The following is a 57,671-nucleotide window of genomic DNA, read 5'->3' as shown; positions in this document are numbered from 1 at the left end:
CCGGCCGAGGTCGCCGGTGCGGTAGAGGCGCTCGCCGGTCACCGGGTGCCGGACGAAGCGCTCGCCGGTGCGGACCGGGTCGGCCCAGTAGCCCAGCGCCACGCCCGTCCCGCCGATCCAGAGCTCGCCCGGCGTCCACACCGGACACGGCGCGAACCGGCCGTCGTAGACGTGCATGGTCTGGTTCGCCATCGGGCGCCCGTACGGGATGCTGGTCCAGTCGGCGCCGACCACGCCGATCGGGTAGTGGATCGACCAGATGGACGCCTCCGTCGCGCCGCCCAGGCTGTGCACCGCCGCCTGCGGGTGCCGGGACCGGATCGCGTCGGGCAGCCGCACCGGGATCCAGTCGCCGCTGAGCATGACCACCCGCAGCGCCGACTCCGCCGGGTCGGCGTGGGCGGGCGCGTCGACCCAGGCCTGCATCAGCGCGGGCACCGAGTTCCACACCGTCACCCGGTGCCGGCGGACCAGGTCGCTCCAGTGCTCCGGGTCGGCGGCCCGGGCCGGCGCGGGCAGCACCACCGCCGCCCCGGCCGCGAGGGCGCCGAACACGTCGTAGACCGACAGGTCGAAGCTCAGCGCGGACAGGCCCAGCACCCGGTCGGCCGGGGTGACGCCGAAGCGGGCGTTGACGTCCTGCACCGTGTTGGCCGCGCCCCGGTGGTCGATCATCACGCCCTTCGGCCGGCCGGTGGAGCCGGAGGTGAAGATGACGTACGCCAGGGCATCCGGGCCAGGCCCGGGACCGGCCGCGGCCGGGTCGGCGGCGTGCACCTCCGGGTCGTCCAGGGTGACCAGGCGCAGGCCGGCCGGCCAGGCCAGCTCGTCGCGCAGCCGCGGGGTGGTCACCACGATCCGCACCCCGCCCTGGTCGAGCAGGTCGGCCCGGCGGGCGTCCGGCCAGGCCGGCTCGATCGGCAGGTACGCGGCCCCGGCCCGGGTCACGCCCAGCACCGCGGGCACCTGCTCGGCGCAGCGGTCCAGCACCACCGCCACCAGTTGGCCGGTGGTCGCGCCCAGCTCGCGCAGCCGGGCCGCCAGCCGGCGGGCCCGGTCGACCACCTCGCCGTGGGTCAGCTCGCCGTCCGGCGTGATCACCGCGGTCGCGTCGGGCTGCGCGGCGGCGCGCTCCTCGACCAGCTCGCAGAGGGTACGCGCGGGAAGGTCGGCGGCCGTCTCGTTGACCCGCCGCCGCTGCTCCACCTGGTGCGCCGGCAACGGCACCGGCGCGTCCACCTCGTCCCAGGCCGCGCCGTCGGCGGCGAGCCGGCGCAGCAGCGCCTGGTAGCTGTCGAACATGTCGTCGAGCAGCCCGGCCGGGAAGAGCGCCTCCACCGCGTCCCAGTCCAGGCAGAGGTCCCCGCTCTCCTCGGTCACCTGGTGGTCCAGCCAGACCTGCGGGGTCTGGCTGATCCCGTACCCGAACTCGCCGAAGAACCGCGAGTCGGGCGTCCGGTTCTCCCGGTCCCCGAGCGCGAGGGCGCTGGTGAACACCACCGGCATGGCCGCCCCCGGCCCGCCGCCCAGCCGCCGGGACCGCTCCCGCAGCACCCGGACCCCGCTGAACGCCGAGTGCTCCAGGTCCTGCACGAGCTGGCGGTTGAGCCGGCGGGCCCGGTCGGCGAACGACTCGCCCGGGCCGGCCGTGGCGGCGAGCAGGGTCACCGAGGTGAAGTCACCGATGATCTCGCCGATCCGGGGGTGCAGCGGCCGCCGGTTGAACAGGCTGAGGTTGAGGGTGAAGTCCGTCTGGCGCGACCAGGTGCGCAGCACCTCCGCGTACGCGGTCATCACCGCGACCGACGCGGTGACCCCGTACCGCTGGGCGGTGGCCTTGAGGGCGTCCCAGAGCGGGCGGGGCAGCCGGGCGCTGCGCCGGACGAACTCCACCGGCGCGGCGCCGGGGCCGCCGACGGCGCCGGCGCGCAGCGGCAGGGCCGGCGCGGGCGGCAGGGTGTCCAGCCGGTCCCGCCAGTACGCCTCGGCGGCCCGGTACTCGCGGCCGTCCCGGGCCGCCTCCTCGGCCAGCACGTAGTCCCGGTAGGACAGCGGCAGCGGCTCGGGCGCCCAGTCCGGGTCGGTGTAGAAGCGCCGCCAGTCCCGGAACAGCAGCTGCAGGCTGAACGCGTCCATGATGAGCACGTTGATGCTGACGTGCAGCCGGGTCCGGCGCTCGTCGACCAGCGAGGCGCGTAGGTCGAACAGCGGCCAGTGCTCCGGCGGCAGCAGCTGGTGGCCCATCTCGGCGCGGGTCTTGGCCAGCGCGGCCTGACGCTCGTCCTCGGGCACCGCGCGCAGGTCGGCGACTGCCAGCTCGTACGGCGGCACCTCGGCCAGGATCCGCTGCCGCCCGTCCGGGTCGACCACGGCGCGCAGCATGTCGTGCCGGTCGATCACCTTGCGCAGGCTCTCCGCCAGCCGGACCGGGTCGAGGTCGAGCCCGTCCAGCTCGAAGTAGTAGTGGGTGGCCACCCCGCCCAGTTGCAGCGCCGGGTTGCGCCCCACCCAGTAGGCGTGCTGGATGTCGGTCAGCGGGAACGGCTCGTGCCGCTCCTCGGGCCGGGGCACGATCTCCGGCGGGGATCCGCCGTCGGACATCCGGCGCAGCAGCGCGACCAGCGCGTCGCGGTGCTCGCGCAGCTCCTCGCGCAGCTGCGGGGTGAGCGCGCCGGCGGCGGCCCGGACGTCCAGCCGGTCGTCGACCAGGCGCAGCCGCACACCGCGCCGGTGCAGTTCGGACAGTAGGTCAGGCGCCGTCATGATCTCTCCTGCCAGGTCTCGGGTCGTCGGGGCGGGACGGGCGCCGGCGGTGCCGCCGGCGGGGGACGGTGCTCATCGGCCCGGAGCGCCGGCCGGGGTGCCCAGGGCGGCGGCCACCCCGTCGACGAACTCCGTCCAGCCGTACATGCCGGAGATGAAGCCGAAGAAGCGGTCCATCTGCTCCTGGTGGCCCTGGATCGCGCGCAGCACGTCGAGCAGCTCGTCGGTCGGGCGCAGCCGCGCCGCCTGGAGGTTGAAGTGGTACGTGGGCAGCGACTCACGGTCGCGCCGGACGGTGTAGTCGACCAGGGCCCGGTCCACCGGCCGCTCGCCGGCCAGCGCCGGGTGCAGGTGCTCGGCGAGCAGCGCGGCGTGCCCGATGGCGTCGCTGATGCCGTTGGCCCCGATCGAGTCCTTGTGGTAGCCGGCGTCGCCGACCAGCGCCCAGCCGGGGCCGCTGCCCCGGCGGAAGAAGTTCGGCAGCCGGCCGGTGCCGACGAAGCGTTCCTCGCGCCGGCCGGCGCGGACCCGCTCCAGCACGCTCGGCGCCGCGAGGGCCAGGGAGCGGAAGTACGACCCCTCGATGTCCTTGCGGACCTCGTCGAACTCCTCGCGCGGCGCCTGTACGACGACCATGACGAGACCGTCGTTGGTCGGTACCGCCCCGACCAGCCGGCGGTGGTCGACGAACACCTCGTAGTCGGCGGTGAACCCGCTCCAGTAGGTGTAGTAGACGCAGCAGAGCGAGGGCACCGCCTCGTACTTGGGCGCCTGCACCTTCTTGGCGACCACCGAGTCGAGGCCGTCCGCGCCGATCACCACCCGGGCCCGCTCGGTGAACTCGCCGCGCGGCCCCCGGGCCCGGATCCCGACCACCCGGTCGCCGTCCCAGAGCAGGTCGGTGACGTTGCACTCCTCGCGCAGCTCGGCGCCGGCCGCCTCGGCCGCCCGGACCAGCAGGGTGTCCAGCACGAAGCGGCGTGGGCCGTAGCCGGCCCGGATCCCGTCCACGGCCGGCGCGCAGCCGGTCACCGGCACCCCCGCCAGGGTCCAGCGGGACACCTCCAGCGGCGGGCAGCCGCTGGCCCGCAGCGGGTCCAGCAGGCCCCAGCCGGCCAGCCGCGCGATCGTCGGCGGGTGGACGTAGTGGGTGGACATCGTGTCGCTGGGAAAGCTCGCCCGGTCCAGCAGCAGCACCCGGTGCCCGGCCCGCGCCAGCAGCATCGCGGTGGTGGCACCGGCGCAGCGCGCACCGACGACGATCGCGTCGTACATGGGACTCCTCGAGAACCGCCGAGCAGGTGTCACCATGGTGCGACGGACGACGATCCCGAGGCCATACGGAAAACGTAAAGATATTTACGACACATCAATTTGTGGGGCACGTTTCCGGGGTACCGGGAGAACGCCGTCACGCAGCGCGGAAAGACCCCCCTACGGCGCCTTCGTGGTCCCCTTATCGTGCGGGCTGAGCAGCACGGACGCCCCCTAGTCGGGGCCGCTCGATTGACCGTCGAATTGGTGCGACCATACCGTCCACTCTCGACGAGTGCATTCTAGACCGGGGGATTGGATAAATGGGGCAACCGGCTCAGGAAAGGGCGATCGCCATTTCACCGGAGGACCGGAAGGTTCTCGTCTCGCTGTCCGGGGGTGACCGCCGGGGCGGGGAACCCCTGCGCGCCGCCATCGTGCTGACCGCCGCCAGCGGCCTGTCGTACGCGGAGACGGCCCGCCGGCTGGCCACCACCCGGCCGACCGTGGCGACCTGGCTGCGCCGCTACGCCGAGGAGGGGGTGCCCGGCCTGCGCGACCGGGTACGCCCCGGCCGCCGGCCCCGGGTGCAGGAGGCGGACGTGGTGCTGCGGACGCTGACCACCGTTCCGCCCGGCGGTGGCGCCTGGTCCAGCCGGGCGCTCGGCGTCGAGCTGGGCCTCTCCAACGGCACCGTGGCCCGGATCTGGCGGCGCTGGGGGCTGCGCCCGGCCGAGCCGGCCGGGTTCCGCCTGCCGGGGCTGCCCGACCTGCCGCTGGCCGGCGCGGAGCTGGTCGGACTGCACTGCGACCTCAGAGACCGCCTGCTCGTCCTCGCCGCCGGCCCGGCTTCCGCCGTCCTCGCGTCCGCCGTGTCCGCGAGGTCGGCCACCGGCCTGGGCGCGGTCGTCGCGGCGCTGACCGGCACCGGCCCCGCCAGCCCCGTGACGACCTCGCCGCCGTCGCTGGCCGACTTCCTGGCGGCGGTCGCCGACGGCCGCCCGGACGGGTGCCTGCACGTGCTCGTCGCCGGAGAGGAGACCGCCTGCCGGCCGATGGTCCGTGCCTGGGTGGCCCGGCACGGCCACCGGGTCCAGGTGGCGCCGGCGGAACCGACGTGGACCGAGCTGGCGGCGGTGGCGGCCGGACTGACCGCGCCGATCACGGGCCGGCCCGCCCCCGATCTCGGCGGCACGCTGGTGGCCGCGCTGCGCTCGGCCTGGCGGACGGCATGGTTCAGCGGAGAGCCGTGCCACTGGCTGGCTGCGCCGCCGACCAACCGGTAGCCCGGCCCGCCGGCCGCTGCCGGCGCTCGCCTTCGGGACCGTGCTCACCGAGCTGCTGACCTCCGCCTCCACCGGCCGCGTCGGCCCTGTGCGTGCCCGCCGCCGTCGGACGACGAAGACCCAGAAGCGATATGTCTCAGCGGCATATTTATGCCGCTGAGACATATCGCTCTCAGTCAGGGCGTCGTCCGGACCATCGCCCCGAGCAGCGCCCGGCGGCGGCCGAATGGTGATTGCAGCTCACCCGTCGGCCGCGCCCGCCGTCGACTGCACCCCGGTCGGTGGGGCCGCGGTCCCGGCGGCCGGCGCGCCGACCGGCTGCGTTCCCGGAACGGGCTGGGCCGGTGCAACGTGTGCCACGTCCCGGGCGTGCACCCGGCCGAGGGTGAGCGCCACCCCGGCGGCGAGCAGCCCACCGGCGGCGAGCACCTGGTAGGCGCGGTGGAACGCGGCCAGCGGGGTGCCGCTGCCGTCGGCCAGGACGGTGATCAGGACGGCGATGCCGAGGACCGCGCCGACCTGCCGCAGGCACGAGGCGATGGCCACCCCGGTGGCGAAGCGGGCCCGGGGGAACTCGGCGAACGCCGCGTGGCCGAAGCCGGGGAAGCTGAAGGCCGCCCCCGCCCCGATCAGCACCGCCGCCGGCAGGAAGTCGGCGAGGAAGTTCGGCTGCCCCGGGGCGCGGGCGAACAGCAGCGCCCCGGCGGCGAAGAACAACCCGCCGGGCAGCGCCACCGCCCGGGGCCCGAACCGGTCGCCGAGCCGGCCGACCAGCGGGGCCAGCGCCGCCGCGGTCACCGGGCCGGCGGTCAGCGCGCCGCCGGTGGCCAGGCTGTCGTAGCGCCACACCTGGGTCAGGAAGAGCACGTTGCACAGCAGCAGCGCGTTCATCGCCGCGGCGAAGACCAGCGAGCCGAGGTTGGCGACGCTGAACGAGCGGATCCGCACCAGCGCCGGCTCGATGACCGGGGCCGGGTGCCGGCGCGACCGCAGCGCCAGGGCGAGCAGCAGGGCCGCGCCGACGGCGAGGGTGCCGCCGAACGCCGCCGACGTGGCCCCCCAGTCGGGCAGCCGGACCACCGCCAGGGCGAGGGCCCCGACCCCGCCACCGAGCAGCAGTGCCCCGACCACGTCCGGGAACGGCCCCGGCGTGCTGTCCCGGGTCTCCCGGAGCACCCGGATCGCGGCCAGCAGGCCGGGCAGCCCGATCGCCAGGTTCACCAGGAACACCCACCGCCAGCCCTGCCAGGCCACCAGCGCGCCGCCGAGGGACGGGCCGGCGGCCCCGGCGACCGTCCCGGTGGCGGTCCAGAGCGCGATCGCGGTGGCCCGGCGCTGGACCGGGAACTCGGGCAGCAGCAGACCCAGCGAGGTCGGCATGATGGCCGCCGCGCCGAGCGCCTGCACGCACCGCGCCGCGATCAGCACCCCCACCGCGGGGGCCAGCCCGCAGGCCGCCGAGCCGACCAGGAAGAGCGCCACCCCGGCGAGGAACACCCGCCGCCGGCCCCACCGGTCGGCCAGCCGTCCGGCGGGGATCAGCGCCGCGGCGAAGACCACGTTGTACGCGTTGAGCACCCAGGACAGGTCGTTGAGCGAACTGTCCGGGAAGGCGTCCGCCAGGGCGGGCAGCGCCACGTTGACGATCGTCACGTCCAGCAGCGCCATCATCACGGCGACGGACGTGACCAGCAGGACCTTCCACTGGCGGGCCACCGGGGACCTCCTTCACGGACGGGTCGGCCACCGGCGCCGGTCGCGCGGTGGGTGGGGACGGCGGACCGGGCGGCCCGCCGGTAGCGGACAGGGGTCAGCCGCGGACCGCCCTGTTCAGCGCCGCGGCGACCTGCTCCACGCCGACGGCGGTGAGCACGGTGTGGTGGGTGCCGGGGACCGGCACGGCGGCCAGCCGCCCCCCGGTCAGCTCGGCCCAGCCCCAGTCGGGGCGGTCGCCGTACGGGTGGTCGGCGAACTCGCTGACCCGGCCGTCGCGGGCCCGCAGCACCGTGACGTCGGCGTCGACCCGTCCCGCCCGGTGGCCGGCGCAGGCCCGGACCACCGCGTCGAAGACCGCGTACGTGGCGGCGAGCGTGCCGCCGCTCAGGTCGTCCACCGGCACGCCCTGCTTGGCGGCCAGCCGTATCGCCCCGTCCAGCCGCTCGTCGGCGGGGAGCGCGGCCAGCTCGCGCAGCTGTTCGGGGGTGACCAGGGCGGGGTCGAAGCCCCGGTCGAGGTCCTCCACGAACCAGAGCGGGACGTCCGCCTCGGTCACCCGCTGCGGCGCCAGCGGGGCGGGGGCGTCGATCACCACCAGGTGCCGCACCCGCTCACCGGCCTCCTCGAGTTGGCGGGCCAGCTCCGCGGCGATGACCGCGCCGGAGGACCAGCCGCCGAGCAGGTACGGGCCGTGCGGCTGCTCCCGGCGCAGCGCGGCCAGGTAGAGCCGGGCCAGTTCGCCGAGGTCGGCCACCGGCTCCCGGCCGACCGCCGGGCCGGGCGCCTGCAGGGCGAGGCAGTCCCGGTCCAGCCGGGCGGCGAGGTCCCGGTAGCAGAGCACGTCGCCGCCGGCCGGGTGCACCAGCACCCAGGGCGGTACGTCCGTGTCGCCCGGCTCGCCGGTCAGCCGGACCAGCGGCGACCAGTCCGCCGGGGCGGCGTCCAGCCAGCGGGCCAGCCCGGCCACGGTACGCCGTTCCAGCAGCGCGCCGAGCGGCACCCGCCGGCCCAGCCGCTGCGCGATCTGGCCCACCACCCGCAGCGCCGCGAAGGACTGTCCACCCAGGTCGAAGAAGTCGTCCTCGACCCCGAGCCGGTCCGCCTGGAGGATCTCCCGCCAGATCTCGGCGAGCGCGGTCTCGGTCGGGGTGCGCGGCGGCACGTGCCGGCGTTCGCCGCCGCCGTCGGCGAGGTCGACCGTCTCCAGTGCCCGCCGGTCCACCTTGCCGTTGCCGGTGAGCGGCAGCGCGTCGCGGACCACCACGTGGGCGGGCACCAGGTAGGCGGGGAGCCGGCCGGCGAGGAACTCGCGGACGGCCACCGGGTCGGGCCGGTCCCGGCCGTCCCGCCCGACCACGAACGCGGCCAGCTGCCGCCCGGAGCCGGAGGTCCGGGCGACCACCGCCGCGCCGCCCACGTCCGGGTGCTCCAGCAGGGCGTGCTCCACCTCGCCGGGCTCCACCCGGAAGCCCTGGATCTTCACCTGGAAGTCCGCCCGGCCGAGGAACTCGACGGTGCCGTCGGGCAGGTACCGGCCGCGGTCGCCGGTGCGGTACAGCCGCTCCCCGGTGACCGGGTGCGACACGAACGCGGCGGCGGTGCGCTCCGGGTCGTTGAGGTAGCCCAGGGCCACCCCGATCCCGCCCACGTACAGGTGTCCCGGCACCCAGGTGGGCGCGTCCCGGCCCTGCTCGTCCAGGACGTGCCAGGTCTGGTTGGTCAGCGGCCGCCCGTACGGGATGCTCACCCAGTCCGGGTCGACCCGCTCGATCGGGTGGGCGATCGACCAGATCGACGCCTCGGTGGCCCCGCCCAGGCTGACCACCCGCGCCCCCGGCGCCACCGCGCGGATCCGGTCCGGCAGGGTCACCGGGATCCAGTCCCCGCTGAGCAGCACCAGCCGCAGGTCGAGCAGGCGTGCCCCGGTCGTCTCGGCCTCCTCGACGAGCAGTTGCATGAGCGCCGGCACCGAGTTCCAGACGGTCACCTTGCGGTCCCGGGCCAGCGCCAGCCAGGACGCCGGGTCGTGCCGCGCCGGGTCCGGCAGGACCAGGGTCGCCCCGGCCGCGGCGGCGCCGAACACGTCGTACACCGACAGGTCGAAGCAGAGCGAGGAGATGCCGAAGAGCACGTCCCGGTCGGTGACGCCCCAGTGGGTGTTGACGTCGGTCACCGTGTTCAGCGGCCCGCGGTGGTCCAGCATCGCGCCCTTCGGCCGGCCGGTGGACCCGGACGTGTAGATCACGTACGCCAGGTCGCCCGGCTCGCGCAGCGGCGCGTACCCGAGGGTCGGGCCGTCGTCGGCGACGTCCTCGACCACGACCGGCGGCACCGGCACCGCGCCGGCGAGCGCCGCCCGACTGCCCGCGTCGGTGACCACGGCGGCGGCCCCGGTGTCGGCCAGCAGCCAGCCGATCCGCTCGGCGGGCCAGCCGGGATCGATCGGCACGTACGCGCCGCCGGCCAGCAGCACGGCGTGCACGGCGACGATCTGCTGCCAGCCCTTCCCGGCGGCCACCGCGACGAGGTCGCCGGGGGTCACGCCGGCCTCCCGCAGCGTCGCGGCGAGCCGGCCGGCCCGCGCGTACAGGGTGGCGTAGTCGAGCGTGGTGTCCCCGGCGACCACCGCTGGACGGGTGGGTTGCTCGGCCGCCCGCCGCGCGAGGGGGGCGTGCAGCAGTCCCGGCGGGGGCGGCGTCCCGGGCGCGTTGAGCCGGGCCCGGCGATCCCGGTCGGTGGCCGGCAGCAGGTCGAACGACTCGCGGTCCCAGGCCTCGTCGCTGTCGGCGAGGGCGTCGAGCACCGCCCCGTAGCCGGCCAGCATGTCGTCCATCAGGCCGGGCGGGAACATCGCCTCCAGCACGTCCCAGACCGTCCACATGCTGCCGTCCCGCTGCTCCCAGAACTCGCAGTCGAGCAGCACTTGCGGCGTCTCCAGCAGGCTGTACACCGGCCGGTCGGTCTGCCCGACGAAGAGCGCGCTGCCCACCGCGTACGGGCAGACCGCCCGGCCCGGGGTGCGGCGGAGCTGGTTGACCGCCTGGAGCACCTTCACCCCGCTCCAGTAGACGTGCTGCATGTCGGAGAGCACCTGGGCCTGCAACCGGCGGGCCCGCTCCTGGAACGCGCCGCCGGCCCGCCAGTCCACCTCAAGGGGGTAGAGGGAGGAGAAGTTGCCGATCACCTCGCCGATCTGCGGGTGCAGCGGCAGCCGGTGGGTGTTCATGTTGTTGATCAGGAAGTGCCGGGATCCGCTCCACGCCCCGAGCACCTCCGCGTAGACCGCGCACAGGGCGTTGGTCTGGGACAGCCCGCGGGCGGCGGCCCGCCGGGTGAAGGCGGCCCACCGGGCCGGCGACAGCACGTGCTCCCGGCGTTCCAGCCGGGACCGGCGGCGGGTGTCCGAGCCGGCGGCGAGGGGCAGCTCCGGCGCGGTCGGCCAGTCGGCCATCCGGTCCAGCCAGTACCGCTTCGACGCCTGCCCCAGCGGCGACTCCTCCAGCTCGGCGAGGGCCAGCACGCAGTCCCGGTAGCTGAGCGTCAGCTCCGGCAGCGGCTCGGCGGGGTGGTCGTAGCAGTGCAGCAGGTCCTTGAGGAACCGGCCGGTGCCGGGCGCGTCGCTGAAGAAGTTGTTGTTGTTCCAGTGCATCCGGACCCGGCCGCCGGACAGCAGCGAGAGCCGGACGTCCAGCCAGGGCCAGCGGTCCAGGGGCAGTTCCCGGCGCTGCATGGCGGCCCGGGTCCGTTCGATGCCGGCCTGCTGCCCGGCCTCGTCGAGGCCGCGCAGGTCGATCACCTCGACCGGGATCGGCTCCGGGTCGCGGACCGTCTCCAGCATCATGTCCTCGCGGACCACCACCAGGCTGTGCCGGTGCCGCCGCGCCGCCGCGTTCAGCGCCCGGGTGAACCGGTCCGGGTCCAGCGCCGGGAAGTCCACCTCCATGTACTGGTGCGGCCGGACGTGGTACTCCAGCCCCTCCCGGCTGCCGACCAGGAAGGACATCTGGATGTCCGACGGCGGGAACGGCTCGTGCCGGGCGGCCGGGTCGGGGGTGATCTCCGGCAGCGCGGCGGCCGGTTCGGCGGCCCGGCGGCCCCGGGACAGCCAGCCGATCAGCTCCGCCCGGTGCCGGGTGATCCGCTCGCGCAGCTCCGGCGAGAGGCGCCCCTTCGGGGCGCTCACGCTCAGCTGGTCCTCGCCGGCCAGCTTCAACCGCACGTCGCTCCGGGCCAGGTCGGCCACCAGTGCGGCGACCGCGCCCTCGTCCACTCCGCTCACCGCAACACCCTTCCTCCAGTTCAGACCGGTCACAGGACCAGCACCTCGGCGTCCTCGTCGTCGAAGTCGTCGTCATCGGCGGCGATGACACTGCGCAGGGTCAGCTGCTGGCAGATCAGTTCCGCCACCTCCGCCGCCGTGCCCCCGCCGAACAGGTCCGCCGGCGGTACGTCGGCGGCGTAGTCGACCAGCAGCCGCTGGCGCAGCCGGACCGTGGTCAGCGAGTCCAGGCCGAGCTCGTTCAACCGGGTCCCGGCGAACGTGGGCCGGATCGCCTCCTGGTCGGCGGCGCTGAGCCCGAGCAGCAGCGCGACCCGCTCCAGCAGCCCGGCGAGCACCAGTTCGCGGGCCGCCACCGGGTCGGTCAGCGCCAGCACGGCCAGGTCCGGCGCGGACGGGCCGTCGTCCCCGCCGCCGGCCAGGTCGGCGGGCGTCACCTCGGCCAGCAGCCGGTACGGCCGGGCCCGGCCGGCCGCGGTCAGCGACCGGCGCCAGTCCACCCGGGCCAGGCCGACCACCGGCTCGACCGGCTCCCCGGCCGGCGGGGCGAGGAGCATGCCGAGCGCCGCCAGGGCCTCGGCGGTGGGCAGCGCGTCCAGGCCGAGCGCGGCCAGCCGGCCCAGCACGTCCCGGTCGACCGCCATGCCGGCCTGCGCCCAGGGCCCCCAGCCGACACTGGTCGCCGGCAGGCCGCGCGCCTGCCGGTGCCGGGCCAGGGCGTCCAGGAAGGCGTTCGCGGCCAGGTAGTTGGCCTGCCCGGCGGAGCCGACCAGCGCGCCGAACGCGGAGAACAGCACGAAGAAGTCGAGGTCGAGCCCTTCGGTCGCCCGGTGCAGGTGCCAGCCGCCGTGCACCTTCGGGTCCAGCACCCGGCGGAACCGGTCCCAGTCCTGCTCGGCCAGCGCCGCGTCGTCGACCACGCCGGCCGCGTGCACCACGCCGGCCAGCGGCGGCAACTCCCCGGCGAGCCCGGCCAGCGCGGTCGCGAGGGCGTCCCCGTCCGCCACGTCGACCGCCAGGCAGCGCAGCCGTACGCCCCGCTCGCGCAGCGCGGCCAGCAGCGGCGGCTCGACCGCCGGCACCCGCCGTCCCAGCAGGACCAGGTGCGCCGCGCCCCGGTCGGCCAGCCACCCGGCCACCGCCTGGCCCAGCCCGCCGAAGCCGCCGGTTACCAGGTACGTCGCGTCGGCGCGGAGCACCGGCCCGGACCCCGGCGCCGGCAGGTCGCGCTCCCGCAGCCGGGCCTCGTACCAGGCGCCGCCGCGCACCGCGAGGTGGGTGGCGCCGTCGGCGTCCACCACCCGGTCGAGGACCGTGGAGAGGGCCGGCGCGGGGCCGGCCGGGTCGAGGTCCACCTGCACGCAGCGCAGGTGCGGGTGTTCGGTCAGCACCGCCCGGGTGAGCGCCCCGAGCACCGCCTGCGCCGGCGCCGGCACGCCGTCCCCGGTCGGGGTCTCCGCGCCGGCGCTGCACAGCACCACGTCCGGCGCGTCGTCGCCGTACCCCCGCAGCACCTCGCGGAGCACGGCGAGCGCGTCCCGCGCGGTGCGGTAGGCGGCGTCGGGGCCGTCGCCCGGCCCGTCTCCCGCGCCGTGCAGCAGCAGGCCGCGCAGCTTGACGCCCTCGGCGCGGGCCGCGTCGACCAGCCGGGCCAGGGCCGCCTCGTCGGCCGGGTCAACGTGGACGGTGCCACCGCCGAGGGACGCGGTCGCCGGCACCCGGGCGCCGTCGGCGAGCACCAGCCCGGCGGCGGCGCAGCCCAGGCCGAGCAGTTGGGCGTGCCAGTCCGCGACGACCTCGGCGTCCCGGCCGCAGACCAGCCAGGTGTCGCGCGGGCCCACCTCGGCCCGCCGCGCCGGCCGGCCCGGCAGCGGCTGCCAGGCCACGTCGTAGCGGTGCAGCCGGGACCCGGCCAGGCCGGTGACGAGGGTACGCGGCAGCGCGCGCAGCCGGACGCCGGTCAGCTGGGCCACCGGCTCGCCGAGCGCGGTGACCAGGTCGAGGTCCATCGCCCGCTCGCCGCCCTCCGGTACGCCCCGGGAGCGGGCCCGGCACCAGACCCGGCGGGGGAGCCGGTCGTACACCTCGATCCGGTCGATGCCGGCGGGCAGCCAGAAGTCGTCCTCGCTGACCCCGAAGGCGGCGCCGACGTGCAGGCAGGCGTCGAGGACCATGGGGTGCAGGAGCCATCCCTCGCCGTCCCGTTCGGACTCGTCCACCTCGATCAGGGCGAGCGCCTCGTCGCCGGCGCGCAGCAGCCGGGTCATCGCCCGGTAGCCGGGCCCGTACTCGACGCCGATCCGCCAGAGCCGGTCGTAGAACCCGTCGAGGTCCTCGGCGGCCATGCCGGCCCGTACGCCGGCCAGGTGCAGCCGGGGCGGCGGGGGCGTGGTGCCGGCGTGCACGGCGGCGACGGTGACGTGCTGCGCCCACGGCGCGGACGGGTCGTCCGTGGGCCGGCTGAAGCAGCGCACCCGCTGCGCCCGCCCGTCCGGCTCGGCGCTGGCCTGGAGGGTGAGCGTGGCCCCGTCGGGGCAGCGGAGGAACTCGTCGAAGGTGATACCCGCCATCGTCCACCGGGGTTCCGGAGCGTCGCCCCGGGCGGCGGCGAGCGCCCATTCGACGAGCGCCGTCGCCGGGAACACCGCCGTGCCGAGCAGTCGGTGCTGGTCGACGACGCGGACCCGGTCGGGGACCACGGTCCGGGTGAACCAGCGTCCGGTGGTCCCGGCCACGTCCAGCGGTGTGCCGAGCAGGGGGTGTCCGCCATCGGGCTCGACCGCTGGCCGGGCCGGCGCGGGGTCGGGTGTGGTCGGCAGCCAGTGCCGGGTGTGCTGGAACGGGTAGGTGGGCAGGTCGAGGTGGGGGTGGCCGCCGGTGGGGCGGGCGGCCACGGTGGCGGCGGCCGCGAGGAGGGTGTGCTGGTCGGCCCGCTCCCGGTGCAGGGTGTGGACGGCGAGCGCCTCGGGCTTGGTGTGGGTGTGCAGGGTGGTGAGGGTGGCGTCCGGGCCCAGCTCCACGAAGGTCCGCACGCCGTGCTGGTCGTGGAGGGTGGTGATGCCGTCGGCGTAGTGGACGGGGGCGAGGATGTGCCGGGTCCAGTAGTCGGGGTCGGTGAGTTGGTCGGTGGTGGCGAGTTGTCCGGTGATGTTGCTGACCACCGGCAGGGTCGGCGCTTGGTAGGTGAGGCCGGCCGCCACCGCGCGGAAATCGTCCGCGATGGCCGCCATGTGCGGGCTGTGGAAGGCGTGGCTGACCTGCAGCGCGGTGGCCTTGCGCCCTCGCTCGCGCCACTGGGCGGCCAGCCGCTCGCACACGTCTCGGTCGCCGCTGATGACCACGGTCTGCGGGGTGTTCACGGCGGCGATGGTGACGCCGGTGTGGCCGGCGATGAGCGCCTCGGCCTCGTCGCGGCTGGCTTGGAGGGCGATCATGGCGCCGGGTGTGGTGACGCTGTTCATCAGCCGGGCGCGGGTGGTGACCAGGAGGGCGGCGTCGTCGAGGCTGAGCAACCCGGCGAGGTGCGCGGCGCTGATCTCGCCGAGGGAGTGTCCGGTGAGGTAGTCGGCGGTAAGTCCGAGCTGCGTGGTGGCCACGCGGTGCAGGGCGACGTGGAGGGCGAACAGGGCGGGTTGGGTGTAGGCGGTGCTGTCCAGCAACGTGGCGAGGTCGCTGCCGGGCTCGGCGAACACCACGTCCTGGAGGCGATGCTCCAGGTGGCGGTTCAACGCCTCGCAGGCCTGGTCGAACGCTTCCCGGTATACCGGGTTGGTGGCGTAGAGGTCGGCGCCCATGCCGGCGTACTGGCTGCCCTGCCCCGTGAAACAGAAAGCCACCTTCCCGGCGTCGCCGTTCGCGAGGGTGGTGGCGAGGTGCGGGTGCGGCTCGCCGTTGGCGAGCGCGGTCAACGCGGCGGCGAAGTCCCGGCGGCTCGCCGCGGTCACCACCGCCCGGTGCGCGAACCGGCTCCGCCGCGCCAGGGCGTCCGCCACCGCGGCGGCCGGTACGTCCTCGTGGTCGGCCAGCCAGCCGAGCAGGTGCGCCGCCTGGTCGCGCAGCGCGCGTTCGGTCCGGGCCGACAGCACCCACGACGCCCACCCGTCCCACGGGTCGGCCGGTGGGGTGGCCGGCTCCGCCGGCGGCGCCTCCTCCAGGATGACGTGGGCGTTCGTGCCGCTGATCCCGAACGAGGAGACCCCCGCCCGGCGCGGCTGCCCGTTCCGCCGCCACTCGACGGCCTCGTCCAGCAGCCGCACGTTGCCGGCGGTCCAGTCGACGTGCGGGCTCGGCGCGTCGAGGTGCAGCGACCGGGGCAGCAGGCCGTGGCGCAGGGCGAGGACCATCTTGATGATCCCGGCGGCCCCGGCGGCGGCCTGGGCGTGCCCGATGTTCGACTTGACCGACCCGAGCCACAGCGGCCGGCCGTCCCGGCGCTGCTGCCCGTACGTGGCCAGGAGCGCCTGGGCCTCGATCGGGTCGCCGAGGGTGGTGCCGGTGCCGTGCGCCTCCACCGCGTCGACGTCGGCGGGGGTGAGGCGGGCGTTGGCCAGGGCCTGGCGGATCACCCGTTCCTGGGACGGCCCGTTCGGTGCGGTCAGCCCGTTGCTGGCCCCGTCCTGGTTCACCGCCGAGCCGCGGACCACGGCGAGGATCCGGTGGCCGCGTTCCCGCGCCACGGAGAGCCGTTCCAGCAGCACCAGGCCGACGCCCTCGGCGAAGCCGAACCCGTCCGCCGCCGCGGCGAACGGCTTGCACCGGCCGTCGGCGGCCAACCCCCGCTGCCGGGCGAACTCGATGAACCCGGTCGGGCTGGCCATCACGGTGACCCCGCCGGCGAGGGCCAGCTCGCACTCCCCGCTGCGCAGCGACTGGGCGGCCAGGTGCAGCGCGACCAGCGACGACGAGCACGCGGTGTCCACGGTGACCGCCGGCCCCTCCAGGCCCAGCGCGTACGCCACCCGGCCGGACGCGACGCTGGTGGTGCTGCCGGTCAGCAGGTAGCCCTCGGCGTCCGCCGCAGCGCCGGGCCGGCTGACGTACTCCTGGTGGGTGAGCCCGGTGAACACGCCGGTCGGGGTGCCGCGCAGCGTGGTCGGGTCGATGCCGGCCCGCTCGATGCTCTCCCACGCGGCCTCCAGCAGCAGCCGCTGCTGCGGGTCCATCGCCGTCGCCTCGTTCGGGCTGATCCCGAAGAAGGCCGGGTCGAAGTCGGCGGCGTCCCGGACGAAGCCGCCCTCCCGCGCGTACGTGGTGCCCGGGGTGTCCGGGTCGGGGTCGTAGAGGGTGGCCAGGTCCCAGCCCCGGTCGGTGGGGAACTCGCCGATCGCGTCGGTGCCGGTGGCGAGCAGTTGCCACAGCTCCTCCGGCGAGGTGACCCCGCCGGGGTAGCGGCACGCCATCCCGATGATCGCGATCGGCTCCGCCGTGGCGGTCACCGCCGGCGCCACCGCCGTACGTGCGGCGGGCAGGTCGAGCAGCATGCCGCGCAGCAGCGTGGCCACGGCCCGTACGGTCGGGTGGTCGAAGACCAGCGTCGCCGGCAGCCGCAGGCCGGTGGCGGTGCGCAGCCGGTTGCGCAGCTGCACCGCCGTCATCGAGTCGAAGCCCAGGCTCTTGAAGTCCTGCCCCACGTCCAGGCCGGCCGGGTCGACGTGCCCCAGCACCGCGCCGACGTGCGTGCGGACCAGGTCGACCAGGATGGACAACTGGTCGTCCGCCGCGCGTCCGGCGAGCTGCCCGGCGAGCGGGGACGCCGACGCGGGTGCGGCCGCCGCGGCCTGCCGCAATCCGGCCGGGGCGAGCGCGCGCAGCACGGCCGGCAGGTCCCCGGCGCGGGCCCGGGCGCGGACCGCCGCCCGGTCCAGGCCGGCCGGCACCAGGACCGGCCGGTCGGTGGCCAGCGCGGTGTCCAGCAGCCGTACCGCCTCCGCGACGGGCAGCGCGGCGAGCCCGGCCCGGGCCAGCAGCCGCCGGTCGGCGTCCGACATGGCCCCGCTCATTCCGGTCTCGACGTCCCAGTAGCCCCAGGCCAGAGCGGTGGCCGGCCGTCCCTGCGCGCGCCGGTGCTCGGCGAGGGCGTCGAGGAAGGCGTTCGCGGCGGCGTAGTTGGCCACCCCGCTGGTGTTCAGGCTGCCCGCGATCGACGAGTAGAGCACCAGGTGCGCGTCGGTGAGCCGGTGCAACTGCCAGGCGGCGTCCACCTTCGGCGCCAGCACGTCGTGCAGTTGCCGCCCGGTGAGCCGGTCCACCGGCCCGCCGTCGGTCACCCCGGCCGCGTGGACCACCGCGGTGAGCGGATGCGCCGGGTCGACGCCGGCCAGCAGGTCCCGGACCGCCGCCGCGTCGCCCAGGTCCACGGCGACGACGGTCACCGCGGCCCCGAGGTCGCCGAGCTCCCGGACGACGGCGTCCGCGTCCGGGTGCTCCGGGCCCCGGCGGCCGGCCAGCAGCAGGTGCCGGACGCCGTGCCGGGTGACCAGGTGCCGGGCGGTCAGCCGGCCCAGCGTCCCGGTGCCGCCGGTGACCAGGACGGTGCCCTCCGGGCCGACCGGCAGGGCCGCGGTGGGCGCGACCGCGGCCGGGACCAGCCGGGGCGCGCGGAGCCCGCCGGCCCGCAGCGCGAGCTGCGGCTCACCGCGTGAGGCGGCGGTGCCGACCGCGACGGCGAGCGACCGGGCGCTCTCCGGGTGCTGGTCGGTGTCGACCACGACGATCCGGTCGGGGTGCTCGGTCTGGGCGGAACGCAGCAGGCCCCAGCAGGCGGCGCCGGCCAGGTCGGTGACCGGGTCCCCGACCCCGGTGCTGACCGCGCCGGAGGTGACCACGACCAGGCGGCTGTCCGACAGCTCCTCCCGGGCCAGCCAGTCCTGCACCGTGCGCAGCAGCGCCTCGGTCCGCCGGTGCACGGCCGCCGGCACGTCCCCGTCGTCGCCGACCGCCAGCGGCAGCACCAACACCTCGGGTGCCGCCGCGCCGTCGCGCACCGCCTCCGCCGGCGCGCCGATGACGGGTACGCCCGGCAGCCCGGCCGCGACGGGCCCGGTGTCCCCGCCGACCAGCAGCCAGGACGAGGTCGCCTCGGCGGGCGACGGCGTCACCGCCGTCCACTCCACCTGGAAGAGCCGGTCGGGTCGGGCGGCCCCGGCGGCGACCCGGGCCGCCGAGGTGGCCCGGGACAGCACCCCGGCCGCGCTGAGCACCAGCTCACCGGCCGGGTCGTACGCGGCCAGGGCCAGCCGCTCCGGGGACTGGCGGGTCAGGCGTACCCGCAGAGCGGTCGCGCCGGTGGCGTGCAGGCCGACCTGCTCCCAGGCGAACGCCTGCCGGACGGTGTCCCCGTCGCCGTCGAGGACGGCCAGCAGCTCCGGGTGCAGGGCGGCGTCGAGCAGCGCGGGGTGCACCGCGTACCCGGTGACGTCGACGTGCTCCGGCAGCGCGATCTCGGCGTAGCGGTCGTCGCCGGAGCGCCAGGCCGCCCGCATGCCCTGGAACGCCGGCCCGAACCGGTAGCCCGCCTCGGCCAGCCGCCGGTACGCCCCGTCCAGGTCGACCGGTTCCGCGCCGGCCGGCGGCCAGGCCGGGAGCGGCGGCGAAGCCGGCTCGTCGCCCTCGTCCCCGGCGAGCAGGCCGGTGGCGTGGGTGGTCCACGGCGCGTCCGGGTCGTCGGCGGGTCGGGTGTGGACCGCGAGCGTACGCCGTCCCGGCTGGTCGCTGCCGGTGACCGTGACCTGGAGGTCGGCGCCGTCGTCGGTGACGGGCACCGGCGCTTCGAGGGTCAGCTCCTCCAGCAGCGGGTACCCGGCGACGGTGCCCGCGTGCAGGGCGAACTCGACCAGCGCGGTGGCGGGTAGCAGGCCGGTGCCGGCGATGGTGTGGTCGGCGAGCCAGGGGTGCGCCCGGCGGGACAGGTGGCCGGTGAAGAGGTGTTCGCCGCTGGTGGCGGTGGTGATGGTGGCGGTCAGCAGGGGATGGCTGGTGGCCTGGAGCCCGAGCCGGCGCGGGTGGGCGGCCGGCGCGACGGTGGACCAGTACCGCTGGTGCTGGAAGGGGTAGGTGGGCGGGGTGGGGTGCGCCCGGTCGGTGCGGGGGATGAGGTGGGTCCAGGTGATCGGGTGGGTGGTGTGGGTGTGCAGGTGGGCGGTGTTGGTGAGGAGGGTGTGCCAGGGGTCGGTGTCGCGGCGCAGGGTGTGGCTGACGGTGGCGGACTCGTCGTCGATGGTGGCGGCGAGGAGGGGATGTGGGCTGATTTCGACGAGGGTGTGGTGTCCGTCGGCGCTGAGGGTCTGGAGGGTGGGGTGGAAGTGGACGGGTTGGCGGAGGTTCTCCCACCAGTAGTCCGTGGTGAGTTCGGTGCCGGGGATCAGCCGCTGCCGGGTGCTGCTGTAGAAGGCGGTGTCACCGGCCCGGGGATCGACGGCGACGGCGGTCAGCTCCCGGTGCAGCGGGTCGATGTGCGGGCAGTGGCTGGCGTAGCTGACCGGGATGATCCTGGCCGTCAGCCCGTGCTCGGTGAGGGCGGAATGCGCGGCCGCGATGGCGTCCGGCGCGCCGGAGAGGACGCAGGCGGTGGCCGCGTTGTGCGCGGCGAGGTGCAGCTGCGCGGCGTGCGCGGGCACCAGTTGCTGGAGCAGGCCGGGCAACTCGTCCGGCGTGGAGCCGGTGACCGCGAGCATCCCGCCGGTGCCCTCGATCGTCGTCAGGGCGCGGCCCCGGTGGGCGATGAGGCGGGTGGCGTCGTCGAGGCCGAGGACGCCGGCGGCGTGCGCGGCGGTGATCTCGCCCTGGCTGTGGCCGATGACCGCGTCCGGGGTGATGCCGTGGTGCCGCCACAGTGCGGTCAGGGCGGTGGTGACGGCGAACAGGGTGGGTTGGACGACGTCGACCCGCTCCAGGGTGGCCGCGTCGGCCCGTTCGAGGATGATGTCGAGGAGGTTCCAGTCGACGTGCGGGCGCAGCGCCGCGTCGGTGGCGTCGATGCTCTCCCGGAACCTGCCGGAGGTGTGGTAGAGCTGGTGGGCCATCGCCGGCCACTGGCTGCCCTGGCCGGGGTAGACGAAGGCGACCTTCCCGCCGGGCGTGGCTTCGCCGATGGTCAGGTTGTCGTGCTCGACTCCGTCCACCAGGGCGGTGAGGGCCTCGGACATCTCCTCGGGTGTCCGGCCGAGGACCACCGCCCGGTGGGGGAACGCCGAACGGCCGGCCAGGGCGTGCGCGACCCCGGCGAGGTCCAGGTCCTCGGCGTCGGTGGCCCAGTCGCGCAGCCGGCGGCCGTACTCCCGCAACGCGGTCTCGGTCTTCGCGGACAGCAGCCACGGCACCCACCCGCCACCGGGCAGATCCGTCAGCCGCACGCCGTCGAGGGTGGCCGCCGACGTGGCGGCGGCACCCGGCCCGGCCTGCTCCTCCCGGCCGCTGCCCGGGTCACCCCCGGCCGGTGCGGCCCCGCCGGCCACCGCCTGTGGCTGCGGCACGGCGGCGGCGGACGACTCGGCCGCCGGCACCGGGCCGTCGACCGGCGGTGCGTCGGCGGGCGCCTCCTCGATGATCAGGTGGGCGTTGGTGCCGCTCACGCCGAACGACGACACCCCCGCGCGCCGCGGGTGCCCGTTCCGCCGCCACTCGACGGCCTGGTCCAGCAGCCGCACGTTGCCGGCGGTCCAGTCGACGTGTGGGGTGGGCGCGTCGATGTGCAGCGATCGGGGGAGCAGGCCGTGGCGGAGGGCGAGGACCATCTTGATCACGCCGGCGGCGCCGGCGGCGGCCTGGGTGTGGCCGATGTTCGATTTGATCGACCCGAGCCAGAGCGGTTGGTTGTCTCGCCGGTGTTGCCCGTAGGTGGCCAGGAGTGCTTGGGCCTCGATGGGGTCGCCGAGGGTGGTGCCGGTGCCGTGCGCCTCGACGGCGTCGACGTCGGCGGGGGTGAGCCTCGCGTTGGTGAGGGCCTGGCGGATGACGCGTTCCTGGGAGGGGCCGTGGGGTGCGGTGAGGCCGTTGCTGGCGCCGTCCTGGTTGACGGCCGAGCCGCGGATGACGGCGAGGACCCGGTGGCCGCGTTCCTGCGCCACCGACAGCCGTTCGAGCAGGAGCAGGCCGACGCCCTCGCCCCAGCCGGTGCCGTCGGCGGCGGCCGCGAACGGCTTGCACCGGCCGTCCGGGGCCAGCCCCCGCTGCCGGCTGAACTCGATGAACGGGCGCGGCAGGGCGAGGATCGTGGCGCCACCCGCGAGCGCCATGTCGCACTCGCCGCCCCGGATCGCCTGGACGGCCAGGTGCATGGCCACCAGCGACGACGAGCACGCGGTGTCCACGGTGACCGCCGGGCCCTCCAGCCCCAGCGTGTACGCGATCCGCCCGGACGCCACGCTGCCCGAGTTGCCGGTGACCAGGTACCCCTCCAGGTCCGGGTCCGGTTCGCTCATCCGGGCCAGGTAGTCCTGCGAGATCACGCCGGCGAACACGCCGGTGGCCGTGCCGCGGAGGCTGGCCGGGTCGATGCCGGCCCGCTCGACGCTCTCCCAGGCCGTCTCCAGCAGCAGCCGCTGCTGCGGGTCCATCGCGGTCGCCTCGCGCGGGCTGATGCCGAAGAAGGCGGCGTCGAACCCGGGGGCGTCGGTGAGGAACCCGCCGTCGCGGGCGTACGTGGTGCCGGGCGAGTCCGGATCCGGGTCGTAGAGGGACTCCAACTCCCAGCCCCGGTCGGTGGGGAACGGGCCGATCGCGTCGCGCCCGCCGGCGATCAGGTCCCACAGCTGCTCCGGGGTGTCGATCCCGCCCGGGTACCGGCAGGCCATCCCCACGATCGCCACCGGCTCGTGCGCCCGGTCCTCCACCTCGCGCAGCCGCTGCCGGATCGAGCGCAGGTCGGCGGTGGCCCGCTTCAGGTAGCTGCGGAGCTTGTCTTCGTCGTTCATCGTGCGTCCCCCTGGTCGGAGCCGGCAGAAGCGATCATCAATCTGGTCACGACGGGGAACCGCCGAGTTCCTTGTCCAGCGCGCTGAACAGCTCCTCGTCGGTCGCCGACTCCAGGTCGACGACGTCGTCGAGGTCCGCGCCGGCCGGCCGCAGGGCGTCCAACCGGCGCAACAGGTCCCGCAACCGGGTCTCCGCCCGGCGCCGCTGCGCGTCGTCCAGCGCGGCCACCGCCAGCGCCGCCTCCACCCGGTCCAGTTCCGCCAGTACGGACGTCGGGGGTGCCGGCTCCGCCGGGGCGAGTTGCCCGGCGAGGTACTCCGCCACCGCCGCCGGAGTGGGGTGGTCGAAGACCAGCGTGGCCGGCAGTTGGAGCCCGGTCGCCGTACGCAGCCGGTTGCGCAGCTCCACCGAGGTCAGCGAGTCGAAGCCGAGGTCCTTGAACGGTGAGCCCTCCGGCACCGACGCCGGCGAACCCTGCCCTAGCACCACCGCCACGTGACCGCGGACCAGGTCCAGCAGCAGCCGGGGCCGATCTGCGGCGGGCAGCGCCCCGAGCCGCTCGGCGAGCGACCGTCCACCCGCCACCTGCTCCTCGGCGGCACGCCGGGTGGGGTTGCCCACCAGAGCGGTGAGGATGGCCGGCACGCGCGGCTGGTTGCGCAGTGTGGGGAGGTGGAGCTTGACGGGGACGAGGTTGGGGTGGGTGTGGGTGAGGGCGGTGTCGAGGAGCGCGAGCCCTTCCGCGGTCTCCAGGCCCAGGCTGCCGGCCCGGGCCATCCGCGCCCGGTCCACGTCGGTCAGATGGCCGGTCATCCCGGTCTTCTGCGTCCAGTAGCCCCACGCGGTGCTCGTCGCCGGCAGCCCGAGGTCGCGACGGTGCTGGGCGAGCGCGTCGAGGAATGCGTTCGCCGCCGCGTAGTTCCCCTGGCCCGGGGTGTCGATGGTCCCCGAGCTGGACGAGAAGAGGACGAAGTGGGTGAGGGGGCGGTCCCGGGTGGCTTCGTGGAGGTGCCAGGCGGTGTCCACCTTGGGGGCCAGGGTGGCGTGCAGGTCCTGCGGGCTGAGGTTGGTGAGGGTGGTGTCCCGGAGTGCGCCGGCGGTGTGGACGACGCCGGTGACGGGGTGTCCGGTCCGGTCGGTGTGGCCGATCACCTCGACGAGTTGATCCCGGTCGGTGGTGTCGCAGGTGGTGACGGCGACGGTGGCGCCGAGGCTGGTCAGTTCATGGACGAGGCGGGCCGTGTCGGGGTGGTGGGGGCCCTGGCGGCTGAGCAGGTGGAGGTGGTGGACGCCCCGGTGGGTGACGAGGTGAGCGGCGACGTGTTGGGCGAGGGTGCCGGTGCCGCCGGTGATGAGGGTGGTGCCGTGAGCGGTGACGGCCGAGGTGGGTCTGCCCGGCGCCACGGCGGTCTGTGGGGGGAGGGTGAGGGCGATCTTGCCGACGTGGCGGGCGTTGGCGAGGTGGCGGAACGCGGCAGGGGCGTGGCGGATGTCGTAGCTGCGGGTGGGCAGGGGTGGGAGGGCGCCGTCGTGGAAGAGGGGTTGGAGGCGTTGGTAGAGGGCCGCGATGGTGTCTTCGCCGCCGTCCATCAGGTCGAAGGCCTGGTAGGTGGTTCCGGGGTGGTCGGTGGCCCAGGCATCGGCGTCGCGGATGTCGGTCTTGCCCATGTCGAGGAGGCGTCCGCCGGGGGTGAGGAGGCGGCCGCTGGCGTTGAGGTGTTCGCCGGTGAGGCTGTTGAGGACGACGTCGATGCCGGGGGTGTGGGTGCGGTAGTGGTTCTCGAAGTCGAGGGTGCGGCTGTTGGCGATGTGGGGTTCGGTGATGCCGAGGCGGTGGAGGGTGGGCCATTTGGTGGGGTGGGCGGTGGTGTGGATGTGGGCGTTCAGGTGGCGGGCGACGTGGATGGCGGCGTGGCCGACGCCGCCGGTGGCGGCGTGGATGAGGAGGTGTTCGCCGGGTTGGAGGTGGGCGAGGTCGTGTAGGGCGTAGTAGGCGGTGAGGTAGGCGATGGGTGCGGTGGCGGCTTGGGTGAGGGTCCACCCGTCCGGGACGGGGGTGACCAGGCGGTGGTCGGTGACGGCATGGGGGCCGATGCCGTTGAACAGGCCCATGACGGACTGTCCCGGCCGCAGGTCGGTGACTGCGCTGCCGATCTCGGTGATGGTGCCGGCGCCTTCGCCGCCGATGGGGCGGGGGTCGTCGACGATGCCGAGGGCGACGACGACGTCGCGGAAGTTGACGCCGCCGGCGTGCAGGTGGACGCGGACCTCGTGCGGTTGCAGGGGTGCGGCGTAGTCGGGGCAGTGCGCGAGCCGCAGGTTGTCCAGACTCCCACCCGAGGTGGTCTCCAACCGCCAGGCCTCGCTGTCGGGCAGGGGTAGACCCGCCGTCTGGTGGGCGGGCTGGAGTCGGGGCACATGGAGACCGCCGTCGCGGATGGCCAGCTGCGGCTCACCCGACCCCACCGCGCGGCCGAGGGCGGCCATGCTCTCCGAGTTCCCGTCCAGGTCCACCACCGTGATCCGGTCCGGATGCTCGGCGAGCCCGGTGCGGAGCATGCCCCAGCACGCGGCGGCCGCCAGGTCGCTGACCCGGTCGTCCACCCCGATGCTCACCGCACCCCGGGTCAGCACCACCAGCCGGGTGCCGGCCAGGGCCTCCTCGGCCAGCCATTCCTGCAACCGCAGCAGCAGCGACTCGGTCGACCCGTGGGCGGCCGCCAGCACGTCGACGTCCCCGCCGTCGAGCGCCGGCCCGGCGCCGTACCAGGGCAGCACGACCGTCCGCGCCGCCGGGCCGTCGGCCGCGACGGCCCCGGCCAGCGCGGCCATCGTCGGGTACGCCGACACCGTCCCGAACGCCGCCGACCATCGCTCGACCGCGTCGGGGTCGTCGTCCAGCACCGCCACCGGGCCGACCTCGACGCCCTCCGCCGGGTCGATCGGCAGCCAGTCCACGTGCAGCAGCCACTGCGGATCCACCCGTACGCCGGCGCGCTCCGCGCCCTCGACCGGCACCTCCCGCAGCACCAGCGACCGGGCGTCCAGCACCGGCTGGCCGGCCGGATCGTAGACGACCAGGGCCGCCTGGTCCCCGCCCCGACGCACCAGGTGCACCCGGACACTCGTCGCCCGGGTGGCGTGCAGCCGTACGCCGGACCAGACGAACGGCAGCTGCACCCGGGTCACGTCACCGTCGGCGGCGAGGGCCAGCACGTGCAGCGCCGCGTCGAGCAGCGCCGGGTGCACGCCGTACCGGTCGACGTCGCCCCGGAGCGGCTCCGGCAGCGTCACCTCGGCGTAGAGGTCGTCACCCGCACGCCACGCCCGGCGCAGCCCCTGGAACGCCGGCCCGTACCGGTAGCCCAGCTCGGCCAGCCACTCGTACACCCCGTCGACGGTCAGCGGGTCGGCGCCGGCGGGCGGCCACTCCGGCCGGGCGGCCGGCGTGGGGTCCGTGGGCGCGGCGGCGAGGGTCGCGGTGGCGTGATGCGTCCAGGCGGTCTCGTCGCTGCTTCCCGAGGGACGCGAGTGGACGGTCAGGCCACGCCGGTTCTCCTCGTCCGGCGGGTCCAGCGTGACCTGCACGTCGGTCGGCTGTTCGGTGAGGAACAACGGCTGGTGCAGGGTCAGCTCGTCGAGGTGCGGGTGCCCGGTGCCGGCCCCGGCGTGCAGGGCCAGGTCCACGTACGCGGTCGCCGGCAGCAGGCAGCCGGCGGTGATGGCGTGGTCGACGAGCCACGGGTGGCTGCGGGTGGAGAGCCGGCCGGTGAGGAGGCGCTGTCCGGTCGGGGTGGCCAGCTGGTCGGTGAGCAGCGGGTGCTGCGGTCCGTCCGACCGGCGGGTGCGCCGCCCGGTGAGCCAGTACGCCTGGTGCTGGAAGGGATAGGTGGGCGGGGTGGTGTGGGTCCTGGCGGCCGGGAGCAGCCGGGTCCAGGTGATCGGGTGGGTGGTGTGGGTGTGCAGGTGGGCGGTGTTGGTGAGGAGGGTGTGCCAGGGGTCGGTGTCGCGGCGCAGGGTGTGGCTGACGGTGGTGGACTCGTCGTCGATGGTGGCGGCGAGCAGGGGGTGGGGGCTGATTTCGATGAGGGTGTGGTGTCCGTCGGCGGTGAGGGTCTGGAGGGTGGGGTGGAAGTGGACGGGTTGGCGGAGGTTTTCCCACCAGTAGTCGGTGGTGAGTTGGGTGGTGGGCAGGACGGTGTGTCGGGTGCTGCTGTAGAAGGCGGTGTCGCTGGCCTGGGGGTCGACGGCCACGCCGGTCAGTTCGGTGTGGAGTGGGTCGATGTGGGGGCAGTGGCTGGCGTAGCTGACGGGGATGATCCTGGCCGTCAGCCCGTGGTCGGTGAGGGCGGTGTGGGCGGCCTCGATGGCGGTGGAGCTGCCGGAAAGCACGCAGTTGGTGGGGGCGTTGTGCGCGGCGAGGTGCAGGTCGGCGAGGTGTTCGGGGACGAGCCGTTCCAGCAGGGTGGGTAGTTCTTCGGGGGTGGGGCCGGTGATGGCGAGCATGCCGCCGGTGCCTTCGATGGTGGTGAGGGCTCGGCCGCGGTGGGCGATGAGGCTGGCGGCTTGGTTGAGGGTGAGGGCGCCGGCGGCGTGGGCGGCGGTGATCTCGCCTTGGCTGTGGCCGATGACGGCGTCGGGGGTGATGCCGTGGTGCCGCCACAGTGCGGTGAGGGCAGTGGTGACGGCGAACAGGGTGGGTTGGACGACGTCGACCCGGTCCAGGCTGGCGGCGTCGGGCTTTTCGAGGATGACGTCGCGTAGGGACCAGTCCACCAGGTCACGCAGGGCCGCGTCGGTGGCGTCGATGCTGTGGCGGAAGACAGCGGAGGTGCGGTAGAGCTGGTGGGCCATGGCGGGCCACTGGCTGCCCTGCCCGGGGTAGATGAATCCGACCTTCCCGCTGTCACCCGCCTCGCCGACGGTCAGGTTGGGGTGGTCGGTGCCGTCGGCCAGGGCGGTGAGGGCGTCGGTGAAGTCGTCCAGGGTGCGGCCGAGAACGACGGCGCGGTGCGGGAACGCCGACCGGCCCGCTAGGGCGTGGGCCACGGCGGCCAGGTCGATGCCGTCCGCGTCGGCGGCCCAGTCGCGTAGCCGGCGGCCGTACTCGCGTAGGGCTGCGTCGGTCTTCGCGGACAGCAGCCACGGCACCCAGCCACCACCGGGCAGATCGGTGAGCCCGTCCGACCCGTCCAGGACGGGAACGGCGACCGGCTCGGCCCCGGCCGGGAACTCCTCGATGATCAGGTGGGCGTTGGTGCCGCTCATCCCGAACGCCGACACCGCCGCCCGCCGTAGGTGCCCGTTCGGCTTCCAGTCGACCACCCGGTCGAGCAGCCGGACGTTGCCGCTGTCCCAGTCGACGTGCGGGGTGGGGGCGTCGATGTGCAGCGAGCGGGGCAGCATCCCCTGCTGCAGGGCCTGGACCATCTTGATCACGCCGGCCACCCCGGCGGCGGCCTGGGTGTGCCCGATGTTCGACTTGATCGACCCGAGCCACAGCGGCTGGTCGTCCCGGCGCTGCTGCCCGTACGTGGCCAGCAGCGCCTGGGCCTCGATCGGGTCGCCGAGGGTGGTGCCGGTGCCGTGCGCCTCCACCGCGTCGACGTCGGCCGGGGTGAGGCGGGCGTTGGCCAGGGCCTGCCGGATCACCCGTTCCTGCGCCGGCCCGTTCGGCGCGGTCAGCCCGTTGCTGGCCCCGTCCTGGTTCACCGCCGAACCCCGCACCACGGCGAGCACCCGGTGGCCGCGTTCCCGGGCCACCGACAGCCGTTCCAGCAGCACCAGGCCGACGCCCTCGGCGAAGCCGAACCCGTCCGCCGCCGCCGCGAACGGCTTGCACCGGCCGTCCGGGGAGAGGCCCCGCTGCCGGCTGAACTCCACGAAGCCGCCCGGGGTGGCCAGCACCGTCACCCCGCCGGCGAGGGCCAGGTCGCACTCGCCGTTCCGGATCGCCTGCGCGGCCAGGTGCATCGCCACCAGCGACGACGAACACGCCGTGTCCACCGTGACCGCCGGGCCCTCCAACCCGAGCGTGTACGCGATCCGGCCGGACGCCAGCGCGCTGGTCGCCCCGGTCATCAGGTAGCCCTCGTAGTCCTCCGGCACCTCGTCGAACCGGGGTCCGTAGTCGTTGTCGATGACCCCGGTGAACACGCCCGTCGCGGTGCCGCGCAGGCTGGCCGGGTCGATGCCGGCGCGCTCGACCGCCTCCCAGGCGGTCTCCAGCAGCAGCCGCTGCTGCGGGTCCATGGCGGCCGCCTCCCGGGCGTTGACGCCGAAGAAGGCCGCGTCGAAGCCGGCGGCGTCGTCCAGGAATCCGCCGTGCCGGGTGTACGTGGTCCCCGGCGTACCCGGGTCCGGGTCGTAGATGGCCTCGACGTCCCAGCCCCGCCCGTCCGGGAACTCGCTGATCGCGTCGCCCTCGGAGATCACCAGCCGCCACAGCTGCTCCGGCGAGCCGACCCCGCCCGGGTAGCGGCAGGCCATGCCGACGATCGCCACCGGTTCGTCGACCGCGGCCACCCGGACCGGCGTCGCGGCGCGGGCAGCCGGCACCCCGGAGACCAGCTCCCGCAGGTGCTCGACCACCGCCGTCGGGGTGGGGTGGTCGAACACCAGCGTCGCCGGCAGGGTCAGGCCGGTGGCCGCGCCCAGCCGGTTGCGCAGCTCCACCGCGGCGAGGGAGGTGAACCCGAGGTCCTTGAACGCCTGCCCGGGGTCGATCGTCTCCGCCGACTCCAGCCCGATCACCGTGGCCACGGCCCCCAGCACCAGGTCGTGCAGGGCCTGCCGCTGCTCCGCCGCCGGCCGGGCGGCCAGCCGTTCGGCGTACGTCAGCGGGCCAGTCTCGGCGGCGGCCTCCCGCAGCCCGGCGGGGAACAGCCCCCGCAGCAGCGCGGGCACCGGCCCGGCCGGCGCGTCGAACCGGCCGGCGAGCACCACCGCCGCGCCGCTGTCCAGGGCCGGGCCCAGCGAGGCCGACGCGGGCGCCGGCACCACCCCGTCCGGCCGTGGCGCGTCCGGCGCCCCGCCGGCCACGCTGGCTCCGGCCAGGCCGTACGCCCGCCGGTGCCGGGCCAGCGCGTCGAGGAACGCCGCGTCGCCGCCCCGGGTGCCCGCCCCGGCGGTGCCGAGCGTGCCGGTCACGTCGGAGAGCAGGACGAACGCGGCCAGGTCGAGCCCGCGGGTCGCCTCGTGCAGCGCCCACCCGGTCGCCGGGTCGCCCCCGGCGTGCAGCACGGCGGTGACCGGGCGGGCCGGGTCGACCGCGGCGAGCAGACCGGCCAGGACGGCCGGGTCGGTGGTGTCGCAGCCGGCGACGGTGACCTCGGCGCCGAGGCCGGTCAGCTCCCCGACCGCCGGGCCCGGGTCGACGGCGCCGGCCAGCAGCAGGTGCCGTACCCCGTGCCGGGTGATCAGGTCCCGCGCCGCCGCGACGGCCCGCGCGTCCCCGGTCACCAGCACCGTCCCGTTTGCGCCGAAGCCGACGGGGTCCGGGGCGTCGAGGGCCGCGCGGACCAGCCGGGGTACGAGCATCGTGCCGGTGCGCAGGGCGAGCCGGGGCTCGCCGGCCGCGACGGCGGCGGCCACCGCCCGGTCCAGGACGGTGTCGCTCTCCGGATGCCCGTCGGTGTCGACCAGGACGATCCGGCCGGGCTCGGCGGCCTGCGCCGCGCCCGCCGCTCCCCACACGGCCGCCGCGGGCAGGTCACGCGGGTCCTCGCCGGGCAGTGCCGCCACGGCGTGCCGGGTCAGCACGACCAGGGGCGGCCCGTCCGGACCGCCGACCGCCGCGCCGAGCAGCGCCACCGCCCGGCCGGCGGCCCCGGCCGGGTCGACCAGCTCCGCCTCCGGCGTCCGGTACGCCCACACGTTGCCGGCGGCATCGACGTACGCCTGCTCGTCGTCGCCTTCCCCGGCCGCCCCGAGTGGGGCCGGCGCGGCGTCCGGGACCGGCCGTTGCTCCCAGGCCAGGGTGTACAGCTGCGGCGCGGGCCCGGTGGTGGCCAGCCGGTCGACGGGCAGTGACCCGGTGGCGAGCGTGGCGGTGAGCACCGGCTGACCGGCGGGGTCGTAGCCGGCCACGGTGAACCGGCCGTCCCCGACCGGTCGCAGCAGCACCCGCAGCGCCGTGGCGCCGGCGGCCAGCAGCCGCACCTCTGACCATCCGGTGACCGTCGGCGTCGCGTCGGGGCGCCGGTCCCGCAGGTCGGCCAGCAGCGGGTGCAGGGCCGCCTCCAGCAGCGCCGGGTGCAGCGCGTGCCGCGCGGCCTCCGTCCGCTGCGCCTCGTCGAGGGCGACCTCGACGAGGAGCGCGTCGTCCTGCCGCCACGCCTCCCGCAGGCAGCGCAGCGCCGGCCCGTGCCGGTAGCCCGCCGCGCCGAGCCGGGCGTACACCTGGGCGACGTCGACCGGCGCGGCGCCGGCCGGCGGCCAGACCGGCGCGGCCGGCGGCGGGGTCGGCGCGGTGGTGCCGAGGATGCCGTGGCCGTGCCGGGTCCAGGCCGCGTCCGGCTCGCTCTCCGCGTCCCGTGCGTGGATGGTCACGGTACGCCGGCCGGCGTCGTCGGCGTCCGCGACGGCGACCTGCACCTGCACGACCCGTCCGTCCGGTACGGGCAGCGGCGCGGGCACGGTCAGCTCCGCGAGGTACGGGTGCCCGGTGCTGGCGCCGGCGTGCAGCGCCAGGTCCAGCAGGGCGCCCGCCGGCAGCAGCCGGGTGGCGAGCACCCGGTGGTCGTCGAGCCAGGTGGTGCCGGCGGCCAGCCGTCCGGTGAGGACGGTGCCGCCCTCGGTGGCCAGGTCGAGCCGGGTGGTCAGCACCGCGTGCCGGGTGGGGTGCAGCCCCAGGTCGGCCGGGGTGGTCCGGTGGGTGCCGGACAGCCAGTGCCGGGTGGACTGGAACGGGTAGGTGGGCAGGTCCAGGTGCGGGTGGTCGCCGGCGGGGCGGCCGCCGACGGCGGCGGCGGCCGCGAGCAGGGTACGCGGGCCGGGCCGGTCCTTGTGCAGGCCGGAAACCGCCACGACGTCGCTCAGCGTCTGCTGGTGCAGCGCGGTGAGGGTGGCGTCCGGTCCGAGTTCGAGGAAGGTGCGGACGCCGTGCTGGTCGTGGAGGGTGGTGACGCCGTCGGCGTAGTGGACGGGGGCGAGGATGTGCTGAACCCAGTAGTCGGGGTCGGTGAGCTGGTCGGCGAGTTGTCCGGTGACGTTGCTGACGACCGGCAGGGAGGGGGCGTAGGTGAGTCCGGCGGCCACGGTCCGGAACTGGTCGGTGATGGCGGCCATGTGGGGTGAGTGGAAGGCGTGGCTGACCTGCAACGCGGTGGCTTTGCGGCCCTGTTCGCGCCACTGGGCGGCCAGCCGCTCGCACACGTCTCGGTCGCCGCTGATGACGACGGTGTGGGGCGTGTTGACGGCGGCGATGGTGACGCCGGTGTGGCCGGCGATGAGTTCGTCGGCCTCCTCGCGGCTCGCCTGAAGAGCGATCATGGCGCCGGGTGTGGTGATGCTGTTCATCAGCCGGGCGCGGGTGGTGACCAGGAGGGCGGCGTCGTCCAGGCTGAGGACCCCCGCGAGGTGGGCGGCGGTGATTTCGCCGAGGGAGTGTCCGGTGAGGTAGTCGGCGCGTAGGCCGAGTTGGGTGGTGGCCACGCGGTGCAGGGCGATGTGCACGGCGAACAGGGCCGGCTGGGTGTAGGCGGTGCTGTCCAACAACCCGGCGAGGTCGCTGCCGGGCTCGGCGAACACCACGTCCTGGAGGCGGTGGTCCAGGTGCGGGTTCAACGCCTCGCAGGCCTGGTTGAACGCCTCCCGGTACAGCGGGTTGGTGGCGTACAGGTCGGCGCCCATGCCGGCGTACTGGCTGCCCTGACCGGTGAAACAGAAGGCCGTCCGGCCGCTGTCGTCCCCGGTGGTGCCGGTGACGACGACCGGATGCGGCCGGCCCTCGGCGAGCGCGGTCAGCGCGGCGGTGAACTCGTCGCGCGTGCGGGCCACCAGCACCGCCCGGTACGGGAAGCGCGCCCGGCGGGCGAGCGCATCCCCGACCGCGGCCGGCGTGACGTCCTCCTGCCCAGCCAGCCAGCTGCCCAGCCGCCGGGCGTACGCGCGCAGCGCCGGCTCGGTTTTCGCCGACAGCACCCACGACACCCACCCGTCCCACGGGTCGACGGCCGGCGGGGCGGCCGGCTCCGCCGGGGGCGCCTCCTCCAGGATCACGTGCGCGTTCGTGCCGCTGACGCCGAACGACGACACCCCCGCGCGGCGCGGGTGCCCGTTCCGCCGCCACTCGACGGCCTCGTCCAGCAGCCGCACGTTGCCGGCGGTCCAGTCGACGTGCGGGCTCGGCGCGTCGAGGTGCAGCGACCGGGGGAGCAGGCCGTGGCGGAGGGCGAGGACCATCTTCATCACGCCGGCGGCGCCGGCGGCGGCCTGGGTGTGGCCGATGTTCGATTTGATCGACCCGAGCCAGAGTGGCTGGTCGTCGCGCCGGTGTTGCCCGTACGTGGCCAGGAGTGCTTGGGCCTCGATGGGGTCGCCGAGGGTGGTGCCGGTGCCGTGCGCCTCGACCGCGTCGACGTCGGCGGGGGTGAGCCTCGCGTTGGTGAGGGCCTGGCGGATGACGCGTTCCTGGGAGGGTCCGTGGGGTGCGGTGAGGCCGTTGCTGGCGCCGTCCTGGTTGACGGCCGAGCCGCGGATGACGGCGAGGACCGGGTGGCCGCGCTCCTGGGCGGTGGAGAGGCGTTCGAGCAGGAGGAGGCCGACGCCCTCGCCCCAGCCGGTGCCGTCGGCGGCGGCCGCGAACGGCTTGCACCGGCCGTCCGGGGCCAGCCCCCGCTGCCGGCTGAACTCGATGAGCATGCCGGGGGTGGCCATGACGGTCACGCCGCCGGCCAGGGCCAGGTCGCACTCGCCGTTGCGGATCGCCTGCGACGCCAGGTGCATGGCGACCAGCGACGACGAACAGGCGGTGTCCACGGTGACCGCCGGTCCCTCCAGCCCCAGCACGTACGCGATCCGCCCGGACGCCACACTCGTCGTGTTGCCGGTCAGCATGAACCCCTCGTACGCCTCCGGCGCCTCGTGCATCCGGGGCCCGTACTCGTCGAACGCCAGGCCGGTGAAGACGCCGGTGGCGGTGCCGCGCAGCGTGGTCGGGTCGATGCCGGCCCGCTCGACCGCCTCCCAGGCCGTCTCCAGCAGCAGCCGCTGCTGCGGGTCCATCGCGGTCGCCTCCCGGGGGCTGATCCCGAAGAAGGCGGCGTCGAAGTCGGTGGCCCCGGCGATGAACCCGGCCTCCCGCGCGTACGTGGTGCCGGCGTGCTCCGGTCGCGGGTCGTAGAGCCCGTCCACCCGCCAACCGCGGTCGGTCGGGAACTCCCCGATCGCGTCGGTGCCGGTGACGAGCAGCTCCCACAACTCGTCCGGGTTGCCGACCCCGCCGGGATAGCGGCACGCCATCCCCACGATCGCGATCGGCTCGTCGGCGGCCGGTGACCGCACCCCGCGGACGGCCGGCGCGGACTCGGCCCCGCCGGGCAGGCGGCCGGCCAGATAGCCGACCACGGCCGCCGGAGTGGGGTGGTCGAAGACCAGCGTCGCCGGCAACGGCAGGCCGGTGAGCGTGCTCAGCCGGTTGCGCAGCTCCACCGAGGTGAGCGAGTCGAAACCGAGGTCGCGGAAGGCCCGCCCGAGCTGGATGGACTCCGCCGTCGCGTGACCGAGGACCACCGCCACCGTGGTCCGCAGCAGTTCCTCCAGCGCGGCCCGCCGCTCGTCCGCCCCGAGGCCGGCCAGGCGGTCGGCCAGGGATGCCCCGGCGTCGCCGCCGTCCGCCGCCGCACGGCGGGTGGGCGTGCCGGCGAGGGCGGTGAGGATGGCCGGGATGCGCGGCTGGTTGCGGAGGGTGGGGAGGTGCAGCTTGACGGGGGCGAGGCTGGCGTGGGTGTGGGTGAGGGCCGCGTCGAGGAGCGCCAGGCCCTCCTCTGTGTCGAGTCCGAGGCTGCCGGCCCGGGCCATCCGCGCCCGGTCCACCTCGGTCAGGTGCGCGGTCATCGCGCTGGTGTCGTTCCAGTAGCCCCAGGCCAGCGCGGTCGCCGGCAGCCCCTCGGCGCGCCGGTGCTCGGCGAGGGCGTCCAGGAAGGTGTTCGCCGCCGCGTACCCGGCCTGCCCGCCCGTGCCCAGCGTGCCGGCGAACGCCGAGAAGAGCACGAAGTGGGTCAGGGGGCGGCGCTTCGTGGCGTGGTGGAGGTGCCAGGCGGCGTCGGTCTTGGGCTGGAGGGTGGCGTGCAGGTGGGCGGAGGTGAGGTTGCTGAGGGTGGTGTCGTGCAGGGTGCCGGCGGTGTGGATGACGCCGGTGAGGGGGTGTCCGGTGTGGTCGATGTGCGCGATGACCTGGCTCAGTTGGGCTGGGTCGGCGGTGTCACAGGCGGTGATGGTGACGGTGGCGCCGAGCTGCGTGAGCCAGTGGATGAGGGCTGCGGCGTTCGGGTGGTGTGCGCCTTGGCGGCTGGTGAGGTGGAGGTGGCGGACGCCGTGACGGGCGGCGAGGTGGGCGGCGACGTGTTGGGCGAGGGTTCCGGTGCCGCCGGTGATGAGGGTGGTGCCGTCGAGGTTGGCCGGCGCGGATGGGCGGGATTCGAGGCCGGTGGCTGGGATGGGTTGGTGGGGTTCTGGGGCGGCGGGTGCTGGCGGGAGGGTGAGGGCGATCTTGCCGACGTGGCGGGCGTTGGCGAGGTAGCGGAACGCGGCAGGTGCGTGGCGGATGTCGTAGCTGCGGGTGGGCAGGGGCGGCAGGGTGCCGTCCTGGAAGAGCGGTCGGAGCTCTTGGTAGAGGGTGGCGATGCGGCCCTCGCCGGCGTCCATCAGGTCGAAGGCCTGGTAGGTGGTGTGGGGATGATTCGCCTGCCACGTGCTGGGGTCGCGGATGTCGGTCTTGCCCATGTCGAGGAGGCGTCCGCCGGGGGTGAGGAGGCGGCCGCTGGCGTTGAGGTGTTCGCCGGTGAGGCTGTTGAGGACGACGTCGATGCCGGGGGTGTGGGTGCGGTAGTGGTCCTCGAAGTCGAGGGTGCGGGAGTTGGCGGTGTGGGGTTCGGTGATGCCGAGGGCGTGGAGGGTGGGCCATTTGGTGGGGTGGGCGGTGGTGTGGATGTGGGCGTTGAGGTGGCGGGCGACGTGGATGGCGGCGTGGCCGACGCCGCCGGTGGCGGCGTGGATGAGGAGGTGTTCGCCGGGTTGGAGGTGGGCGAGGTCGTGCAGGGCGTAGTAGGCGGTGAGGTAGGCGATGGGTGCGGTGGCGGCTTGGGTGAGGGTCCACCCGTCCGGGACGGGGGTGACCAGGCGGTGGTCGGTGACGGCATGGGGGCCGATGCCGTTGAACAGCCCCATCACCTGTTGGCCGACGTGCAGGTTCGTGACTGCGCTGCCGATCTCGGTGATGGTGCCGGCGCCTTCGCCGCCGATGGGGCGGGGGTCGTCGACGATGCCGAGGGCGACGACGACGTCGCGGAAGTTGACGCCGCCGGCGTGCAGGCGGACGCGGACCTCGTGCGGTTGCAGGGGTGCGGCGTAGTCGGGGCAGTGCGCGAGCCGCAGGTTGTCCAGGCTGCCGCCCGAGGTGGTCTCCAACCGCCAGGTGTCGTTGTCGGGTAGGGGTAGACCCGCCGTGGCGTGGGCCGGCGCCAGGCGCGGCACATGGAGCGCGCCGTCGCGGATGGCCAGCTGCGGCTCACCACACCGCACCGCCCGGGCAAGGAGCCCGGTCAGGTCGTCCGTACCGGTCGGGTCGAGGTCGACGATGGTGATCCGGTCCGGGTGTTCGGTCTGGCTGGACCGCACCAGCCCCCAGCAGGCCGCCCCGGCCAGATCACCGATCCGGTCGTCCACGCCGGTGCTCACCGCACCCCGGGTCAGCACCACCAGCCGGGTGCCGGCCAGCTCCTCGTCGGCCAGCCACTCCTGCAACCGCAGCAACAGCGACTCGGTCAACCGGTGCGTCGCCCCCGGCACGTCGGCGTCCGCCGCCCGGCCGTGCTCGCCTCCGGCGGTCCAGCACGGCACCACCACGGCGTCGGCGCCGATGGCGCGTACGGCTGCCAGCGAGTCGGCGACCCGCACGGCCGGGACGGCCCGGCGCAGGAGGTCGGCCGCGTCGGCGCCGAGCACGGCGAAGCTCTCCGGGTCGGCCCCGTCCGCCGCCTCGACGCCGGCCAGGACCGGCCAGTCCACGTGCAGCAGCCACTGCGGATCCACCCGTGGCGCCGCCGGCCCGGTGGCCGCACGCGGCATCTCCCGCAGCACCAGCGATCGGGCCGCCAGCACCGGCTGTCCGGCGGGGTCGTGCACGGCCAGCTCGGCACGGTCGGGCGCGGTGCGGGACAGGCGGACCCGCACCGAGGTCGCCCCGGTGGCGTGCAGCCGCACCCCGGACCAGACGAACGGCAGCCACACGCCGTCCCGCACGTCGTCGGTCACCCCGAGGACGTGCAACGCCGCGTCCAGCAGCGCCGGGTGTACGCCGAACCGGTCGACGTCGGCGCGTACGCCCTCGGGCAGCGTCACCTCCGCGTACAGGTCGTCACCCGCACGCCACGCCCGCCGCAGGCCCTGGAACGCCGGACCGTACCGGTAGCCCAGTTCCGCCAGCTCGTCGTACAGGCCGGTCACGTCCAGCGGGGCGGCGTCGGCCGGCGGCCACGCGGCCGGCCATCCCGCCGGCCCGGCCGCGGTGGTGGTGGTCAACCCGCCCGCGGCGTTCATCGTCCAGGCCGCGTCGGTGTCCCCGGCCGGGCGGGAGTGCACCTCGACCGCCCGTCGTCCGTCCGCCGGCTCGACGAGGACGACCTGCACCTCCACCGCGCCGTCCGCCGGCAGCGCCAGCGGGCTGTGCAGCGTCAGTTCGTCCAGGTACGGGTGTCCGCCGGCCGCACCGGCGTGCAGCACCATGTCGACGAGGGCGGTGGCGGGCAGCAGGCACCGGTCGGCGATGGTGTGGTCCACCAGCCACGGATGGGTGCCGCGGGACAGCCGTCCGGTGAGGACCGTACGGGCGTCGGTGGCCAGATCGAGCCGCCCGCCGAGCAGCGGATGGGTGCTCGGGCGTAGCCCCAGGTCGGTCGGGCGGGCGGCGGGGCCGCTCACCAGCCAGTGCCGGGTGTGCTGGAACGGGTAGGTGGGCAGGTCCAGGTGCGGGTGGCCACCGGCGGGCCGGCCGCCGACGGTGGCGGCGGCCGCGAGCAGGGTGTGCTGGTGGGGCCGCTTCCGGTGCAGGGTGGGTACGGCGACGACGTCGCTCAGCGTCTGCTGGTGCAGCGCGGTGAGGGTGGCGTCCGGTCCGAGTTCGAGGAAGGTGCGGACGCCGTGTTGGTCGTGGAGGGTGGTGACGCCGGCGGCGTAGTGGACGGGGGCGAGGATGTGCCGGGTCCAGTAGTCGGGGTCGGTGAGTTGGTCGGCGAGTTGTCCGGTGACGTTGCTGACGACCGGCAGGGAGGGTGCGTGGTAGGTGAGGCCGGCGGCCACGGTCCGGAACTGGTCGGTGATGGCGGCCATGTGGGGTGAGTGGAAGGCGTGGCTGACCTGCAACGCGGTGGCTTTGCGGCCCTGTTCCTGCCACTGTGCGGCCAGCTGCTCGCAGACGTCTCGGTCGCCGCTGATGACGACGGTGTGGGGCGTGTTGACGGCGGCGATGGTGACGCCGGTGTGGCCGGCGATGAGTTCGTCGGCCTCCTCGCGGTTGGCTTGGAGGGCGATCATGGCGCCGGGTGTGGTGATGCTGTTCATCAGCCGGGCGCGGGTGGTGACCAGGAGGGCGGCGTCGTCGAGGCTGAGCACCCCGGCGAGGTGGGCGGCGCTGATCTCGCCGAGGGAGTGTCCGGTGAGGTAGTCGGCTGCCAGTCCTAGCTGGGTGGTGGCGACCCGGTGCAGGGCGACGTGGAGGGCGAACAGGGCGGGTTGGGTGTAGGCGGTGCTGTCCAGCAACGCCGCCAGGTCGGTGCCGGGTTCGGCGAACACGACGTCCTGGAGCCGGTGTTGCAGGTGCGGGTTCAACGCCTCGCAGGCCTGGTCGAACGCTTCCCGGTAGGCGGGGTTGGTGGCGTACAGGTCGGCGCCCACGCCGGGGTACTGGCTGCCCTGGCCGGTGAAGCAGAACGCCACCCTCCCCGCCTGGTCCACCACACCGGTGGCCAGGTGGGGGTGCGGCTCGCCGTTGGCGAGCGCGGTCAGGGCGGCGGTGAAGTCCGAGTGGTTCGCCGCGGTGACCACCGCCCGGTGCGCGAACCGGGTCCGCCGCGCGAGGGCGTCGGCGACCGCAGCCGGCGCGACGTCCGGGTGCCCGCCCAACCAGTCCGCCAGGCGGGCGGCCTGGTCCCGGAGCGCTTCCTCGGACCGGGCCGACAGCGGCCACGACGCCCACCCGCCCCACGGGTCGACGGTGTCCGCGTCCGCGGTCTCCGCCGTGGCTGCCTCCTCGAGGATGACGTGCGCGTTCGTGCCGCTGATGCCGAACGAGGACACTCCGGCCCGGCGCGGCTGCCCGCCCGGCGTCCAGGCCACCGCCCGGTCGAGCAGCCGGACGTTGCCGCTGTCCCAGTTCACGTGCGGGGTGGGGGCGTCGATGTGCAGCGAGCGGGGCAGCGTGCCGTGCCGCATCGCGAGGACCATCTTGATCACGCCGGCGACGCCGGCGGCGGCCTGGGTGTGGCCGATGTTCGACTTGATCGACCCGAGCCAGAGCGGCTGGTCGTCCCGCCGCTGCTGCCCGTACGTAGCCAGGAGCGCCTGGGCCTCGATGGGGTCGCCGAGGGTGGTGCCGGTGCCGTGCGCCTCGACCGCGTCCACGTCGGCGGCGGTCAGCCGGGCGTTGGCCAGGGCCTGCCGGATGACGCGCTCCTGCGACGGGCCGTTCGGCGCGGAGAGCTGGCTGCTCGTGCCGTCCTGGTTCACCGCCGAACCGCGGACCACCGCCAGGATCGGGTGCCCGAGCCGCCGCGCCCGGGACAGCCGCTCCACCAGCAGCAGGCCGACACCCTCGCCCCACCCGGTGCCGTCGGCCGCCGCCGCGAACGGCTTGCACCGGCCGTCGGCGGCCAACCCCCGCTGCCGGGCGAACTCGACGAAGTTGTCCGGTGTGGTCATCACCGCCACGCCACCCGCGAGCGCCAGGTCGCACTCCCCGTTGCGGATCGCCTGGCAGGCCAGGTGCAGCGCCACGAGCGACGACGAGCAGGCGGTGTCCACGGTGACCGCCGGCCCCTCCAGCCCCAGCACGTACGCCACCCGTCCGGACACCACGCTCGACGTGTTGCCGGTGAGCAGGTAGCCCTCGACCCCCTCCGGCGCCTGGTGCCGTTCGTGCAGCCGGGGGCCGTAGTCCTGGGCGACCACCCCGGTGAACACGCCGGTGCTGCTGCCGCGCAGCGTGGTCGGGTCGATGCCGGCCCGCTCGATGGTCTCCCAGGCCGCCTCCAGCAGCAGCCGCTGCTGCGGATCCGTGGCCAGCGCCTCCCGGGGGCTGATCCCGAAGAACCCGGGGTCGAAGTCGCCCGCGTCGTAGAGGAAACCGCCCTCGCGCGCGTACGTGGTGCCCGAGGTGTCCGGGTCGGGGTCGTAGAGGGTGGCCAGGTCCCAGCCCCGGTCGGTGGGGAACTCGCCGATCGCGTCGGTGCCGGTGGCGAGCAGTTGCCACAGCTCCTCCGGCGAGGTGACCCCGCCGGGGTAGCGGCACGCCATCCCGATGATCGCGATGGGTTCCCGGGCGCGTTCCTCCACCTCCTGCAGGCGCTGGCGGGTCTGGTACAGGTCCGCCGTGGCCCGTTTGAGGTACGCGACCAGCTTCTCCTCATTCGCCATCCGTGGCCACCTCACCGGTGAGATCGAGCTGCGTGAGTTCAACGTCCAGGTCCTGGTCGAGCAGGTGGAACAGCTCCTCCGGCGTGGCCGTGAGGATGTCGCCGGCGAGCGCCGCCGGCCCCGGCTCCCCGCCGGTGAGCTGGTGCAGGAGCCCCTGCAGGCGGGTGACCAGGGCGTTCCGCCCGTCCGAGGCGTCCCCGTTCAAGGCCCGTACCGCGAGCTCCAGCCGGTCCAGTTCGGCCAGGGCCAGCTCCGCCGGGTCGGGCTCCCGCGGCGTCAGCAGCTCCGCCAGGTACGCGGCCAGCGCGACCGGAGTCGGGTGGTCGAAGACGACCGTGGCGGGCAGCTGCAGACCGGCGAGCCGGCTGACCTGGTTGCGGAACTCCAGCGCGGTCAGCGAGTTCAGTCCCAGCTCGAGGAAGCCGCGGTTCTCCCCGATCCCGGAGGCGTCGGCGTGTCCGAGCGCCTTCGCCAACTGCCCGCGGATCAGCTCCGTCAGAGTGCGCCGCTGCTCGGCGCCGTCCCGGTCCCGCAGCAGGTCGGTCCACCGGGCGGTGGTCGCGGTGCCGGCGGCCGCCCGAGTGAGGTGGGTGGGGAGGTTGGCGGGGTTGAGCTGGGCGGTGACCGGGTCGGGGTGGGCGGTGACGAGGGCGGTGTTGAGCAGGGTGAGGGCGTGCGGGGCGGACAGGGGGGCGATGCCCGCGTGTTCGAGGCGTTGGAGGTCCCCGTCGTGGAGGTGGGCCGTCAGCGTGCTGGTGTCGGTCCAGTAGCCCCAGTTGAGGCTGGTGGCGGGGAGTCCGAGGTGGTGACGGTGGTGGGCCAGGGCGTTCTGGAAGGTGTTGGCGGCGGCGTAGTTGGCCTGGCCGGCGGTGCCGAGGGTGGCGGCGATGGAGGAGTAGAGGAGGAAGTGGGTCAGCTGGTGGTGGCGGGTGAGGGTGTGCAGGTGCCAGGCGGCGTCGACCTTGGGGTTCAGGGTCGGGTGCAGGTGGTCGGGGGTGAGGTTGGTGAGGGTGGCGTCGTGCAGGGCGCCGGCGGTGTGGACGACCGCGGTGAGGGGGTGCGGGGTCCGGTCGATGTGGTCGATGACCGCTGCCAGCTGAGCCCGGTCGGTGGTGTCGCAGGTGGTGATGGTGACGGTGGCGCCGAGTTCGGTGAGCTGGTGGAGGAGTGCCGGCGCCTGCGGGTGGTGGGGGCCTTGCCGGCTGACCAGGTGCAGGTGGCGCAGGCCGTGGTTGTCGACGAGATGAGTGGCGGTGTGCCGGGCGAGCGTGCCGCTGCCGCCGGTGATGAGCGTGGTGCCCTCCGGGTCGAAGGAGTGGGTTGTGCTCGGGGTGCGCGGTGCGGGGGTGGTGTCGGGGGCCAGCTGGGCGCGGTGGGGTGTGCCGGTGCGGAGGGCCAGTTGCGGCTGCCCGCTGGCGACCGCGGCGGGAAGGACGCGGAGGCTGGCCGGGGTGTGGTCGGTGTCGACGAGGCCGATCCGGCCGGGGTGCTCGGTCTGGGCGGTGCGGACGAGCCCCCAGCAGGTGGCGGCCGGCAGGTTGGTGAGCTGATCGTGCGGACCGGTGCTGACCGCGCCGGCGGTGAGGACGGTCAGGCGCGTGTCGGCGTAGGTCGGCTCGGTGAGGAAGGTCTGCAGGGTGCGCAGGAGTTCCTCGATGGCCCGGTGGACGGCGCCCGGCACGTCGGCGTCGTCGTCGCGGCCGGCGACGTGGTCGGGTAGCGGGACGATGACCTGCGTCAGCACGGGGACGTTCCCGTCGGTGACGGTCTGCCGCAGCGCGTCGAGGTCGGGGTAGCAGGGCAGCTCCCACCCCGGCACAGGCTGGCCGACGGTCACCCACCCGTCCGTGCCGGTCGGGCCGGCGGGCAGCGTGGCGGGCACCCAGTCCAGCCGCCACACCTGCCCCCGCGCTGTTGCTTGACCGGGCAGGTCGGCCACCGGCACCCGCCGAAACGCCACCCGCGCCACCGACAGCACCGGGGAGCCGGTCCCGTCCACGGCCACCAGCGCGCATCCGTCCGTACCGTCCCGGCGCAGCCGGACCCGCAGGTCGGTCGCACCCGCCGTGTGCAGCCGCACGCCCGACCAGGCCATCGGCAACGCCGCCGCGCCCTCGCCGCCGACGCCGTCGGACGGGACGAGCCGCAGCGCGGCGTCCAGCAGCGCCGGGTGCAGGACATAGCCGTCCCCGCCGTCGACGCGTACCTCCGCGGCGAACTCCCCGTCGCGCTGCCAGCCGGCGGCGAGACAGTCCCCGCCCGGCGCCCAGCCGTCCGCCGCCACCCGCTCGCCGAGCGCGGCCAGGTCGACGGCGGCCCAGCCCGGCGGCGGCCAGGCCGTTTCCGGTGCGCGTGCCGGCGCGTCCGACGAGGAGAGCAGCCCGGCGGCGTGCCGGTGCCAGACCACCTCCGCGTCGTCGGCCGTCGTCCCCACGTGGATCGTGATCGGCCGCCGCCCGGACTCGTCGGCAGCCGTCACCGTCACCTGGACCCGTACGTGCCCCTGCTCCGGCGGCGCCAGAGGCGCCAGCACCGTCAGCTCGTCGACCTGGTCACACCCCACCTGGCCGGCCGCGTGCAGGGCCAGGTCCAGCGTGACGGTCGGCGGCAGCAGCACGGCGCCCAGCAGACGGTACTCGGCCAGCCAGGGCTGCTCCCCGATGCCGAGCCGGCCGGTCAGGACCACGTCCGCCGTACCGGCCAACTCGAGGGCCGCCGGCAGGATCGGGTGCGCGCTGGGCCGGAGTCCGAGGTGGTGGGTGTCGGTAGCGGGGGCGGCGGTGAGCCAGTAGTGCCGGTGCTCGAACGGGTACGTCGGCGGGGTGGCGTGTGCCCGGGCGTTCGGAAGTAGCCGGGTCCAGGTGATCGGGTGGGTGGTGTGGGTGTGCAGGTGGGCGGTGTTGGTGAGGAGGGTGTGCCAGGGGTCGGTGTCGCGGCGCAGGCTGTGGCTGACGGTGGTGGACTCGTCGTCGATGGTGGCGGCGAGGAGGGGGTGGGGGCTGATCTCGATGAGGGTGTGGTGTCCGTCGGCGGTGAGGGTCTGGAGGGTGGGGTGGAAGTGGACGGGTTGGCGGAGGTTTTCCCACCAGTAGTCGGTGGTGAGTTGGGTGGTGGGCAGGACGGTGTGTCGGGTGCTGCTGTAGAAGGCGGTGTCGCTGGCCTGGGGGTCGACGGCCACGCCGGTCAGTTCGGTGTGGAGCGGGTCGATGTGGGGGCAGTGGCTGGCGTAGCTGACGGGGATGATCCTGGCCGTCAGTCCGTGGTCGGTGAGGGCTGTGTGGGCGGCCTGGATGGCGGTGGTGCTGCCGGAGAGGACGCTGTTGGTGGGGGCGTTGTGGGCGGCGAGGTGCAGTTTGGCCGCGTGTTCGGGTACCACCCGCTGCAGCAGGGTGGGTAGTTCCTCCGGGGTGGGGCCGGTGATGGCGAGCATGCCGCCGGTGCCTTCGATGGTGGTGAGGGCCCTTCCCCGGTGGGCGATGAGCCCCGCCGCCTGGTCGAGGGTGAGGGCGCCGGCGGCGTGCGCGGCGGTGATCTCGCCTTGGCTGTGGCCGATGACCGCGTCGGGGGTGATGCCGTGGTGCCGCCACAGTGCGGTCAGGGCGGTGGTGACGGCGAACAGGGTGGGTTGGACGACGTCGACCCGGTCCAGGCTGGCGGCGGAAGGCTTCTCCAGGACCACATCGCGCAGGGACCAGTCCACCAGCTCACGCAGGGCCGCGTCCGTGGCATCGATGCTGTCCCGGAAGACGGCCGAGGTGCGGTAGAGGTGGTGGGCCATGGCGGGCCATTGGCTGCCCTGGCCGGGGTAGATGAACCCGATCTTCCCGCTGTCAGCCGCCTCGCCGACGGTCAGGTTGGGGTGTTCGGTGCCGTCGGCCAGGGCGGTGAGGGCGTCGGTGAAGTCGTCCAGGGCGCGGCCGAGAACCACGGCCCGGTGCGGGAACGCCGACCGGCCCCCCAGGGCGTGGGCCACGGCGGCCAGGTCGAGGCCGTCAACGTCGGCGGCCCAGTCGCGTAGCCGGCGGCCGTACTCGCGTAGGGCGGTTTCGGTCTTCGCGGACAGCAGCCACGGCACCCAGCCACCACCGGGCAGATCCGTCAGCTCTTCACCGTCGATGCCGGCCGCGGACGCTGCGGCGACATGCGGTACGGCCTGATCCGCCGCGCGATCAACAAGCTCCCCTGACGTCTCCGCTCGGTCGGCGGGATCGACGGTCTGCCGCGGGCCCGTGTGTGGTGCCGGAAGGGTCGATGGCCCGGCCTGTGGCCCCGGGACGATCGACGACGAGCCGAGCGGGGGTGCCGCGCCGACGACCGACCGGACGTGCGGCGGCCCGTCGGTGGGTGCCTCCTCGAGGATCACGTGGGCGTTCGTGCCGCTGATGCCGAAGGAGGAGACGCCCGCCCGCCGTGGCTGCCCGTTCGGCTTCCAGTCGATCACCCGGTCGAGCAGCCGGACGTTGCCGCTGTCCCAGTCGACGTGCGGGGTGGGCGCGTCGATGTGCAGCGACCGGGGCAGCAGGCCGTGGCGGAGGGCGAGCACCATCTTCATCACGCCGGCGGCGCCGGCGGCGGCCTGGGTGTGGCCGATGTTCGATTTGATCGACCCGAGCCAGAGTGGCTGGTCGTCGCGCCGGTGTTGCCCGTACGTGGCCAGCAGCGCCTGGGCCTCGATGGGGTCGCCGAGGGTGGTGCCGGTGCCGTGCGCCTCGACCGCGTCGACGTCGGCGGGGGTCAACCTCGCGTTGGTGAGGGCCTGCCGGATCACCCGTTCCTGGGAGGGTCCGTGTGGTGCGGTGAGGCCGTTGCTGGCGCCGTCCTGGTTGACGGCCGAGCCGCGGATGACGGCCAGGACCGGGTGGCCGTGTTCCCGGGCGGTGGAGAGGCGTTCGAGCAGGAGCAGGCCGACTCCCTCGCCCCAGCCGGTGCCGTCGGCGGCGGCCGCGAACGGCTTGCACCGGCCGTCCGGGGACAGTCCCCGCTGCCGGCTGAACTCGACCAGCACCGTCGGGGTGGCCATCACCGTCACCCCGCCGGCGAGGGCCAGGTCGCACTCCCCGTTGCGGATGGCCTGGGCCGCCAGGTGCATGGCCACCAGCGACGACGAACACGCGGTGTCCACGGTGACCGCCGGTCCCTCCAACCCGAGGGTGTACGCGATCCGGCCCGAGGCGACGCTGCTGATGCTGCCGGTCAACAGGTGACCCTCGAAGCCCTCCGGTGCGCGCTGGATCCGCCCGCCGTAGTCGTCGTACATCACGCCGGTGAACACCCCGGTCGCGCTGCCGCGCAGGCTGGTCGGGTCGACGCCGGCCCGCTCGACGCACTCCCACGCCGTCTCCAGCAGCAGCCGCTGCTGCGGATCCATCGCCGTCGCCTCACGCGGGCTGATCCCGAAGAACGCCGCGTCGAACCTGGCCGCCCCGTACAGGAAACCGCCGTGCCGGGTGTACGTCGTCCCGGTCCGCTCCGGGTCGGGGTCGTAGAGCCCCGCCAGGTCCCAGCCACGATCCTCCGGAAACCCGCCGATCGCGTCACCGTCGTTGATCACCAGGTCCCACAGCTGCTCCGGGCTGCTCACCCCGCCCGGGTAGCGGCAGGCCATCCCCACGATCACGACCGGGTCGTCCAGCGGCGCCGGCGACGCGACCGCGACCGCCGCCGGCTCCGCCGCATCCGGTACGGCGGAGATCCGGGTCAGCAGGTGGCCGGCCACGGCGGCGGGGGTGGGGTGGTCGAAGACGAGCGTGGCCGGCAGCCGGAGACCGGTCGCCGCGTTCAGCCGATTCCGCAGCTCCACCGACACCAGCGAGTCGAACCCCAGCTCCTTGAACGCCCGGTCCATCGGCACCGCCGACGCGGGGGGCAGCGCGAGCACCGTAGCGACGGCGTTCCGCACCAGTTCCCGGACGGCCTCCTCGCGGGCCGGCTCCGGGAGGCCGGCGAGCTGCCCCCGCCACCGTCCGCCGGCTGGGACCGGGTCGGCCGCTCGAATGAGGTGGGTGGGGAGGTTGGCGGGGTTGAGGTGGGCGGTGACGGGGGCGGGGTGGGTGGTGGTGAGGGCGCTGTCGAGGAGGGTGAGGGCGTGGGGGGTGGCCAGCGGAGTGACGCCGCCGTTCTGGAGGCGTTTCAGGTCGGTGCCGTGGAGGTGAGCGGTCATGGCGCTGGCATCTGCCCAGTAGCCCCAGTTGAGGCTGGTTGCGGGAAGGCCGTTGTCGCGGCGGTGTTCGGCGAGGGCGTTCTGGAAGGTGTTGGCGGCGGCGTAGTTGGCCTGGCCGGGGGTGCCGAGGGTGGCGGCGATGGAGGAGTAGAGGAGGAAGTGGGTCAGCTGGTGGTGGCGGGTGAGGGTGTGCAGGTGCCAGGCGGCGTCGACCTTGGGGTTCAAGGTGGGGTGCAGGTGCTGCGGGGTGAGGTTGGTGAGGGTGGCGTCGTGCAGGGTGCCGGCGGTGTGGACGACCGCGCCGAGCGGGTGACCGCTGTGGTCGATGTGGTCGATCACCGTGGCGAGTTGGTCGCGGTTGGTGGTGTCGCAGCGGCTGATGGTGACGGTGGCGCCGAGTCCGGTGAGGTGGTGGACGAGGCGGGCTGCCTCAGGGTGGTGGGGGCCTTGCCGGCTGACCAGGTGCAGGTGGCGTACACCGTGGTTGTCGACGAGATGGGTGGCGGTGTGCCGGGCGAGGGTGCCGCTGCCGCCGGTGACGAGTGTCGTGGCCTCCGGGTCGAAGGGCCGGGCCGTGGGTGGCGTGCCGTCCGGGCCGTTGCCTCGGGGTGTGGTCGGGGTGGTGTCGGGGGCCAGGTGAGCGGTGTGGGGGGTGCCGCCGCGGAGGGCGAGTTGCGGATGAGGGCTGGCCACGGCGGCGGGCAGCGTGGCGGCGCTTCCGTCGGTGTGGTCGGTGTCGATGAGGGTGACGCGGTCCGGGTGTTCGGTCTGGGCGGTGCGGACGAGCCCCCAGCAGGTGGCGGCCGGCAGGTTCGTCAGTCGGTCCTGTGCACCGGTGCTGACCGCGCCGGCGGTGAGGACGGTCAGCCGCGTGCCGGTGTAGGTCGGCTCGGTGAGGAAGGTCCGCAGGGTGCGCAGGAGCCGTTCGGTGGTCTCGTGCACGGCCGCGGGCACGTCAGCCTCGTCGCCGTTGTGGTCGGGTAGCGGGACGACGACCTGCCCCGGCACGGGAGCCTCCCCGTCGGTGACGGCCTGCCGCAGCACGTCGAGGTCGGGGTAGCAGGGCAGCTCCCAGCCCGGCACCGGCTGGCCCACGGAAACCCACCCGTCGGTGCCGGTCGGACCCGCCGGCAGGGCCACCGGCACCCAGTCCAACCGCCACAGGCGGCCGTCGTACGTCTGCCGGCTCGCGTCGAGCCGCTCCGCGGTGACCGACTGGAAGGCCAGCGAGTCCACCGAGACGATGGCCCGCCCGGTGTCGTCGTGGACGGTGAGGGCGACCTCGTGCGGCCCCCGCCAGGTGAGGCGGACCCGCGCCGCGGCCGCCGGGGTGCTCCCGAACTGGCGTACCCCGGACCAGGAGAAGGGCAGCCAGAGCAGGCCGGGCTCCCGGGTCACGATCGCGTCGACGGCCAGGTGCAGCGTCGCGTCCAGCAGCGCCGGGTGGATGCCGTACCCGTCGGTGTCGCCGGGCTCGGGAAGCGCCACCTCGGCGTACAGGTCCTCGCCGGACCGCCACGCCCGGCGTACGCCCTGGAACAACGGTCCGTAGTGGTAGCCGGTCGACGCGAGCCGTCCGTACCGGCCGCTGAGGTCGACCGGGGTGGCGCCGGAGGGCGGCCAGGCCGCGAGCGGCGCCGGATCCGGCTCGGCGGTGCCGGCGTCGAGGACGGCGGTGGCGTGCTGGGTCCAGGTGACCCCGGCGGGAGCGTCGGCCAGCCGCGAGTGGACGCTCAGCGTCCGCCGGCCCCGCTCGTCCGGCGCCCCGACGGCGACCTGGATGTCGGTCGGCTGCTCGCCGAGGCCGAGCGGGCTGTGCAGGGTGAGCTCGTCGAGCCGGTGATGGCCGGTGGCGGCGCCCGCGTGCAGCGCGATGTCCACGAACGCGGTCGCCGGCAGCAGGCAGCCCGTGCCGACCGTGTGGTCGATCAGCCAGGGGTGGGTGCGGGTGGAGAGCCGGGCCGTGTGCAGGTCCTCGCCGTTGCTGGCGGTGGTGAGGGCGGCGCCGAGAAGGGCGTGCGCGCTGGGCCGCAGTCCGAGGTGCTGGGCGTCGGTGCGGGCGGTGGCGCTGAGCCAGTAGGGCTGGTGCTGGAACGGGTACGTGGGCGGCGTCGGGCACGCGTCACCGGCGCGGGGGATGAGGTGGGTCCAGGTGATCGGGTGGGTGGTGTGGGTGTGCAGGTGGGCGGTGTTGGTGAGGAGGGTGTGCCAGGGGTCGGTGTCGCGGCGCAGCGTGTGCAGGGCGGTGGCGTCGTCGATGGTGGCGGCGAGGAGGGGGTGGGGGCTGATCTCGATGAGGGTGTGGTGTGCGTCGGCGATCAGGGTCTGGAGGGTGGGGTGGAAGTGGACGGGCTCCCGCAGGTTCTCCCACCAGTAGTCGGTGGTGAGTTGGGTGGTGGGCAGGACGGCCTGCCGGGTGCTGCTGTAGAAGGCGGTGTCGCTGGCCTGGGGGTCGATGGTGACGGCGGTCAGTTCGGTGTGGAGTGGGTCGATGTGGGGGCAGTGGCTGGCGTAGCTGACGGGGATGATCCGGGCGGTGATCGCGTGGTCGGTGAGGGCGGTGTGGGCGGCTTCGATGGCGGTGGTGCTGCCGGAGAGGACGCTGCTGGTGGGGGCGTTGTGCGCGGCGAGGTGCAGGTCGGCGAGGTGTTCGGGGACGAGCCGTTCCAGCAGGGCGGGTAGTTCTTCGGCGGTGGGGCCGGTGACGGCGAGCATGCCGCCGGTGCCTTCGATGGTGGTGAGGGCTCGGCCGCGGTGGGCGATGAGGCTGGCGGCTTGGTTGAGGGTGAGGGCGCCGGCGGCGTGGGCGGCGGTGATCTCGCCTTGGCTGTGGCCGATGACGGCGTCGGGGGTGATGCCGTGGTGCCGCCACAGTGCGGTCAGGGCAGTGGTGACCGCGAACAGGGTGGGTTGGACGACGTCGACCCGGTCCAGGCTGGCGGCGTCGGGCTTTTCGAGGATGACGTCGCGCAGTGACCAGTCCACCAGCTCACGCAAGGCCGCGTCGGTGGCGTCGATGCTGTCCCGGAAGACAGCGGAGGTGCGGTAGAGCTGGTGGGCCATGGCGGGCCACTGGCTGCCCTGCCCGGGGTAGATGAATCCGACCTTCCCACTGTCGTGGGCCTCGCCGACGGTCAGGTTGGGGTGTTCGGTCCCGTCGGCCAGGGCGGTGAGGGCGTCGGTGAAGTCGTCCAGGGTGCGGCCGAGAACCACGGCCCGGTGCGGGAACAGGGCGCGCCCGGCGAGCGCGTGCGCCGCAGCGGCCAGGTCGATGCCGTCCGCGTCGGCGGCCCAGTCGCGCAGCCGGCGGCCGTACTCGCGTAGGGCGGTTTCGGTCTTCGCGGACAGCAGCCACGGCACCCAGCCACCACCGGGCAGATCCGTCAGCTCCGCGCCCTGCACGGCGGCCGAATCCGTGGATGCGGCCCGGGGCGGTACGTCGGCGGGCGCCTCTTCGAGGATCAGGTGGGCGTTGGTGCCGCTCACGCCGAACGACGACACCCCCGCCCGGCGCGGCCGCCGGCCCGGCCGCCAGTCCACCGGCCGGTCGAGGAGGCGGACGCTCCCGCCGTCCCAGTTGACGTGCGGGCTCGGGGCGTCGACGTGCAGGGTGTGCGGCAGCCGATGGTGCCGCAGGGCGAGGACCAGCTTGATCACGCCGGCCACCCCGGCGGCGGCCTGGGTGTGCCCGATGTTCGACTTGATCGACCCGAGCCAGAGCGGCTGGTCGTCCCGGCGCTGCTGCCCGTACGTGGCCAGCAGCGCCTCCGCCTCGATCGGGTCGCCGAGCGTGGTGCCGGTGCCGTGCGCCTCCACCACGTCGACGTCGGCCGGGGTGAGTCGGGCGTTGGCCAGGGCCTGCCGGATCACCCGCTCCTGCGCCGGCCCGTTCGGCGCGGTCAGCCCGTTGCTGGCCCCGTCCTGGTTCACCGCCGAACCCCGCACCACGGCGAGCACCCGGTGGCCGCGTTCCCGGGCCACCGACAGCCGTTCGAGCAGGAGCAGGCCGACGCCCTCGCCCCAGCCGGTGCCGTCGGCGCCGGCCGCGAACGGCTTGCACCGGCCGTCCGGGGAGAGGCCCCGCTGCCGGCTGAACTCGACGAGCATGCCCGGGGTGGCCATCACCGTGACGCCGCCGGCCAGCGCCAGGTCGCACTCGCCGTTGCGGATCGCCTGTGCCGCCAGGTGCATGGCGACCAGCGACGACGAACACGCCGTGTCCACGGTGACCGCCGGGCCCTCCAGCCCCAGCACGTACGCGATCCGCCCGGACGCCACACTCGTCGTGTTGCCGGTCAGCACGTACCCTCCGACGTCGCCCGACGCCTCGTGCATCCGCGGGCCGTAGTCCTGCGGCATGGCGCCGACGAACACGCCAACCCGCTCACCGCGCAGGCTCGTCGGGTCGATGCCGGCCCGCTCGACGCTCTCCCACGCGGTCTCCAGCAGCACCCGCTGCTGGGGGTCCATCGCCGTCGCCTCACGCGGGCTGATCCCGAAGAACTCGGCGTCGAAGCCGGCGGCGTCGGCGAGGAAGCCACCCTCCCGGGCGTACGTGGTGCCGGGCGAGTCGGGGTCCGGGTCGTAGAGCGACTCCAGGTCCCAGCCGCGGTCCGCGGGGAGCGGACCGATCGCGTCCCGGCCCTCCACCAGCAGCTCCCACAGCTGCTCCGGCGTGCTGACCCCACCCGGGTACCGGCAGGCCATGCCGACGATCACCAGCGGCTCGTCCAGCGGGGCCGCAGGGGCGGGCGCCACCGCCGGTCCGGGGCCGCCGACCGCCAACCGGTGGACGAAGTCGACCAGCCGCTCCGGCGTCGGATGGTCGAAGGTGATCCCGGCGGGCAGGTCGAAGCCGGTCGCCACCGCGAGGTCGTTGCGGAACCGCACCGCCATCAGCGAGTCGAAGCCCAGCTCCTTGAAGGTCCGGGTCGGTTCGATGCCGTCCGCTGTCGCGTGACCGAGGGTGAACGCGAGCTGGTCGAGCACCGTCTGCCGGACGAGCTGACGCCGACCCGCCTCGTCGAGGGCGCCCATCCGGTCGCGCAGCGGTGCTGCCGCCCCCGGCCCGCTCGCGTCTGCGCCGGCCCCCGCCGCCTCGACCAACGCGCCTACCTGTACCGCGTCCGCGCCCGTCGCGCCCGCGTGCGCCGTCGCGTCCGCGCCTGCCGTGGTCGCGGTCGCGGTCGCGACCAGCGTGTCCGCGTCCGCCTCCGCCGCCGCCGCCGCGCCCAGCGGATCCGCCGTCGAGAGCGGCGTTACCCCCTGGGCGTCGGCCGGGCCAGGCGCTCCGGGACGCCGTTGCGGACCTGCCGGCGTGCCCAACCAGTGGCGCCGGCGCTGGAACGGGTAGCCCGGCAGGTGCGGCGGGTCGAACGGGGCCGTATCTGTCGGCCGGACGTGACCGGCGTCCACGACGTGCACCGCCGCGGCGGCGGCGAGGCCGGTGCGGTCGGCGGGCTGCTCCGGATGCAGGACGTGCACCGCGGTGACCGGCTCCGGCAGCGTCTGGACGTGCAGGGTGGTGAGCGTCCCGTCCGGGCCCAGCTCCACGAAGGTCCGCACCCCGTGCTGGTCGTGGAGGGTGGTGATGCCGTCGGCGTAGTGGACGGGGGCGAGGATGTGCCGGGTCCAGTAGTCGGGGTCGGTGAGCTGGTCGGTGGTGGCGAGTTGTCCGGTGACGTTGCTGACGACCGGCAGGGTGGGGGCGTGGTAGGTGAGGCTGGCCGCCACCGCGCGGAACTCGTCCGCGATGGCCGCCATGTGCGGGCTGTGGAAGGCGTGGCTGACCTGCAATGCGGTGGCCTTGCGGCCCTGTTCGCGCCACTGGGCGGCCAGTTGTTGGCAGGTGTCGCGGTCGCCGCTGATGACCACCGTCTGCGGGGTGTTCACGGCGGCGATGGCGACGCCGGTGTGGCCGGCGATGAGTTCGTCGGCCTCGTCGCGGTTGGCTTGGAGGGCGATCATGGCGCCGGGTGTGGTGATGCTGTTCATCAGCCGGGCGCGGGTGGTGACCAGGAGGGCGGCGTCGTCGAGGCTGAGCAACCCGGCGAGGTGCGCGGCGCTGATTTCGCCGAGGGAGTGTCCGGTGAGGTAGTCGGCTGCCAGTCCTAGTTGGGTGGTGGCGATGCGGTGCAGGGCGAGGTGGAGGGCGAACAGGGCGGGCTGGGTGTAGGCGGTGCTGTCCAACAACCCGGCGAGGTCGCTGCCGGGTTCGGCGAACACGACGTCCTGGAGGCGGTGTTGCAGGTGCGGGTTCAGCGCCTCGCACGCCTGGTCGAACGCTTCCCGGTAGGCGGGGTTGGTGGCGTACAGGTCGGCGCCCATGCCGGCGTACTGGCTGCCCTGGCCGGTGAAGCAGAAGGCCGTGGCCCGCCCGGCGGTCGCGACGCCGGTGACGGCGGCGGGATGCGGCCGGCCCTCGGCGAGGGCGCCGAGCGCGGCGGCGAACTCCTCGCGGCCGGCGGCCGTGACCACCGCCCGGTACGGGAAGCGCGTCCGCCGGGCGAGCGCGCCGGCGACCGCGGCCGGCGTGACCTCCTCCTGCCCGGCCAGCCAGCTGCCCAGCCGGCGGGCGTACGCGCGCAGCGCCGGCTCGGTCTTCGCCGACAGCACCCACGACACCCATCCGTCCCCGGCCGCCCCGACGCTGTCCCCGGCCGGGGCGTCACGCACCACCAGGTGGCAGTTGGTGCCGCCCATGCCGAACGAGGACACCCCGCCGCGTAGCGGCCGGTCCGGCCGGGGCCAGCCGGTCAGCTCCCGCTGCACCACCAGACCGAGGTCGTCCAGGGGGATGTCCGGGTTGGCGGTGACGAAGTTCAGGCTCGGCGGCAGCTCCCGGTGCCGTACGCAGAGCGCCAGCTTGACCAGGCCGACGATGCCCGCCGCGGCCTCCAGGTGCCCGACGTTGGTCTTGGCCGAACCCACCCGCACCGGACCGGCCCCGCCGCGCCCCCGACCGACGACGGCGCCGAGCGCGGCCGCCTCCACCGGGTCGCCGACCCGGGTGCCGGTGCCGTGCAGCTCCACGTACTGCACCTCGGCCGGGTCCACCCCGGCCCGGCGGTACGCCGCGGCCAGCACCTGCTGCTGCCCGTCCCGGCCGGGCACGGTCAACCCCTCGGTCGCGCCGTCGTTGCCCACCGCCGAGCCGTCGATCACGCAGTAGATCCGGTCCCCGGCGGCGACCGCGTCCGCCAGCGGCTTCAGCAGCACGAGCGCCCCGCCCTCGCCCCGCACGTAGCCGTTGGCCCGGGCGTCGAAGGTGAAGCACCGCCCGTCGGGGGAGAGACCGCCGAACCGTTCGGCGCCGACCGCGCTCTCCGGCAGGATGTTGAGGTTCACGCCGCCGGCCAGCGCCACCGTGGACTCGCCGTTGCGCAGGCTCTCGCAGGCCAGGTGGACGGCGACCAGCGACGAGGACTGTCCGGTGTCCACCGCCAGGCTGGGACCGCGCAGGTCGAACAGGTAGGAGATCCGGTTGGCGAGGATGCTGCGGTGCAGCCCGGTGACGGTGTGCGGGGTGATCCCCTCGACACCGCCGCGGTAGGTCAGGTGGGCGTAGTCGTCCCAGATGGCGCCGACGAAGACACCGGCGGCGGTGCCGGCCAGCGTGGCCGGCGTGGTCCCCGCGTCCTCGACCGCCTCCCAGGCCAGCTCCAGCATGAGCCGCTGCTGGGGATCCATCGCCGCCGCCTCGCGCGGCGAGACGCCGAAGAAGTCCGCGTCGAAACCGCCGACGTCGTCGAGGAAGGCTCCGTGCCGCACCGCCCCGTCGGCCCGCCACCGGTCCGCGGGTACCTCGCCCACCGCGCTGGCCCCGGCCCGCAGCAGCCGCCAGAAGGCCCCCGGATCCGCCGCGCCCGGTAGCCGGCACGCCAACCCGATCACCGCCACCGGGTACGGCCGACCAGATCCCTCTCCAGGCGCGGCGTCAGGTCCGGTCATCTGCCTTCCCTCATCTTCCGTTCCTCTTCTGGTGGACGGGTCGGCGACAGACACGCCATCCCCCGATACGCAATTCCACATTTGTGAGGGACAGCGACGGACCGGACTGACGTCAAATGACGGGATCGGCGCCGACAATTCTCTGCCCAGTCGCCAAGGATAGGTATCGACAATCAGGCCGGATAGCCCCTAGCACCCCTACTTCCACCCCGCGAGAGCGCTGCGCAACCCCTGCTCACCCCTGTTCCACAGCGATTCTCGGGGGTCGTACCTGCGGCCTGGTCCCCGCCCCGCGCGCGCTTGTCGGGCTTCCGTCACGGGGTGCCTTGACGCGCCGGATCGGCTCCCATTACGTTCCCGTTCGACACTTTTTCGTGCCGGCCGAATCTTCCCGTTGCTTACTCCCGATCGTGGCGAACGGACGTCGCCGGCGCACCCGGCCGTACGCTCCCGCGACGCGCGGAATAGCGGCGGTCGAGTGGCGTCGGCGCACGTTTCCACCAATCGGGAGGAAGAATGAATTCTCGGAAAGCGGCGGTTCCGGGCGGGACCCGGCTGCGCCGTGGACTGGCGCTCGGCGCGACGGCGGTGCTCGGCGCCCTGGCCCTCGGTTCGGCGGCGCCCGGCAACGCGGCGCCGGAGCGCTTCCCGGCGCTCGCCGACGACCGGGCCGCGGTGAACCGCTCCGCCACCGCCGCGCCCGCCCAGATGAGCCAGCTCGACTTCCTGCTCGGCGACTGGAGGTGCGAGGTCACCACCCAGATGCACGGCCAGCCCGCGATGACCAACACGACCTATCTCTCGGTGCGGTCCATCCTGGGTGGACACTGGTACGAACTGCGGTCGCTCCAGCTGCCGAGCACCTCCAACCCCCAGCGGCTCGTCGCCCGGCAGGTCTACGGCTGGGACCCGGCGGCGCAGCAGTTCACCACCTACTACTTCGACGACGCGGAGGGCCAGGGCGCCGGCAGCGCCCCGCAGGTGACCGACGGGCACGCCGTCTTCACCGGCACCTACCTGTTCAACGGGTTCCGGCACATCGGCCGCGACGATCTCTACTCGCCGGCGCCGGACAAGCTCTACAACGACGTCTCGATGGCGCTGGAGTCCGCTCCGGAGCAGCTGTTCCCGGTGGGCACCGCCCGCTGCGACCGGCGCTGACCGGCCGGCATCCCGGGCGGGCCGGTCAGCGCCGGCCCGCCCGGGCGGAGCCTCGTCAGACCGTGACGCGGAGCCGTTCGATGCCGGGCAGCACCGACAGCAGTGGCGGGTAGCGCCAGTCCGGCGGGCGGATGGTGAGGTCGACCGGCAGGTTTCGCCCGGGGCAGACCCGCAGCTCGTCCGACATGCCCACGAGCAGCGACGGCGCGTGGCGGTCGTCCACGGCCGGCCCGATAGCGGCGGCGAGCAGGTACCACCGGCCGGCGGGCACCGGGTCCAGCCGCCACGGCCCCGGCTCCTCGACCAGCTGCGAGGTGACCGGCAACCCCCGGGGGACGGGACTGTCGAAGACGCCGACCAGGACCGGGGAGTCGGCCCGCGGGACGGCCCGGATGGTGCCGGAGAGGCTGCCGGCCGGACGGTCGCGCAGCGGTCGGGGCTCGCCGTCCCCGGGGAGCGGCTCGCCCTGCGCCACCCGCCGGTAGGCGGTGGGGGAGAGGCCGACACACTCGGTGAACCGACGGGTGAAGGTGCCGAGGCTGCCGTAGCCGACCTGGACGCTGATCTCGGCCACGCTCAGCGTCGTGGTGGAGAGCAGGTGTTTCGCCTCGTGGATCCGGACCGCGGAGAGGAAACGGCCCGGCGTCACCCCGGTGACGCGGCGGAAGGTCCGAAGAAAGTGAAATTTACTTATCATCGCGGACCGCGCCAGATCATCGAGGCTGAGCGGTTCCTCGTACCGATCCCGGATGGCGTCAATGGCTCGTCGGATGCCGTCTTTCACCGTCGCCCCCCGCAAAATCGTTCTCCTAACGGCGAGTCTCCTGTCGTCCGCTGCCAGAACGCGCACAGATCACTGTTATGCGAGGCCAGGCTGACGGCAGTTCCGGGAAGACGTGGTCCACCGTTGCGAAACGGAAAGAAGGACCCGTACCGCGCCAAGATGGTACCGCAATCCTGGCGTTGAGTAGCGAGTCAAACGCACTGAGTGGTCAAACCAGGACAGTTCCCGGCCAACGGCATCGAGCCCGACAGGCGGGAAATGGACCGTTGACGGCCTCCGGGTACTGCGCCGGGAATTGTGGTTAGGCCGGGGCCGGGTGGACCCGCGCGATGTGTCGCATTTGGACGGTGGTGGTCACTCCGCCACGCGGGTACGCGTCGTCCAGCGGAAAACCACCGGATCCGGCGACGGTGCGGCGGCGCCCTCGCGCTCGAAGTGCTCGTAGCCGCCCCGGTGGTGAATCTTCACCTTCTGCCCGTCCCGCGGCAGTCGCTGGGTCCGGACGGTCGCCGGCAGGTCGCTCGGTCCGCCGACGAGAACCGCCTCGATCATGCTTTCGGCGATGTTTTCGGGCGAACTGGTCATCGCTGCCCCCCATCCTGCGGGAAATGTTTGCGAATTGACGGCTTTCATCATCCCTGGAGGTTGTGCCATTGTGCACCCGTAATGCACCCCTATCCTCCCTCGGGGCCTGCGGAAATAGGGGCGCGGGCCGCCGGTCGCGGGCACCGCGGCAAATACAATCGCCCGAGGCGGTATCGCGTGCCACTCCGGCCGCTGTTCCGACCCGCCGGTCGGGCCGGCCCTCATTTCCAGGACGGTGAATGCAGGTGACGACGGCTTTTTCCCAGGACGTCTGGACCCGCCGCTACCACGACGCGGACCCGGACGCGGTGCGGCTGGTCTGCTTCCCGCACGCCGGCGGGTCGGCCAGTTTCTACTTCCCGGTCTCCCGGGCGCTCGCCCCGCGCCTCGAGGTGCTCGCCGTGCAGTATCCGGGGCGCCAGGAGCGGCGCCGGGAGGCGGCGGTGGACTCCATCCACGAGCTGGCCGACCGGATCGCCGCGGTGCTCCCGCTCGACGACGGGCGCCCGACCGCCTTCTTCGGACACAGCATGGGGGCGACCGTCGCGTTCGAGGTGGCCCACCGCCTCGAACGCGACCGCGGGCTGTCGTTGCTGCACCTCTTCGCCTCCGGCCGTCGGGCACCCGACCGGGTACGGGTCGAGAACCTGCACCAGCGGGGTGACGACGCGATCGTCGCCGAGCTGCGGCGGCACAGCGCCACCGACGACCGGCTGCTGGCGGACCAGGAGCTGTTGCGAATGATCCTGCCCGCGCTCCGGTCCGACTACCGGGCCATCGAGACCTACCGGGAGCGCCCCGGCACCCGGCTGCGCTGCCCCCTGACGGTGCTGGTCGGCACCGCCGACCCGCTGGTCACCACCGACGAGGCGGAGGCGTGGCGGGCACACACCACCGGCCCCACCGACGTCCGCTACTTCCCGGGCGGGCACTTCTACCTCACCGAGCGCCCCGAGGACGTCCTCGCGGTGG

The 57,671-nt window shown here is 74.7% G+C and carries 12 protein-coding genes (2 of these 12 only partly in view); 3 read left to right on the top strand and 9 right to left on the bottom strand.

Features of this window, described 5'->3' with window-relative positions:
- Both ACGFI9_RS02735 and ACGFI9_RS02730 read right to left on the bottom strand, forming a co-directional pair.
- Positions 1-2,763, bottom strand: partial view of an amino acid adenylation domain-containing protein gene (locus ACGFI9_RS02735; RefSeq protein WP_393174141.1) — the 5' portion only. It extends 630 nt beyond the left edge of the window; the window shows 2,763 of its 3,393 coding nt (coding positions 1-2,763); it begins with the start codon at positions 2,761-2,763; its stop codon lies off the left edge, out of view.
- A 72-nt stretch (positions 2,764-2,835) separates the two neighbouring features.
- Positions 2,836-4,038 (bottom strand): NAD(P)/FAD-dependent oxidoreductase, encoded by a 1,203-nt coding sequence (locus ACGFI9_RS02730; RefSeq protein ID WP_393174139.1) that lies wholly within the window; start codon positions 4,036-4,038, stop codon positions 2,836-2,838.
- Positions 4,039-4,340: 302 nt separating this feature from the next.
- Here ACGFI9_RS02730 and ACGFI9_RS02725 point away from each other — a divergent pair, with 302 nt between their 5' ends.
- Positions 4,341-5,303 carry a helix-turn-helix domain-containing protein gene (locus ACGFI9_RS02725; RefSeq protein ID WP_393174137.1) on the top strand — a complete coding sequence of 321 codons (963 nt, stop codon included), beginning with the start codon at positions 4,341-4,343 and terminating at the stop codon, positions 5,301-5,303.
- Between the two features lie 240 nt (positions 5,304-5,543).
- Here ACGFI9_RS02725 and ACGFI9_RS02720 read toward each other — a convergent pair whose 3' ends face one another.
- The 5 genes from ACGFI9_RS02720 to ACGFI9_RS02700 form a co-directional block, all read right to left on the bottom strand.
- A complete protein-coding gene (locus tag ACGFI9_RS02720) occupies positions 5,544-7,019 on the bottom strand; it encodes an MFS transporter (RefSeq protein ID WP_393174135.1) in 1,476 nt (491 codons plus the stop codon).
- A gap of 94 nt (positions 7,020-7,113) precedes the next feature.
- Positions 7,114-11,298, bottom strand: coding sequence for an amino acid adenylation domain-containing protein (locus ACGFI9_RS02715; protein WP_393174133.1), 4,185 nt, complete (start codon positions 11,296-11,298; stop codon positions 7,114-7,116).
- A 29-nt stretch (positions 11,299-11,327) separates the two neighbouring features.
- Positions 11,328-22,208, bottom strand: a complete 10,881-nt coding sequence (locus ACGFI9_RS02710) for an SDR family NAD(P)-dependent oxidoreductase (RefSeq protein WP_393174131.1) — start codon at positions 22,206-22,208, stop codon at positions 11,328-11,330.
- 46 nt (positions 22,209-22,254) lie between these two features.
- Positions 22,255-40,059, bottom strand: coding sequence for an SDR family NAD(P)-dependent oxidoreductase (locus tag ACGFI9_RS02705; protein WP_393174129.1), 17,805 nt, complete (start codon positions 40,057-40,059; stop codon positions 22,255-22,257).
- Complete coding sequence (locus tag ACGFI9_RS02700) at positions 40,049-54,169, bottom strand: SDR family NAD(P)-dependent oxidoreductase (protein ID WP_393174127.1); 14,121 nt, start codon at positions 54,167-54,169, stop codon at positions 40,049-40,051. The genes ACGFI9_RS02705 and ACGFI9_RS02700 overlap by 11 nt, the downstream gene beginning before the upstream one ends.
- Positions 54,170-54,685: 516 nt before the next feature.
- Between ACGFI9_RS02700 and ACGFI9_RS02695 the strand changes: the two genes are divergently transcribed.
- Complete coding sequence (locus ACGFI9_RS02695; RefSeq protein ID WP_393174125.1) at positions 54,686-55,330, top strand: DUF1579 family protein; 645 nt, start codon at positions 54,686-54,688, stop codon at positions 55,328-55,330.
- 55 nt (positions 55,331-55,385) lie between these two features.
- Here the strand turns inward: ACGFI9_RS02695 and ACGFI9_RS02690 are convergent, their stop codons facing one another.
- Positions 55,386-56,027 carry a helix-turn-helix transcriptional regulator gene (locus tag ACGFI9_RS02690; protein ID WP_393174123.1) on the bottom strand — a complete coding sequence of 214 codons (642 nt, stop codon included), beginning with the start codon at positions 56,025-56,027 and terminating at the stop codon, positions 55,386-55,388.
- A 441-nt stretch (positions 56,028-56,468) separates the two neighbouring features.
- Positions 56,469-56,750: a DUF5988 family protein gene (locus ACGFI9_RS02685; RefSeq protein ID WP_393174121.1), complete on the bottom strand. Its 282-nt coding sequence runs from the start codon at positions 56,748-56,750 to the stop codon at positions 56,469-56,471.
- A 188-nt stretch (positions 56,751-56,938) separates the two neighbouring features.
- Here ACGFI9_RS02685 and ACGFI9_RS02680 point away from each other — a divergent pair, with 188 nt between their 5' ends.
- Positions 56,939-57,671, top strand: partial view of a thioesterase II family protein gene (locus tag ACGFI9_RS02680; RefSeq protein ID WP_393174119.1) — the 5' portion only. It continues 32 nt past the right edge of the window; the window shows 733 of its 765 coding nt (coding positions 1-733); the start codon lies at positions 56,939-56,941; the stop codon falls past the right edge of the window.

Origin of the sequence: Micromonospora sp. NPDC048930 (assembly GCF_043197935.1) — a bacterium.
Lineage (GTDB): Bacteria > Actinomycetota > Actinomycetes > Mycobacteriales > Micromonosporaceae > Micromonospora.
The sequence above is the reverse complement of the archived record's forward strand: the minus strand, read 5'-3'. Positions and strand labels throughout refer to the sequence as shown.

Excerpts from the sequence above, each read along its gene's own strand:
- ACGFI9_RS02730 (WP_393174139.1), bottom strand. The coding sequence starts at position 4,038 with ATGTACGACGCGATCGTCGTCGGTGCGCGCTGCGCCGGTGCCACCACC.
- ACGFI9_RS02700 (WP_393174127.1), bottom strand. The coding sequence starts at position 54,169 with ATGACCGGACCTGACGCCGCGCCTGGAGAGGGATCTGGTCGGCCGTAC.
- ACGFI9_RS02705 (WP_393174129.1), bottom strand. The coding sequence starts at position 40,059 with ATGGCGAATGAGGAGAAGCTGGTCGCGTACCTCAAACGGGCCACGGCG.
- ACGFI9_RS02710 (WP_393174131.1), bottom strand. The coding sequence starts at position 22,208 with ATGAACGACGAAGACAAGCTCCGCAGCTACCTGAAGCGGGCCACCGCC.
- ACGFI9_RS02685 (WP_393174121.1), bottom strand. The coding sequence starts at position 56,750 with ATGATGAAAGCCGTCAATTCGCAAACATTTCCCGCAGGATGGGGGGCA.
- ACGFI9_RS02690 (WP_393174123.1), bottom strand. The coding sequence starts at position 56,027 with ATGATAAGTAAATTTCACTTTCTTCGGACCTTCCGCCGCGTCACCGGG.
- ACGFI9_RS02725 (WP_393174137.1), top strand. The coding sequence starts at position 4,341 with ATGGGGCAACCGGCTCAGGAAAGGGCGATCGCCATTTCACCGGAGGAC.
- ACGFI9_RS02695 (WP_393174125.1), top strand. The coding sequence starts at position 54,686 with ATGAATTCTCGGAAAGCGGCGGTTCCGGGCGGGACCCGGCTGCGCCGT.